General features: G+C 56.4%; 53 protein-coding genes and 1 riboswitch (1 of these 54 only partly in view). Of the genes, 30 read left to right on the top strand and 23 right to left on the bottom strand.

Annotated elements, in window-relative coordinates; translation table 11 throughout:
• Both ACOT1A_RS10855 and ACOT1A_RS10850 read left to right on the top strand, forming a co-directional pair.
• Positions 1–119 carry the final stretch of a Cof-type HAD-IIB family hydrolase gene (locus tag ACOT1A_RS10855; RefSeq protein ID WP_023299662.1) on the top strand. Its footprint begins 697 nt before the window's first position, so 119 of the gene's 816 nt are visible here — the last part of the coding sequence; its start codon lies off the left edge, out of view; it ends in the stop codon at positions 117–119.
• Between the two features lie 150 nt (positions 120–269).
• Positions 270–1526 carry a DUF1479 domain-containing protein gene (locus ACOT1A_RS10850; RefSeq protein ID WP_038415728.1) on the top strand — a complete coding sequence of 419 codons (1257 nt, stop codon included), beginning with the start codon at positions 270–272 and terminating at the stop codon, positions 1524–1526.
• Here ACOT1A_RS10850 and ACOT1A_RS10845 read toward each other — a convergent pair.
• The gene (locus ACOT1A_RS10845; RefSeq protein WP_276170197.1) at positions 1523–2596 is read right to left on the bottom strand and encodes a LacI family DNA-binding transcriptional regulator; all 1074 of its coding nucleotides are present in this window, start codon (positions 2594–2596) and stop codon (positions 1523–1525) included. The two genes, ACOT1A_RS10850 and ACOT1A_RS10845, sit on opposite strands and share 4 nt — an antisense overlap.
• Before the next feature lie 285 nt (positions 2597–2881).
• Here ACOT1A_RS10845 and ACOT1A_RS10840 point away from each other — a divergent pair, with 285 nt between their 5' ends.
• Both ACOT1A_RS10840 and ACOT1A_RS10835 read left to right on the top strand, forming a co-directional pair.
• Positions 2882–4183 (top strand): MFS transporter, encoded by a 1302-nt coding sequence (locus tag ACOT1A_RS10840; RefSeq protein ID WP_023299659.1) that lies wholly within the window; start codon positions 2882–2884, stop codon positions 4181–4183.
• Between the two features lie 17 nt (positions 4184–4200).
• A complete protein-coding gene (locus ACOT1A_RS10835; RefSeq protein WP_123906468.1) occupies positions 4201–6564 on the top strand; it encodes a TIM-barrel domain-containing protein in 2364 nt (787 codons plus the stop codon).
• A gap of 92 nt (positions 6565–6656) precedes the next feature.
• On the opposite strand, the gene ACOT1A_RS10830 is transcribed toward ACOT1A_RS10835, so the two are convergent.
• Positions 6657–8252, bottom strand: a complete 1596-nt coding sequence (locus ACOT1A_RS10830) for an ABC-F family ATPase (protein ID WP_022647534.1) — start codon at positions 8250–8252, stop codon at positions 6657–6659.
• Positions 8253–8474: 222 nt separating this feature from the next.
• Between ACOT1A_RS10830 and ldtB the strand changes: the two genes are divergently transcribed.
• The gene (ldtB, locus tag ACOT1A_RS10825) at positions 8475–9395 is read left to right on the top strand and encodes a L,D-transpeptidase (protein ID WP_003858435.1); all 921 of its coding nucleotides are present in this window, start codon (positions 8475–8477) and stop codon (positions 9393–9395) included.
• A 41-nt stretch (positions 9396–9436) separates the two neighbouring features.
• Here the strand turns inward: ldtB and ACOT1A_RS10820 are convergent, their stop codons facing one another.
• From ACOT1A_RS10820 to mntR, 9 genes are all read right to left on the bottom strand, one after another.
• Positions 9437–10153 carry a GntR family transcriptional regulator gene (locus tag ACOT1A_RS10820; RefSeq protein ID WP_015571043.1) on the bottom strand — a complete coding sequence of 239 codons (717 nt, stop codon included), beginning with the start codon at positions 10151–10153 and terminating at the stop codon, positions 9437–9439.
• A 14-nt stretch (positions 10154–10167) separates the two neighbouring features.
• Complete coding sequence (locus ACOT1A_RS10815; RefSeq protein ID WP_105322580.1) at positions 10168–11490, bottom strand: PTS sugar transporter subunit IIC; 1323 nt, start codon at positions 11488–11490, stop codon at positions 10168–10170.
• Between the two features lie 51 nt (positions 11491–11541).
• Positions 11542–12918 (bottom strand): glycoside hydrolase family 1 protein, encoded by a 1377-nt coding sequence (locus tag ACOT1A_RS10810; RefSeq protein ID WP_048966424.1) that lies wholly within the window; start codon positions 12916–12918, stop codon positions 11542–11544.
• Positions 12919–13079: 161 nt separating this feature from the next.
• Positions 13080–14120: an aldo/keto reductase gene (locus ACOT1A_RS10805; RefSeq protein WP_023299653.1), complete on the bottom strand. Its 1041-nt coding sequence runs from the start codon at positions 14118–14120 to the stop codon at positions 13080–13082.
• Between the two features lie 102 nt (positions 14121–14222).
• The gene (locus ACOT1A_RS10800; RefSeq protein WP_276170198.1) at positions 14223–15746 is read right to left on the bottom strand and encodes an efflux transporter outer membrane subunit; all 1524 of its coding nucleotides are present in this window, start codon (positions 15744–15746) and stop codon (positions 14223–14225) included.
• A complete protein-coding gene (locus tag ACOT1A_RS10795) occupies positions 15746–17317 on the bottom strand; it encodes a DHA2 family efflux MFS transporter permease subunit (RefSeq protein ID WP_022647529.1) in 1572 nt (523 codons plus the stop codon). The genes ACOT1A_RS10800 and ACOT1A_RS10795 overlap by 1 nt, the downstream gene beginning before the upstream one ends.
• On the bottom strand, positions 17314–18408 hold the full coding sequence (locus ACOT1A_RS10790) for an HlyD family secretion protein (protein ID WP_023305746.1): 1095 nt from the start codon (positions 18406–18408) through the stop codon (positions 17314–17316). The genes ACOT1A_RS10795 and ACOT1A_RS10790 overlap by 4 nt, the downstream gene beginning before the upstream one ends.
• Positions 18409–18509: 101 nt before the next feature.
• Complete coding sequence (locus tag ACOT1A_RS10785; RefSeq protein ID WP_045308536.1) at positions 18510–19619, bottom strand: anion transporter; 1110 nt, start codon at positions 19617–19619, stop codon at positions 18510–18512.
• Positions 19616–20089 carry a manganese-binding transcriptional regulator MntR gene (mntR, locus tag ACOT1A_RS10780; RefSeq protein ID WP_022647526.1) on the bottom strand — a complete coding sequence of 158 codons (474 nt, stop codon included), beginning with the start codon at positions 20087–20089 and terminating at the stop codon, positions 19616–19618. Before mntR ends, ACOT1A_RS10785 begins: the two co-directional genes overlap by 4 nt.
• A 182-nt stretch (positions 20090–20271) precedes the next feature.
• Here mntR and mntS point away from each other — a divergent pair, with 182 nt between their 5' ends.
• Both mntS and ACOT1A_RS10770 read left to right on the top strand, forming a co-directional pair.
• A complete protein-coding gene (gene mntS / locus ACOT1A_RS10775; protein ID WP_022647525.1) occupies positions 20272–20400 on the top strand; it encodes a manganase accumulation protein MntS in 129 nt (42 codons plus the stop codon).
• A 268-nt stretch (positions 20401–20668) separates the two neighbouring features.
• Positions 20669–22252, top strand: a complete 1584-nt coding sequence (locus ACOT1A_RS10770; RefSeq protein WP_105322575.1) for a phosphoethanolamine transferase — start codon at positions 20669–20671, stop codon at positions 22250–22252.
• A 116-nt stretch (positions 22253–22368) separates the two neighbouring features.
• Here ACOT1A_RS10770 and ompX read toward each other — a convergent pair whose 3' ends face one another.
• Positions 22369–22887 carry an outer membrane protein OmpX gene (gene ompX, locus ACOT1A_RS10765; protein WP_003858450.1) on the bottom strand — a complete coding sequence of 173 codons (519 nt, stop codon included), beginning with the start codon at positions 22885–22887 and terminating at the stop codon, positions 22369–22371.
• Between the two features lie 355 nt (positions 22888–23242).
• Between ompX and rhtA the strand changes: the two genes are divergently transcribed.
• From rhtA to ybiO, 6 genes are all read left to right on the top strand, one after another.
• Positions 23243–24130 carry a threonine/homoserine exporter RhtA gene (rhtA, locus tag ACOT1A_RS10760; protein WP_023305742.1) on the top strand — a complete coding sequence of 296 codons (888 nt, stop codon included), beginning with the start codon at positions 23243–23245 and terminating at the stop codon, positions 24128–24130.
• A gap of 298 nt (positions 24131–24428) precedes the next feature.
• Complete coding sequence (dps, locus tag ACOT1A_RS10755) at positions 24429–24932, top strand: DNA starvation/stationary phase protection protein Dps (RefSeq protein WP_000100801.1); 504 nt, start codon at positions 24429–24431, stop codon at positions 24930–24932.
• Between the two features lie 361 nt (positions 24933–25293).
• Positions 25294–26037 carry a glutamine ABC transporter substrate-binding protein GlnH gene (gene glnH, locus ACOT1A_RS10750; protein WP_003858455.1) on the top strand — a complete coding sequence of 248 codons (744 nt, stop codon included), beginning with the start codon at positions 25294–25296 and terminating at the stop codon, positions 26035–26037.
• A 93-nt stretch (positions 26038–26130) separates the two neighbouring features.
• Positions 26131–26790 (top strand): glutamine ABC transporter permease GlnP, encoded by a 660-nt coding sequence (gene glnP, locus ACOT1A_RS10745; RefSeq protein ID WP_010428919.1) that lies wholly within the window; start codon positions 26131–26133, stop codon positions 26788–26790.
• A complete protein-coding gene (gene glnQ, locus ACOT1A_RS10740; protein WP_022647522.1) occupies positions 26787–27509 on the top strand; it encodes a glutamine ABC transporter ATP-binding protein GlnQ in 723 nt (240 codons plus the stop codon). Before glnP ends, glnQ begins: the two co-directional genes overlap by 4 nt.
• Positions 27510–27629: 120 nt before the next feature.
• Positions 27630–29840, top strand: a complete 2211-nt coding sequence (ybiO, locus tag ACOT1A_RS10735; protein ID WP_105322574.1) for a mechanosensitive channel protein — start codon at positions 27630–27632, stop codon at positions 29838–29840.
• A 45-nt stretch (positions 29841–29885) separates the two neighbouring features.
• Here ybiO and rlmF read toward each other — a convergent pair whose 3' ends face one another.
• Positions 29886–30797: a 23S rRNA (adenine(1618)-N(6))-methyltransferase RlmF gene (gene rlmF, locus ACOT1A_RS10730; RefSeq protein ID WP_105322573.1), complete on the bottom strand. Its 912-nt coding sequence runs from the start codon at positions 30795–30797 to the stop codon at positions 29886–29888.
• Between the two features lie 242 nt (positions 30798–31039).
• Between rlmF and mcbA the strand changes: the two genes are divergently transcribed.
• From mcbA to ybiJ, 3 genes are all read left to right on the top strand, one after another.
• On the top strand, positions 31040–31303 hold the full coding sequence (gene mcbA / locus ACOT1A_RS10725) for a DUF1471 family periplasmic protein McbA (RefSeq protein WP_022647519.1): 264 nt from the start codon (positions 31040–31042) through the stop codon (positions 31301–31303).
• A gap of 118 nt (positions 31304–31421) precedes the next feature.
• On the top strand, positions 31422–31688 hold the full coding sequence (locus ACOT1A_RS10720) for a DksA/TraR family C4-type zinc finger protein (RefSeq protein WP_022647518.1): 267 nt from the start codon (positions 31422–31424) through the stop codon (positions 31686–31688).
• Between the two features lie 285 nt (positions 31689–31973).
• On the top strand, positions 31974–32234 hold the full coding sequence (gene ybiJ / locus ACOT1A_RS10715; RefSeq protein ID WP_003858474.1) for a DUF1471 family protein YbiJ: 261 nt from the start codon (positions 31974–31976) through the stop codon (positions 32232–32234).
• Positions 32235–32350: 116 nt separating this feature from the next.
• On the opposite strand, the gene ybiB is transcribed toward ybiJ, so the two are convergent.
• On the bottom strand, positions 32351–33313 hold the full coding sequence (gene ybiB, locus ACOT1A_RS10710) for a DNA-binding protein YbiB (protein ID WP_023305740.1): 963 nt from the start codon (positions 33311–33313) through the stop codon (positions 32351–32353).
• Positions 33314–33569: 256 nt separating this feature from the next.
• On the opposite strand from ybiB, the gene ACOT1A_RS10705 reads away from it, so the two are divergent.
• The 5 genes from ACOT1A_RS10705 to ACOT1A_RS10685 all read left to right on the top strand — a co-directional run bounded on the left by ACOT1A_RS10705 (position 33570) and on the right by ACOT1A_RS10685 (position 38937).
• Positions 33570–34106: a fimbrial protein gene (locus ACOT1A_RS10705; protein WP_022647516.1), complete on the top strand. Its 537-nt coding sequence runs from the start codon at positions 33570–33572 to the stop codon at positions 34104–34106.
• A 69-nt stretch (positions 34107–34175) separates the two neighbouring features.
• Positions 34176–34850, top strand: coding sequence for a fimbrial biogenesis chaperone (locus ACOT1A_RS10700; RefSeq protein WP_105322572.1), 675 nt, complete (start codon positions 34176–34178; stop codon positions 34848–34850).
• A 22-nt stretch (positions 34851–34872) separates the two neighbouring features.
• Entirely contained in the window at positions 34873–37416 is a 2544-nt protein-coding gene (locus ACOT1A_RS10695) for a fimbria/pilus outer membrane usher protein (protein ID WP_139156971.1), read from the top strand.
• A 22-nt stretch (positions 37417–37438) separates the two neighbouring features.
• Positions 37439–38428, top strand: coding sequence for a fimbrial protein (locus ACOT1A_RS10690; RefSeq protein ID WP_022647513.1), 990 nt, complete (start codon positions 37439–37441; stop codon positions 38426–38428).
• A gap of 5 nt (positions 38429–38433) precedes the next feature.
• Complete coding sequence (locus tag ACOT1A_RS10685) at positions 38434–38937, top strand: fimbrial protein (RefSeq protein WP_023299643.1); 504 nt, start codon at positions 38434–38436, stop codon at positions 38935–38937.
• On the opposite strand, the gene dinG is transcribed toward ACOT1A_RS10685, so the two are convergent.
• Entirely contained in the window at positions 38924–41101 is a 2178-nt protein-coding gene (gene dinG / locus ACOT1A_RS10680; protein ID WP_038415719.1) for an ATP-dependent DNA helicase DinG, read from the bottom strand. The genes ACOT1A_RS10685 and dinG overlap by 14 nt on opposite strands.
• A gap of 96 nt (positions 41102–41197) precedes the next feature.
• Entirely contained in the window at positions 41198–42580 is a 1383-nt protein-coding gene (gene rhlE, locus ACOT1A_RS10675) for an ATP-dependent RNA helicase RhlE (RefSeq protein ID WP_017693771.1), read from the bottom strand.
• Positions 42581–42784: 204 nt separating this feature from the next.
• Here rhlE and cecR point away from each other — a divergent pair, with 204 nt between their 5' ends.
• The 5 genes from cecR to ACOT1A_RS10650 are packed head-to-tail and all read left to right on the top strand — an operon-like array spanning position 42785 to position 48473.
• Positions 42785–43462, top strand: coding sequence for a transcriptional regulator CecR (gene cecR, locus ACOT1A_RS10670; protein ID WP_022647510.1), 678 nt, complete (start codon positions 42785–42787; stop codon positions 43460–43462).
• Positions 43459–44454, top strand: coding sequence for a secretion protein HlyD (gene hlyD, locus ACOT1A_RS10665; protein ID WP_022647509.1), 996 nt, complete (start codon positions 43459–43461; stop codon positions 44452–44454). Before cecR ends, hlyD begins: the two co-directional genes overlap by 4 nt.
• Positions 44447–46186: an ATP-binding cassette domain-containing protein gene (locus tag ACOT1A_RS10660; RefSeq protein ID WP_105322571.1), complete on the top strand. Its 1740-nt coding sequence runs from the start codon at positions 44447–44449 to the stop codon at positions 46184–46186. The genes hlyD and ACOT1A_RS10660 overlap by 8 nt, the downstream gene beginning before the upstream one ends.
• A complete protein-coding gene (locus ACOT1A_RS10655; protein WP_022647507.1) occupies positions 46176–47309 on the top strand; it encodes an ABC transporter permease in 1134 nt (377 codons plus the stop codon). The genes ACOT1A_RS10660 and ACOT1A_RS10655 overlap by 11 nt, the downstream gene beginning before the upstream one ends.
• Positions 47310–47366: 57 nt before the next feature.
• Positions 47367–48473 carry an ABC transporter permease gene (locus ACOT1A_RS10650; protein WP_022647506.1) on the top strand — a complete coding sequence of 369 codons (1107 nt, stop codon included), beginning with the start codon at positions 47367–47369 and terminating at the stop codon, positions 48471–48473.
• Here ACOT1A_RS10650 and ACOT1A_RS10645 read toward each other — a convergent pair.
• Positions 48435–48845, bottom strand: coding sequence for a YbhQ family protein (locus ACOT1A_RS10645; RefSeq protein ID WP_003858499.1), 411 nt, complete (start codon positions 48843–48845; stop codon positions 48435–48437). The two genes, ACOT1A_RS10650 and ACOT1A_RS10645, sit on opposite strands and share 39 nt — an antisense overlap.
• 133 nt (positions 48846–48978) lie before the next feature.
• Between ACOT1A_RS10645 and ACOT1A_RS10640 the strand changes: the two genes are divergently transcribed.
• From ACOT1A_RS10640 to ACOT1A_RS10630, 3 genes are read left to right on the top strand one after another with little or no spacing between them, the layout of a single operon-like run.
• Positions 48979–49740, top strand: coding sequence for an endonuclease/exonuclease/phosphatase family protein (locus ACOT1A_RS10640; RefSeq protein WP_022647505.1), 762 nt, complete (start codon positions 48979–48981; stop codon positions 49738–49740).
• Positions 49737–50975, top strand: a complete 1239-nt coding sequence (clsB, locus tag ACOT1A_RS10635; RefSeq protein ID WP_022647504.1) for a cardiolipin synthase ClsB — start codon at positions 49737–49739, stop codon at positions 50973–50975. The genes ACOT1A_RS10640 and clsB overlap by 4 nt, the downstream gene beginning before the upstream one ends.
• Positions 50975–51937, top strand: a complete 963-nt coding sequence (locus tag ACOT1A_RS10630; RefSeq protein WP_023299637.1) for a lysylphosphatidylglycerol synthase domain-containing protein — start codon at positions 50975–50977, stop codon at positions 51935–51937. Before clsB ends, ACOT1A_RS10630 begins: the two co-directional genes overlap by 1 nt.
• Before the next feature lie 333 nt (positions 51938–52270).
• Here ACOT1A_RS10630 and ACOT1A_RS10625 read toward each other — a convergent pair whose 3' ends face one another.
• The 6 genes from ACOT1A_RS10625 to moaA form a co-directional block, all read right to left on the bottom strand.
• The gene (locus ACOT1A_RS10625) at positions 52271–52978 is read right to left on the bottom strand and encodes a Bax inhibitor-1/YccA family protein (RefSeq protein WP_003858508.1); all 708 of its coding nucleotides are present in this window, start codon (positions 52976–52978) and stop codon (positions 52271–52273) included.
• A gap of 58 nt (positions 52979–53036) precedes the next feature.
• A complete protein-coding gene (moaE, locus tag ACOT1A_RS10620; protein WP_276170472.1) occupies positions 53037–53489 on the bottom strand; it encodes a molybdopterin synthase catalytic subunit MoaE in 453 nt (150 codons plus the stop codon).
• A gap of 1 nt (position 53490) precedes the next feature.
• Positions 53491–53736: a molybdopterin synthase sulfur carrier subunit gene (gene moaD, locus ACOT1A_RS10615; RefSeq protein ID WP_022647502.1), complete on the bottom strand. Its 246-nt coding sequence runs from the start codon at positions 53734–53736 to the stop codon at positions 53491–53493.
• The gene (moaC, locus tag ACOT1A_RS10610) at positions 53729–54214 is read right to left on the bottom strand and encodes a cyclic pyranopterin monophosphate synthase MoaC (RefSeq protein ID WP_006809528.1); all 486 of its coding nucleotides are present in this window, start codon (positions 54212–54214) and stop codon (positions 53729–53731) included. The genes moaD and moaC overlap by 8 nt, the downstream gene beginning before the upstream one ends.
• 3 nt (positions 54215–54217) lie before the next feature.
• Positions 54218–54730, bottom strand: a complete 513-nt coding sequence (gene moaB / locus ACOT1A_RS10605; protein WP_022647501.1) for a molybdenum cofactor biosynthesis protein B — start codon at positions 54728–54730, stop codon at positions 54218–54220.
• A gap of 24 nt (positions 54731–54754) precedes the next feature.
• Positions 54755–55744, bottom strand: coding sequence for a GTP 3',8-cyclase MoaA (moaA, locus tag ACOT1A_RS10600; protein ID WP_276170471.1), 990 nt, complete (start codon positions 55742–55744; stop codon positions 54755–54757).
• Positions 55732–55865: riboswitch (molybdenum cofactor riboswitch) on the bottom strand. It overlaps the preceding gene by 13 nt.
• Before the next feature lie 226 nt (positions 55866–56091).
• On the opposite strand from moaA, the gene yvcK reads away from it, so the two are divergent.
• The gene (gene yvcK, locus ACOT1A_RS10595) at positions 56092–57000 is read left to right on the top strand and encodes a uridine diphosphate-N-acetylglucosamine-binding protein YvcK (RefSeq protein ID WP_023299636.1); all 909 of its coding nucleotides are present in this window, start codon (positions 56092–56094) and stop codon (positions 56998–57000) included.
• Positions 57001–57105 lie beyond the last annotated feature (105 nt).

Here is a 57105-nt window from a genome sequence, read left to right as displayed (position 1 = left end):
GCAATGCGGCAGAAAGCATTAAAGCGGTCAGCCGTTACACTACCGACGATAACAACCATCAGGGCGCGCTGAATGTGATTCAGGCCGTGCTCGACGCCCACTCCCCGTTCGACGTCTGATCCCCTACCTGCCGGAGCCTCACTCCGGCCCCTTCACTCTTTTTCCATCCTGTGGCGCCCGTCAAGGTTTTAAACTTGCATTAACTTATTTTTAACTTAAAGTATCACTTGTAGACACTTTTACTTTCGAATGAAAGATGCGAGGCAGTTATGACCTTTACCAGCGAAACGTTGCCAGCGGACCACAAAGCGGCAATTCGTCAGATGAAACGCGCGCTACGGGCCCAGATCGGTGACGTGCAGGCAGTGTTCGACCGGCTTAGCGACAAAATCGCCGCCCGCGTGGCGGAAATTAACGCCCTTAAAAATAAAGGTGAATCCGTATGGCCGGTAATCCCCTTTACGGATGTGAAAAACGGTACGATCACCGCCGAACAGCGCGAAGCGGTTAAACGTCGCGGCTGCGCGGTGATCAAAGGCCACTTCCCGCGCGAGCAGGCGCTGGCATGGGATCAATCGATGCTCGACTACCTCGATCTGAATAAGTTTGACGAGGTTTACAAAGGACCCGGCGATAACTTCTTCGGCACCTTAACGGCCTCTCGCCCGGAGATTTATCCGATCTACTGGTCTCAGGCGCAAATGCAGGCGCGCCAGAGTGAAGAGATGGCACAGGTACAGTCGTTCCTGAATCGTTTATGGACATTTGAGAGCAACGGTAAGCAGTGGTTCGACCCGGACGTGAGCGTAATTTATCCGGACCGCATTCGCCGCCGCCCACCAGGAACAACCTCGAAAGGACTTGGCGCACACACCGATTCCGGCGCGCTGGAGCGCTGGCTGCTGCCCGCTTATCAGCAGGTCTTTGCCCGCGTGTTTGACGGCAACGTTGAGAAATACGATCCGTGGAATGCTGCGCACCGTACCGAGGTGGAAGAGTACACGGTGGATAACACCACCAAATGCTCCGTGTTCCGCACCTTCCAGGGCTGGACGGCACTGTCGGACATGATCCCCGGCCAGGGGCTGCTGCACGTGGTGCCGATCCCGGAAGCGATGGCTTACATTCTGCTGCGTCCGCTGCTGGACGACGTGCCGGAAGACGAACTGTGCGGCGTGGCGCCGGGGCGCGTGCTGCCGATTTCTGAGAAGTGGCATCCGCTGCTCATCGAAGCGTTGACCAGCATTCCCGCGCTGGAAGCCGGTGATTCTGTCTGGTGGCACTGCGATGTGATCCACTCGGTCGCGCCGGTGGAAAACCAACAGGGCTGGGGCAACGTGATGTATATTCCTGCCGCGCCGATGTGCGAGAAAAACCTCGCCTACGCGAAAAAGGTCAAGGAAGCGCTGGAAACCGGCGCGTCACCGGGAGATTTCCCGCGCGAGGATTATGAGAAAAGCTGGCAGGACCGTTTCACCGTGAACGATCTGAACATCCACGGCAAGCGCGCGCTGGGCATGGCTTAACTGTCGTAAAGCCCTTCCCGCTCAACGGCGGTGCGTCGTTTTCCCTGACGTATCCGCCGTACCGATTCCCGCACGGCCAGCGTGCCGTTTAGCAGCAATGTTCCGACCGGCGCGTCCGGGCGCATCAGCCGCTGCTGGAGCATATATACCGCTTCTATTCCCAGCTCATCGCGCGGGACATGCACCGCCGTCAGAGGCACATCCTGAATCGCCGCGAGATTAAAGCCGTCGATGCTCATCACCGAGACATCCTGCGGCACGCGCAGACCGCGTTTTTGCAGGGCGCTGATGGTCCCCGCCGCCATAAAGTCGCCGCCCACCAGGAACGCCGTCGGCAGATCTTTCCCTTTTTGCTGGTGAAGCCACTCACTCACCAGTTGCTCCGTCTCTTTGGCGCTGAAGCTTGGCACCATCAGCAGATCGCGCCGGTCGTTGAACCTGAGGTTATGGTCGTGCCACGCGTCGCGGATCCCCAACAGGCGCAGCTCCATGGTATAGCGACGCAAACACAGCACATTCATCACCTCCCGGTGCCCCATCTCGAACAGGTACTCCGCCGCCCGCTCGCCAATGGCGCGGTGATCCGGCGCGACGGCGGGCAGGCGCATGTGGCGGTCCCGGCAGTTAATCAGCATGCAGGGTTTGCCCACGTCTACCGCCAGATCGTGGATATGCGGATCGTCGATACCGAGGAGGATCGCCGCCTGGGTGTCCACTTCGTTCATGCGGGCCAGAAACAGCTGGGCGTCGCTGTCGTTCTCCTCCAGCGCACAGTAACGCAGGCGAACCTCGTGCGAGGCCAGCCCTTTGCTCACGCTCTGGATGACGCGGTAGTAAAAGATGTCAGACCGCTCGTCAAACGCCCGCTGCGGGGCAAACACCATCAGGCTGTTAAGCAACAGACGCCCCGCCGCCATGCCCTCTATTACCCCCAGCTCCCGCGCGCATGCCAGCACCGTTGCCCGTGCTTTTTCGCTGGTGTTTGCCTTCCCCGCCAGCACGCGGGAAACGGTGCTGATGGAGAGCCGGGTACGGGCGGCGATTTCGGTGATTTTAAGCCTTTTATCCATTTTGTGATCTGGCTCCGGATGTGAAATGAAAAAATTTTCACAACATCTTTATCAGGTAATAACTTGCGAGAAGGCCATAATGCCGAAAATTAAACCTCGGTTATGAGAAAGTTTGCACAAAATCCACTATTTCCTGCTCAATTTCTCTCTTAAGGTGAACCTGTCACACAACTTCCATACTAGTTGTATAGCAGCTTAGCACTCTAAAACAGATAACTTTCAAACGCCTGACGCTGTGTGACACCTGAACCTTTGTCCCTTACCGTCCGTCTTGTGGAGAAGAAAATGAGTCAGGACATCAACAACACCGTTGCGACAAGCAAAACCCGTCGCGTCATTAAGAATCTGCGCTGGTACGTACTGGTGCTGTTTCTTCTTGGCGTGACCGTAAACTACATCACCCGTAACTCGTTAGGTATTCTCGCCCCCGAGCTGAAAGAGAGCCTTGGTATCACCACCGAGCAATACTCGTGGATCGTCGGCGCGTTCCAGATCGCCTATACCATTTTCCAGCCCCTTTGCGGCTGGCTGATTGACGTTATCGGCCTCAAGATTGGCTTTATGGTCTGCGCCGGGATTTGGGCGCTGATGTGTATCTTCCACGCAGGTGCCGGGAGCTGGCTGCATCTCGCGATCCTGCGCTTCTTTATGGGCGCGTCCGAAGCCGCCGCCACGCCAGCGAACGCCAAAACCATCGGTGAATGGTTCCCGAAATCAGAGCGTCCTGTTGCCGCCGGTTGGGCGGGCGTGGGCTTCTCCATCGGTGCGATGCTGGCTCCGCCAATCATTTACTTCGCTCATGCGTCGTTCGGCTGGCAGGGTGCGTTTATGTTTACCGGCGTACTGGCGCTGCTGTGGGTGATCCTGTGGTGGATCTTCTATCACAACCCGGAGCAGCACCCGAACCTGAGCCGCGACGAGCTGGCGTTTATCAAACAGGATAACGAACCCGCACCGGTCAGGCTGCCCTTTCTGACCGCGCTGAAAACCGTCTCGAAGAACAAACGGTTCTACGGTATCGCCATTCCGGCCTTTATGGCGGAACCCGCCTGGGCGGTGCTGAGCTTCTGGGTGCCGCTTTACCTCGCCAAAGAGCACGGCATGGATTTGAAACAGATCGCGATGTTCGCCTGGCTGCCGTTCCTCGCCGCCGACCTCGGCAGCGTGGCGAGCGGCTACCTCACCCGGCTTTACACCCGCTGGTTCGGCTGCACCCGCGTCAACTCAGTGGTGGCAAGTTCAGTGACCGGCGCGTTTCTGATGATTTCTCTGGCCGTTGTGGCCGTGACCCGCGACCCGTATATCACCATCGTGCTGATCTCCATCGGCGGTTTCGGCCACCAGATTATCTCCTGCATGCTGAGCGCGCTGGTCGTAGAGTCGTTCGACAAGGGCCAGATGGCGACGGTTAACGGCATGCGTGGCTCGGCGGCGTGGATCGCCAGCTTCCTGTTCTCTCTTTTGATTGGGGTGACCGCCGACAAAATCGGCTTCAACCCGCTCTTTATCGCCATGGGCTTCTTTGACCTGATTGGCGCTTTCTTCCTGGTGGCATTTATTGCTGAACGTCGCGCCAAGCGCGCCTGATAGTGGATGTATTGCATATGAAAACCCTGAAAAACTGGACCATCGATACGCAGTCAGCGAATCATCTGGAACTGCTGGTGGATAACCAGCACCGTCTGTGCCTGTATGTGCTGGAAGAGAATCTGTTCCGCGTGCTGATCAAGCGTAAAGGCCAGCTGGCGCTGGACCGCACCTGGAGCATCGCGCCGGAACAAGACGTACCGTGGGAAGGCCGCCGTCGCGACGATCTGAGCGGATTTACCTGCCCGGCCTGGACGCTGACGCAGCAGGGCGACACGTTAACCGTAGCGACCGAACAGCTGCGCGTCACCGTCCACCAGCCCCTGTGGCTGGAGTGGCACTACCGCAATGAGGCGGGCGAGTGGCAGCCGCTGGTTAACGACCGTCCCACCAGCGCCTACCTGCTCAATGCCCACGGTGACGGCGTGGCGCACTATCTCAGCCGTCGCAAGGATGAACGTTTTTACGGTCTGGGTGAGAAAGCGGGGGATTTACAGCGTAACGGCAAACGCTATGAGATGCGTAACCTGGACGCGATGGGCTATAACGCCGCCAGCACCGATCCGCTTTACAAGCATATCCCGTTCACCCTCACCCATCGTGATGACGTGAGCTACGGCCTGTTCTACGATAACCTGAGCAGCTGCTGGCTGGATCTGGGTAACGAGATCGACAACTATCACACCGCCTACCGCCGCTGGCAGGCGGAAGCGGGCGATATTGACTACTACCTCTTCACCGGCAAGCGCGTGCTGGACGTGACGAAAGCCTTCGTGCGCCTGACGGGGAAAACGCTGTTCGGACCGAAGTGGAGCCTGGGCTACAGCGGCTCAACCATGCACTACACCGACGCGCCGGACGCGCAGGACCAGCTGATGAACTTCATCCGCCTGTGCGATGAGCATGCCATTCCGTGCGACTCGTTCCAGCTCTCCTCCGGCTATACCTCGATTAACGGCAAGCGCTACGTCTTTAACTGGAACTACGACAAAGTGCCGCAGCCGAAGGTGATGAGCCAGGCGTTCCACGACGCGGGGCTGCGGCTTGCGGCAAACATCAAGCCGTGTCTGTTGCAGGATCATCCCCGCTACGGCGAAGTGGCGGAACGCGGCCTGTTCATTCGCGATTCAGAAACCGATGCGCCTGAACGTTCCAGCTTCTGGGATGACGAAGGATCGCATCTCGACTTCACCAACCCGCAGACGGTGCAGTGGTGGCAGAACGGCGTGACCACGCAGCTGCTGGAGATGGGCATCGACTCCACCTGGAACGACAACAACGAGTATGAAGTGTGGGACGGGGAGGCGCGCTGCTATGGCTTCGGCCAGGCGATCGCCATCAAGCATATTCGCCCGGTGATGCCGCTGCTGATGATGCGCGCCTCGCTGGAAGCACAGCAGCGCTTTGCGCCGGATAAACGTCCGTATCTGATCTCCCGCTCCGGCTGTGCCGGAATGCAGCGCTACGTTCAGACCTGGAGCGGCGACAACCGTACCAACTGGGACACCCTGCGCTATAACATCCGCATGGGCCTGGGCATGAGCCTGTCCGGACTGTTCAACGTCGGTCACGACGTCGGCGGTTTCTCCGGCGACAAGCCGGATGCCGAGCTGTTCGTGCGCTGGGTACAGAACGGCGTGATGCATCCGCGCTTTACCATCCACTCGTGGAATGACGATCGCACCGTGAACGAACCGTGGATGTACCCGGGCGTGACCCCTGCGATTCGCAGCGCCATTGAACTGCGCTATCGCCTGCTGCCGTACCTCTACACCCTGCTCTGGCAGGCGCACGCCGACGACGAGCCGATGCTGCGCCCGACCTTCCTCGATCATGAGCACGATGCGCAGACCTTTGAAGAGTGCGACGACTTCCTGCTGGGCCGTGACCTGCTGGTGGCCAGCGTCGTCGAAGCCGGGCAGCGCGAGCGCCACGTCTGGCTGCCGGATAACGAAACCGGCTGGTACGATTTTTACACCCACGCGTGGTATGCGGGCGGGCAATCGATCGTCCTTGATGCGCCGCTGGAAAAACTGCCGCTTCTGGTGCGCGCCGGGGCCGGTTTGCCGCTCAGCGAACGCATCCGTCACGTGAGCGCCGATAAAGACGATACCCGTGAGCTAAAACTGTTCCCGGTGAAAGGCGTCGGCACCACCTCCGGGCTGCTGTTTGAGGATGACGGCGAAAGCTGGGGCTACCTGAACGGCAATGCGCTGTGGGTGGAATGGGAGATGGTGTGCGACGGCGCAAGTATCAACCTGAAGGTGAATGCGCGCGGCGACTATCGTCCGGCATGGAAGGCACTGAAGGTGTCGTTACCGACGGGGGAAAAACGTACGCTGCGGGTGAACGGGGTTGAAGGGGGCGAGTGGGTGGTTTAGTGCGGCCTGATGCCCTCACCCTAACCCTCTCCCACAGGGAGAGGGGGTAGAACGTAGGCCGGGTAAGGCGAAGCCGCCACCCGGCTATTTTTTTAACTCTCGATACCTTTACTGCGCAGGTAATCTTCGTAGTTACCGGTAAAGTCCACCACGCGCTCTGGCGTGATTTCGATCACGCGGGTCGCCAGGGAGCTAACGAACTCACGGTCGTGAGAGACGAAGATCAGGGTGCCCTGATACATCTCCAGCGCCATGTTCAGGGATTCGATCGATTCCATATCCAGGTGGTTGGTTGGTTCGTCCATCACCAGGATATTCGGTTTTTCCATCATCAGCTTGCCGAACAGCATACGGCCCTTTTCACCACCGGAGAGCACTTTGGCGGGCTTTTTGATGTCGTCCTGGCTGAACAGCAGACGCCCCAGAATGCTGCGTACCGCCTGCTCGTCGTCGCCTTCCTGCTTCCACTGGCTCATCCAGTCGAAGACGGTCAGATCGTTTTCGAACTCATATTCATGGTCCTGCGCGTAGTAACCAATCTGCGCGTTTTCAGACCATTTCACGGTACCGTTATCCGGTTGCATTTCGCCCACCAGAGTTTTCAGCATAGTGGATTTACCCACGCCGTTGGCACCCAGGATAGCAATCTTCTCGCCCACTTCCAGCAGCAGGTTGAAGTTTTTGAACAGCGGGCCTTCATCGAAGCCTTTGGTGAGGGCTTCCACTTCCAGCGCGTTACGGAACAGCTTCTTGTCCTGCTCGAAGCGAATGAACGGGTTCTGACGGCTGGAGGCTTTTACCTCTTCGAGCTTGATTTTGTCGATCTGACGGGCACGCGACGTTGCCTGGCGCGATTTAGAGGCGTTAGCGCTGAAGCGGCTGACGAAGGATTGCAGGTCCGCAATCTGCGCTTTCTTCTTGGCGTTGTCGGCAAGCAGACGTTCACGCGCCTGGGTTGCCGCCGTCATGTACTCATCGTAGTTACCCGGATAAACGCGCAGCTCGCCGTAATCCAGATCCGCCATGTGCGTACACACCATGTTAAGGAAGTGACGGTCGTGCGAGATGATGATCATGGTGCTGTCGCGATCGTTCAGGGTCTGCTCCAGCCAGCGGATGGTGTCGATGTCCAGGTTGTTGGTCGGTTCGTCGAGCAGCAGGATGTCCGGGTTAGAGAACAGCGCCTGCGCCAGCAGCACACGCAGCTTCCAGCCTGGCGCAACTTCGCTCATCGGACCATAATGCTGTTCAACAGGAATGCCGACGCCCAGCAGCAGTTCGCCCGCACGCGCTTCCGCAGAGTAGCCGTCCATTTCGCCGTATTGCGTTTCCAGGTCGGCCACTTTGTAACCGTCTTCTTCGCTCATCTCAGCGAGACCGTAGATACGATCGCGCTCCTGCTTCACTTCCCACAGCTCCGCATGCCCCATGATCACGGTGTCGAGCACGGTGAACTCTTCGAAGGCGAACTGATCCTGACGCAGCTTACCGATACGCTCGTTCGGGTCGAGCGACACGTTGCCCAGCGTCGGCTCCAGGTCACCGCCGAGGATCTTCATAAAGGTGGATTTTCCGCTACCGTTGGCACCAATCAGGCCGTAACGGTTGCCGCCGCCAAATTTGACGGAAATATTTTCGAACAGCGGCTTACTGCCAAACTGCATAGTGACGTTGCTGGTAACTAACACGGAGAGATTCCTGCGAAAAGTGTGATAAACGCGGCATTATGCCACAATTCCGAATTGAGATCCTGTGTTGCGGTAATCCACTAAACTTTAACAAAATCGAAAAAAATGTGATTTCGTACACATCTGAATTCCCAGTTAACGGGAATGCACATATAATGCGCTCCCATTACAGATTCAGACTTCTCAACTCATCGCCAGAATGGCTTAGATACCTCGCATAACATGAACATGAAATTAACAACGCTTTTTGCGGCGGCGTTAGCCGTAGTAGGTTTTTGTAAGACCGCGTCTGCGGTGACGTATCCCCTGCCGACAGACGGAAGCCGTCTGGTGGGTGAAAACCAGGTGGTGACGGTTCCGGAAGGTAACACTCAGCCGCTGGAATACTTCGCGGCGCAGTATCAGCTCGGCCTGTCTAACATGCTGGAAGCGAACCCGGGCGTTGACCCGTATCTGCCGAAAGCGGGTACCGTACTCAACATTCCACAGCAGCTAATCCTGCCGGATACCGTGCACGAAGGTATCGTGATTAACAGCGCCGAAATGCGTCTGTATTACTACCCGAAAGGCACCAACACCGTGATCGTTCTGCCTATCGGTATCGGTCAGCTGGGTAAAGACACCCCGCTGAACTGGACCACCAAAGTGGAGCGTAAGAAAGCGGGCCCAACCTGGACGCCGACCGCCAAAATGCACGCTGAGTACATTGCTGCCGGTGAACCGCTACCGGCGGTTGTGCCTGCTGGCCCGGATAACCCGATGGGTCTGTACGCGCTGTACATTGGCCGTCTGTATGCCATCCACGGTACTAACGCCAACTTCGGTATCGGCCTGCGCGTAAGCCACGGCTGCGTACGTCTGCGTAATGAAGACATCAAATTCCTGTTCGATAACGTGCCGGTCGGTACGCGCGTGCAGTTCATTAACGAACCGGTGAAAGCGACGTCAGAGCCGGACGGCAGCCGTTACATTGAAGTGCATAACCCGCTGTCCACCAGCGAAGATCAGATCAACAACAACGAAATCGTACCGATTAAGCTGACCAGCGCGGTGCAGTCCGTTACCTCTCAGGCGGATGTTGACACGACCATCGTTGACCAGGCGATTCAGAACCGTTCCGGTATGCCGGTGCGTTTGAACTAATCGCGAGCACGAACAAAGCGGGCCTCGAGGCCCGCTTTTTTTTATCCGTTATTCACAATAACGATGCCGCCATGGTCATAGCGATAGTGACAATGGGCGTACTCCAGCGGCGTACCATCTTCCAGATAGATCACCTGCTCCACCTCCAGCACCGGGTCGGTTGGCTCACAGACCAGATGCTGCATATCCAGCGCACTGGGCTTCAGCGCCCGCACCACACGATACGATCCCATGATCTTCAGCCCCAGCGTCTCCTGCACATACCGGAATACCGAACTTTCAAGATGGGTTTTGTTCAGCCCGGGCACCAGATTGAGCGGCATCACCGTGGCGTCCAGGGACATCGGCTCACCGTTGAGTAAACGCAGACGGATGAAGTCATAGATCGGCGTATCCGGATTTATCATCAGCGAGGCCTGCTCTTTCTCGTTCGGGAAGCGAAGTTCGAAGTGCACCACCTGGCTCGTCACCGTGCCTAAATGTTCCCAGGTTTTGGTCGCCCCAAAGTAGTCGCTGCCGGAGAGATCCCACTGGGAAAGCTGGAGGAAATTTTTGCGGATGAACGTGCCCTGTCCCTGCCGGGTATAGACCAGCCCTTCTACGATCAGCTGACGCATCGCCTGCTGAATGGTCATCCGGCTGGTGCTGAATTCCGCCGCCAGCGCGAACTGGTCCGGCAGCGGTTCATTGGCGGCGTACTGCTGGGTAATAATGCGTTTCTTAATTTCCCGCGCTATGGTGATGTACTTCGCCGCCATCTTCCTTCCTTAAATTAGTTTTCTGTCCCGCTGTTTTTCACGGCCACTCGCTCGGCCACCTTGAGGAAAGGCAGGTAGAAGAATACACCAAATACGATGATTGCCAACTGCACCACCACCGCCCGCCAGTCCCCCGCCGTCGCCAGCCAGGCGCTGAGGATCGGCGGCGTGGTCCACGGGATCATCATCACGCAGCGCGACATCAGACCCAGCGTGGTACAGAGCCACGCAAAGTAAATCCCGATGGCGGGCAGCAGCACAAACGGGATCATCAGCGGCAGGTTAAAGACAATCGGCAGGCCGAAAATCACCGGCTCGTTGATGTTGAACAGACCCGGCGCCAGTGACAGACGCGCCACCTGCTTCGCTGATTTCTGTCTTGAGAAGATGAAGATAGCGATCAGCAATGAGATAGTGCTGCCCGTCCCGCCCACCATGCCAAAGGTCGGCACAAAAATGTTGTTGATGATGTGTGGGATCGGCTGGCCGTTGGCAAAGGCCAGCATGTTCTCGTTGGTGTTGATCAGCAGAAACGGCTCCAGCACCACGCTGTTGACTACCGACTGATGAATACCGAGCGTGAACAGGAAGTTACCGAAGCTGTAAATGAAGATCGTCCCGGGCAGACTGGTGTTGATCAGCCGCAGCGGCTGCTGAATGAATGTCGTAATGAGATGGATCAGATCCGTATGCAGCACGTTCGCCAGTATGGCCGCCAGCACCGCAAACAGGGAGAGCGTAAGGATTGTCGGGATCAGCGCGGTAAAGGATTTGCTCACCGCCGGAGGCACGTTCTCCCCCAGCGAAATGTGCAGCGCCTTCAGCCGTGAAATGGCGATAAACAGCTCGGTTGAGAGCAGCCCAATCAGCACCCCGGCGAAAATGCCGGTGGAGCCGATATTGGCGAACGTCAGCACCTGGGTGACGTTCACCGTGGCGTCGCTGCCGACAGGCGTAATCTGTAAGCGCATCGGCATCATGATGATGAAGCTGCTGACGGCGATAACCACTGCCGAGACCGGATTGTCGAAATCTTTGTTGCGCGCCAGCGACCAGGCGATCATCGGCGCCAGCAGCAGCGCGGCGATGTTCAGCGTGCCGTTGATAATCGCCTCGCCCCACACCTTAAACTGCGTGAGCGTGTCGCCTTCCAGCACCCATGGAAACACGACGTTGTTCACCAGCACCGCCAGACCGGCGAGGATGAAAATCGGCATCACCGTGGCGAAAGCGTCCCGCAGGGATCGCAGGTGTACCTGGTTTGCCAGGCGCGCCGAGAACTCAACAAATTTATCGACAAAAGACTGCATGTGCGGTGTTATTTTTGTTTCAGACATAGCGGAGTATTCCCATCAATCAGTCACAAAAACGGCCCGGCAGCGTACGGCTTACATCTCGCGTCCGTTAGTATGGATAACCTGTTTTAACCACGCGTAGCTCTTCTTCGGCACGCGCTTAAGGTCTTTCAGGTCGTGATTTTCACGGTTGACGTAGACCACGCCGTAGCGCTTACGCATGTCACCCTGCGAGCTGAGAATGTCGATTAAGCCCCAGCCGAGGTAGCCCATTACCTCTGCCCCGTCCTCGAATATTGCCGCTTTCATCGCCTCGATGTGCGCCCGGTGGTAGTCGATGCGGTAGGTGTCCTCGATCGGGTTTACCCCGTCCCAGGACTCGATCACGCCGATGCCGTTTTCAATCGGGAATACCGGCATCCGCCAGTCGTTGGCATAGCGGGTGATGATGGTGCGAAAGCCCAGCGGGTCGATCTGCCAGTTCCACTCGGTGGCTTTCAGGTACGGGTTATTTTTCTCGCCATGCAGCAGGTAATGGTTCACCGGCGTGCCTTCCGGGATGGCATCGCTGTCCAGCGTTTTGCTGGCGTAATAGCTGAAGGCCATAAAGTCGTTCTTCGTGCGCGCAAACAGCGCGAGATCGTCTGCGCGGTAGATATCACCGAAGCCCTCCTGCTCCACCACCGCCATCACCGCCGGGCTGTAGCCCTGTCCCGCGAAGACGCGCAGCAGGTTCTGGTTGAGGAATTCGTCGTACTGCTGGGCGCAGAAGATATCGCGCGGTTTGCAGGTGGCTGGATAAATCAGCTGGTGCGCCAGCATGCCGCCCATCAGCTTGCCTGGCTTAGTCTGGTGCAGGTATTCGGTCAGAGTCATGTGCGCCACCATCGCATGGTGCTGAAGCTCATACAGCTCGCGCAGGGTTTGCTCGCCTTTCATGTAACCGGAAATGCGAAAAGCTTCCGGCATATGGAAAATGTTCTGCTCGTTGAAGGTCAGCCAGTACTTCACGCGATCGCCGTAGCAGTCGATCATCTTCTTGCCGTAGCGGATAAAGGCCTCCATCACCCGGCGGTCGTTGAAGCCGTTGTACTCCTGCGCCAGCGCCAGCGGCATATCGAAGTGGTAGAGGCAGACCATCGGCTCAATACCGCGGGCGAGCAGATCGTTAATAAAGCGGTCGTAAAACGCGATACCTTCGGCGTTGAACTCGCCGTCACCCTGCGGGCAGACGCGGCTCCAGGAGATCTGGAAGCGGTAGCAGTTCATGCCCAGATCCTGCATCAGATCGAAATCTTCCCGGTAGCGGTGGTAGGAGTCGGTCGCCACTTTCCAGTCGGAGATGTTTTCTCCTGCTTCCCGAATGTCATATACCGACATCCCCTTCCCGCCCTCATTCCATGCCCCTTCCGTCTGCATGCTGGATACCGAGTTGCCCCATAAAAAGTTGGCTTGCAGTGATTTGTTCATGGTCTCTCCCTATATGACTAGTCATTTAAATTTCATGACTAGTCATATAGATCGAGATGAAACATCAGGCAAAGAGAAGGAGTATTTTTTGTGAGGTGGGTTGAAATAAAGACCAGAGATAGTAGCCCCGGTAAGCGAAGCGTCACCGGGGAAAAGGAAGGTTACTGCTGCGCGAGCTGACTACGACGGTATTCCCCCTGCCGCTCCAGCATCCAGCCTGGATATTCGCGCGGCAGCGCGCTGACGGCATCAAGCTGTTTAAGCTCGTCTTCGCTTAAGCGGATCCCGGTGGCGGCAATATTATCGTCCAGCTGATCGACGCGTTTCGCACCAATAATGACGCTGGTCACCGCTTTTTGATGCAGCAGCCATGCCAGCGCGATTTGCGCCACGGAGACGCCCCTACGCTCGGCAATGACGCGCATTACGTCCACGCAGTCGAAGGCGCGATCTTTATTCACCGGCGGGAAGTCAAATTCCAGACGGCGGCCTCCGGTTTCGCTCTGCCCGTCACGACCGTATTTTCCGCTCAGCAGGCCGCCCGCCAGCGGGCTCCAGACCATCAATCCGACGCCTTCGCTCTGCATCATCGGCACCAGCTCGCGCTCCAGGTCACGTCCGGCAATGGTGTAATACGCCTGCAACGATGCGAAACGCGCCAGCCCAAGACGTTCAGAAATACCGAGCGCTTTGGCAATCTGCCACGCAGTCCAGTTCGAGACGCCGATGTATCGCACGTGACCGTGCTGCACAAGGTTATCCAGTGCGTAAAGCGTCTCCTCAATGGGGGTCGCGGGGTCGAAACCGTGCAGCTGATAGAGATCGATATGATCGAGCTGCAGGCGGCGCAGGCTCTCCTTTACGCTGTCGATAATGTGATAGCGCGAGCCGCCGCGTGAGTTCACTCCCGCCGTGCCCGTTTCACCAAACACCTTTGTGGCGACCACCACGTTTTCACGTGGAACGTTCAGGTTTTTCAGCGCCTGCCCGAGGATCTCCTCCGAGCGTCCTTCCGAATAGACGTCGGCAGTGTCGATAAAGTTGATGCCCGCGTCCAGCGCGCGGCCCACCAGCTGCTCGGCTTCGTTTTGCCTAAGCTGGCCAATCTTGCCCCACATGCCGCCCTCGCCGCCGAAGGTCATGGTGCCGAGGCAGAGTTCAGAAACAAACAGTCCGGTATTGCCCAGTTTTTGATAACGCATAACGCTTTCCTCGCATGTCGATTGGGTGTCTGTTAGTTATACCCGCCCCCCAGCTATCGCGAATGTGGCGTTCCTGTCCGTTTCTTGCCCAATCCTCTGAATCTATCCGCGCGGGGCATCGCCAAAGACACTGTAGTCTGGCAGCTGAACCTGCTGATACGGCTCCCAGCCGCCGCCGAGGGCTTTGTAGAGCGCCACCAGGTCAAGCGCGCTCTGCACCTGCGCCTGCGCCCGCTGCTGTTCGGCCTGAGCGAGCTGACGCTGGGCGTCCAGCACGTCAATAAAACTGGCGATCCCCTGTCGGTAGCTGTCGCTGGCGAGATCAAAAGCGTTTTGCAGCGCGTCGATGGTTTTCGCCAGGCCCGCCTCACGCTGCTGGTCAGTGCGATAGCTCACCAGCGCGTTTTCAACATCGCCGAGCGCCGTCAGCACCGTCTGACGATAGTCCAGCACCGCCGCCCCTTGCTGTGCGCGGGCCACCTTGACGCTGGAGACCAGCCGACCGCCCTGGAAGATGGGGATGGAGACCTGCGGACCGAAGCTGTAAAAGTGGCTGCTCCAGTCGGTCAGCCAGCCGGATTCGCTGTTACGCAGGCCAAACTGCCCGGAGAGGGTGAAGCTTGGGAACAGTTCGGCTACCGAAACGCCAATTTGCGCCGTGGCGGCATGGAGGTTCGCCTCAGCTTCGCGCACGTCCGGGCGACGACGCGCCAGCGTTGACGGAATGCCGGTTTGCACAATATCCGGCAACGCTGGCATCGGCTGCACGGATTGTAATTCGGCATCCAGCGCCCCCGGCGGTTTGCCGAGCAGGATGGCCAGCCCGTTCATCGCCTGGCGTTCCTGCGCCTGATACTGCGGCAATTGGGCTTCAAGATTGCCCAACTGCGCCCGGGCGTTTTCTACGTCCATCTGCGGTGACAGCCCGCCCCGCTGGCGGCTTTCGGTCAGATCCAGCGTCTGCTGCGCGCTTTCAATTTGCGTATTAAGCGTGGCAATGATGCTCTGCGCCCCTCGCAGCTGTAGCCACGCCCGCGCCACTTCGGCTTCCAGCGAGACCAGCGCATCGTTACGCTGCTCGATCGCCGCCCGCTGCTGCGCCTCGGCCGCTTCTACCTGACGGCGCACCTTGCCCCACAGGTCGATTTCCCACTGAGCGTCGAAGCTGCCCTGATAGAGGTTAATCGGCTGCGTCAGCGGGCCTAACGCGCTTCGCAGCTGCGGATCGACATTATTCAACTGGTCATACACGCCGTGGGATTTCAGATCCCCTTCCAGCCCAAGCTGCTGGCGCGTCGCCTGCACATTGCCATTCACCGACGGGAAAAATGCCCCGCCGGCCTGGTTAATCTGTTCGCGCGCGCCGGCAATGCGCAATACCGTTTGCTGTAGCGTCAGATTTCCGGCGATGGCGCGTTCAATCAGGCTGTCGAGCTGCGGCGAGCCGAAGGTTTTCCACCAGCGCGGGTTGGTGGCGGCGGAGGACGTTTGCGATTTCACCGCGCCGTCGCCCTTATCGTTCCAGTGCGTGGTGGCGGGCGGTGCAGGCTGTTGGTAGTCCGGCCCGACGGCGCAGCCCACCAGCAGCATCATTATCATCAGGAGGTGTAAACGTCTGTGTATCATCAGTGTGCTCCTGCACTCCCCTCGCTCTTAACCGGCGAGAGCAACAAACAAAACGGAATCAGTAAGAAGGCCACCGCGCTCAGAATGGTGAAGACGTCGATGTAGGCCAGAAAGCGCGACTGCTCGATCATGGTCTGGTACATCCGCCCGGTGGCAATGCCGGTCGGATCGCCCACCTGAGTGGTGAAGTTCTGGATCGCCTGGGCGCTTTCGCGTATCGCCAGCTGGAACTGCTCATTAAACGGCGAAGCGTGGTAAGCCAGATGCGCGCTGTGCGCCTGTGAGCGCTCGGTGATCGCCGCCGTCGAGAGCGAAATCCCAATCGAGCCAGCCACGTTGCGGAACATGGTAAACAGCGCCGCCGCGTCGGCGTTAAGCCGCCTTGGGATCGAGATAAAGGCGATGGTGGTGAGGGGCACAAACAGGAACCCGAGTCCAATCGACTGGGCGCTGCGGAACAGCACCAGCGTTTCGAAATCGATATCCGGCGTCAGCGTCCGGGACCAGAAGAAGGACACCGCCAGGCAGGTAAAGCCGAAGGCGATGATCCAGCGCGTCTGCACCACCGGCATCAGCTTCAGTACCAGCGGAATAGTCAGCACAATCAGCACCGCGCCGGGCGAGAGCACCAGCCCGGACCAGGTGGCGGTATAGCCCAAATCCTGCTGCGCCAGTTGCGGAATAACCACCGAACTGCCGTACAGGATCATCGCCATCCCCGCCATCAGCAGGCTGGAGATCGCAAAGTTGCGGTCCTTCATACAGTGCAGATCCACCACCGGCTTTTTGGCATACATCAGCCAGTAGATCGCGCCGATAATGCCGACCAGCGTCAGTACCGCGAAGGTGCGGATAAAGTTCGAATAGAACCAGTCATCATCTTCGCCCCGGTCGAGCATCACCTGCAAACAGCCAAGTCCGAGAGCGATCAGGCCGATCCCCGTCCAGTCGACGGTGAGCTTCTCTTCCGACTTTTTCTCCCACGGCGGATCTTCCAGCAGCTGATAGATGGCCAGCACCGTCACAATCCCTACCGGAATATTGATAAAGAACACCCAGCGCCAGGAGTAGTTATCGGTGATCCAGCCTCCCAGCGTCGGGCCAAGTACCGGCGCGACGATAATGGCAATGGATGAAAGGCCAAAGGCTTTGCCCCTGTCCTCCGGCTTGAAGTAATCGAGCAGCACCGATTGCTGCGTGGGCTGCAACCCGCCGCCAAAAAAGCCCTGCATCACACGGAACAGGATGATTTGCCAAAGCTCGGTGGCGATGCCGCACAGGAACGAGCAGATGGTGAACATCACAATGCAGATCAGGAAGAACTGCTTGCGGCCAAACAGCCGGCTCAGGAAGGCCGAGATCGGCAGCACGATGCCGTTCGCCACCAGGTAGCTGGTGAGCACCCAGGTGGATTCGTCATAGCTGGCCGAGAGCGACCCCGCGACGTGGGGCAGCGCCACGTTGACGATGGTGGTGTCCAGAATTTCCATAAACACCGCCAGGGTGACCACAATCGCCACCGCCCACGGGTTACTGGCGGGCTTCCAGTTTTCGTGGCTGCTGTCCGTCATTCCACGGTGACCTTCGGTTCAACCGACAGCCCCAGCGGCAGCGGTTTGTTCGGATCCAGCCCCTTATCAATGACGATTTTCACCGGCACGCGCTGAACGATCTTCACAAAGTTACCGGTGGCGTTTTCCGACGGGAAGGCGGAGAAGCGCGAGCCGCTTCCCTGCTGGATGCTGTCAATATGGCCTTCGAGCGCCATATCCGGCCAGGCATCGACGGACACGGTCACTTTGTCGCCCGGCTTCATACGTTCAAGCTGCGACTCCTTGAAGTTCGCCACCACCCACACGTTCGGGGAAACCAGCGAGAACAGTGCCGTGCCTGCCTGCACCAGCGTACCAGGCTGGACGTTGCGTTTGGTGACAAAACCGTCGAACGGGGCGCGGACTTCGGTATAAGAGAGGTTCAGGTTGGCGGTTTCCAACTGCGCTCTGGCCTGATCGACCTGCCGTTCGCGGGCTTCGACGTTAGTCTCCTGCTGGCGGATTTGCAGCTGGACTTGCTCCGCCACCTCCAGCTGCGCCTGCGCGCTGGCCAGACCCGCCTGGGCACTCCGCAGTTGAGCGTTCGCGGCATCGATGCTTTGTTGTGTGGTCGCGCGGGGGTCAACGCCGCGCTGACGGCGGTACTCCGCCTGAGCGTTGGTCATATCCGCCTGGGCTTTCAGTACCTGGGCTTTGGCTTCATCGCGCTGGGCGGGATATTGCACCTTCGAGAGCGCCAGCTGCGCCTGTGCCTGATGCAACTGCGCAACCGCCAGCCCAAGCTGGGCCTGAGCCTGATCGCGCTGGGCGGTGGTATCACGCGGATCGATCACCACCAGCACATCCCCTTTCTTTACACGCTGGTTATCCCGCACGCGAAGTTCGGTAACGTAGCCTGCCGTTTTTGGGGCAATAGTCACTACGTCGCCGTCGGTGAAGGCGTCGTCGGTGGTCTCTTCGTTACGGGTCAAAAACCACCAGACCAGCGCCACGATCACCATCACGATGACCACGATGCCAAGGATAATTAACGGTTTTTTGCCCGGGCGCTTGCGCTCGTTATTGTTTTGATCCTGCTCGTCAGCAGGTGGATTTTGATCTTCTGCCATAGTTCAGCAACGGTCCTGTCAGTGAGCGGCATCACACTATGCCGTTCACTAAAGCTAGGACGTTGCTATACATTTGCCAGGAAAAACTGACAAATTGCGCACTATATGAGAAGGAATAGTCCGAAACCGACCGCCGCAGACCAGAGCAGCATCGGGATTGACCATAAATGGAAGCGCCACCAGATGCGGCGATCGTTGGCCATCCGCAGGGCGATGAGGTTGGCCAGCGAGCCGGGCAGCAGCCCAAAGCCGCCGACGTTGACCGCCCACGCCAGCAGTACCGTTGGGGGAACATAGTTAAGCAGCAAAATGGTGGACGGCACGTTACTGATCACCTGCGAGAGACCAATCGCCGTCAGCCATAGTCCCGGCTGCGACAGACCGCTGACGCTATGAAGAACGGTCTGCAATACCGGGAGCTGGACCAGCAGATGCACGTCAATAAACATCGCCATAAACACCAGCAGCAGCGTCCAGTCAACACTCACCAGCACCCGCCGGGCGAGGAACAGGAAGCCACACGCCACCAGCAGCGCGCCCGCCAGCGCCTGGTTTAACTCCAGCGCGGTAATGAAAACGATATACAGTCCCAGGCAGCTCCAGACGAGACGCGGTTGCCACTGGGGGCCGGTGGTACCGCTGTGGTACTGCAACGATTTATTCGGGAAAGCAAACCAGCCCACCACCAGCAGCGTCGCCACGATCGCCAGCGCCAGCGGCGCCATCTGCCAGGTAAATGCGGTAAACGACAGGCCGGAGCGTCCCCACAGCAGAATGTTCTGCGGGTTACCGATCGGCGTGAGCAGCGAGCCTGCATTGACTGCCAGCGCTTCAAAGATAATCAGACGGGTAACCGGTATTTCGCACAGCTTACGCAGCGTGAGCGTAAGCGGCACCACGATAAACAGCGCTACGTCATTAGTGAGGAACGTCGACAGCAGCGCCGCCGAAAAGACCATGAACAGAGCCAGTTTGCGCTCGGTGGCGAAGCGGCGCACCATTTTGCGCCCCAGCACGTCAAAATAGCCGCTCAGCTCTACGCCTTTGGTGAGCATCATCAAACCGCTCAGGGTAATAATGGTGCGCCAGTCTATGGCCGCCGGCCAGGTGTGCGGCGTGAAGGGCACAAAGACGCTGAGCCCAACGCCAGTGATAAGTAAAAGATGGAAAAAACGATCGCGTTTCAGGGCCTGCAAGCCGGGGATGTTCATTCAGCGGCGGGGCCATATTTGAGCGTAAATTCGCGGAACTTCACCAGCGTCTCTTCGCTGACGTGGTGTTCCATACCTTCGGCATCCCGACGGGCAATTTCCGGGCTGACGCCCAGCACCAGTAAAAAATTCTCGACGATCTGATGGCGCTCGCGGCTCTCCTGCGCCAGCTTTTCGCCTTCAGCGGTGAGAAACACCCCGCGCCAGGGGATCATCTCGATCAGCCCGACCGACGCCAGACGTTTTAACATTTTGGCAACGGTTGGCTGCGACACCCCCAGGCGTGCGGCCATATCCACCTGGCGCGCTTCTCCAACTTCACGAATCAGATCGGAGATCAGTTCGACATAATCATCAATCAGCTCCCGGCGGTGCGCCTCACGCACCTGGCGGAAGCCTTCCACATGTTCTTCAACGTTCACCAGTTGCGTCGTTTTTTTTGTTGTTGGCTTACCTGCGCGACGGTTCATTGTGCTTCCTCAATGGGTTGACGCTTCCAGCGCCCTGTAACGGAGCGCACATTGTAAACCATAGCTCTACAAGCACAAAAAATTAACGAATTAGCCATAGCTATACAATATAGCCTGTGCTATATCTGTATGTAATGCAGTCACCCTTCACGGATCGAAGGGATCATGAATCAGGAGGTCTTATGAATGAATTCAAGAGGTGTATGAACGTGTTTACCCACTCTCCTTTTAAAGTGCGTCTAATGCTGTTGAACATGCTGTGCGATATGTTTAACGCCAAACCGCATCAGGACGACAAATCTTCTCACTAAGCGGCGTCGCGGCACGCCGCTTCATTTTCCTGTCACACTTTCGTTGTAAACTCGCTTTTTCCTGATTATTTTTGCGGATTTGCAGCCCCCTTCGCAAAACATCTGTTTAGCAACTGTTGACCTTGATTCACGCTCGCACTATCTTCTTGCAGCCCTGCACAATTTGCGGCTCGCTGAAGCGGACCTCCATTCCCTTTCCACGCACTGTCCGGCAGGCTTTGACCCTTGACGCCAGGGTGAGCACATGGCGTTTTCGTGATAGTGATCTATGAACGTAACCCTGATTGATACACTTGTTACCCGCAGCCGGGCCCTAAGCCCGTGGACGGGATTTTATTTTTTGCAATCGCTGTTGATTAACTTTGCTCTTGGCTACCCCTTTAGCCTGCTTTATGCCGTCGGGTTCACCTGCATTCTTCACCTGCTATGGCGAAGCGCACCGCGCATGCAGAAAGTGCTTATCGGGATCTGTTCTCTGGTGGCTGCCGCCTATTTCCCGTTCGGCCAGGCCTATGGCGCGCCGAACTTTAATACCCTGCTGGCGCTCCACTCCACCAATATGGAAGAGTCTACAGAGATCCTGACGATCTTCCCGTGGTACAACTACGTGGTTGGCCTTTTCATTTTTGCTCTCGGCGTGATTGCGGTTCGCCGTAAGCAGGTCGGGAAAAAAACATGGGGTAAAATTGAAAGCCTGTGCCTGGCCTTTAGCGTAGTGACGTTTTTTGTTGCGCCGGTACAAAATCTGGCCTGGGGCGGCGTGTTTAAGCTTAAAGATACCGGGTATCCGGTGTTTCGCTTCGTTAAAGACGTGGTAGTGAATAACGAGGAAGTGCTCGACGAGCAGGCGCGTATGGCCGAGCTTTCCACCATGAAAGATACCTGGAACGTGCTGGCGGTGAAACCGAAGTATCACACCTATGTGGTGGTGATCGGTGAAAGCGCGCGTCGCGATGCGCTCGGCGCGTTTGGCGGTCACTGGGATAACACGCCGTTTGCCAGCTCCGTCAACGGTACGCTGTTTACCGATTACGTGGCGGCCAGCGGCTCGACGCAGAAATCGCTCGGTCTGACGCTCAACCGTGTCGTGGATGGAAAACCGCAGTTTCAGGATAATTTTGTCACCCTGGCCAACCGGGCAGGTTTTCAGACGTGGTGGTTCTCCAACCAGGGGCAGATCGGCGAGTATGATACCGCCATTGCCAGCATCGCGAAGCGTGCCGACGAGGTACAGTTCCTGAAAAGCGGTGATTTCGAAGCCGATAAAAACACAAAAGATGAAGCGTTGCTAAAAATGACCGCGCAGGTCTTTGCCACTCAGCGCACCCAGCCGCAGCTGATCGTCCTGCACCTGATGGGGTCACACCCGCAGGCATGCGATCGTACCGGGGGAAAATATGCGGAGTTTGTGCAATCCAAAGAGACCTCGTGTTATCTGTACACCATGACGCAAACCGACGATCTGCTCAGCAAGCTGTACGGGCAGCTGCGCAACAGCGGCGATAGCTTCTCGATGGTCTATTTCTCTGACCACGGTCTGGCGTTTAAGGAGCGCGGTAAAGAGGTGCAGTATCTGGCCCACGATGACAAGTTTCAGCAGAACTTCCAGGTACCGTTTATGGTGCTGTCGAGTGATGACAAAACGCATCGCATCATCAAAGCGCGCCGTTCCGCGAACGATTTCCTGAAATTCTTCTCACAGTGGACGGGGATTAAGGCGAAAGAGATAAAAAATGATTACCCGTTTATCTCCGGGAAGAAGGGCCCGCCAGTTTACATTACCAACTTCAGGTTACAGAAAGTTGACTATAACCATCTGGGGACGGATATTTTCGATATTAAGAGTAAGTGATCTCTGCCGTCTCGTGCAGGCTGATGCCCTCACTCTGGCCCTCTCCCACGGGGAGAGGGTACAAACAAAAAAAATCCGCCACATTGGGCGGATTTTTTACTGGCTCACCGAAGTGATTAGAAGCGGTAACCTACGCCCGCGATCCAGGTGCCAACGTCAACGTTGCGGATACGGCTCTGCTCATAGGAGAAGTCCAGAGCAACGTTTTCGATTGGGTTGAACTGCATACCTGCGCCATAGGAGAAACCGTAGTCGCTGTTGCTTGCAGTACGGTTCAGACCCTGGTTTTCGGTCTGCTGGAATTTACCGTAGCCAACACCTACAACACCGTAGATGCTTGCCCAGTCATTCAGGCGGTAAGCAGGACCCGCGGTGATGCCGTAGTACTGACCTTTATTGTAAGAGCCATTTTCAGTACGATCTTTCTCGGTGTAAGTGAAAGAACCGATCACACCCAGCGGGTTGTTGTCTTGCTCGTAACGGTACTTCAGGTTGAAACCGTTGGTTTTGTTCATCACGCCCTGCATATCGCTCTGAGCGTAACCACCAGTTACAGTTGAAGTTGCCGCTACAGCGGTACCTGCGGAAACAGCCAGAACAGCTGCCAGTGCTGAAAGACATGCAATTTTTTTCATAACCACCTCAAATGTGCTTCAAGTAAGTCCGTAAGTTTTAAATATATCAAAAAAATCTGTGAAACTCTTTGTCATTCACGATGTCTAATGCGACCTTTCCTGTAACAGAACATTTCCAGCATCAGCTATCTCGTTCAAATAACTCCAGATTTTCACCTGTAAATGCTAATAGTGCGCGTCATCGCCATTTAGTTCATCCAGATTATTCCTAATCTTTCAGGCGATAAAATCAGCAACGTTTTCTCATTTTACGGATTTTCCCTGGATTTTTTTTCAACAGTAGCTCAACCGTTGCAGGTTATTTCCATTACACTGCGACTTTTACCTCTTTTGACAAAAATTGACAGGAGAAAGGATGCCAGGTTTACCTCGTAAATCGTCGGTCTGGATGCCGGTGGCAGTCATACTTATCGCGATGATGTCCATACAAAGCGGCGCGTCGCTGGCAAAATCGCTGTTTCCGCTGATTGGTGCGCCCGGCGTCACGGCGCTGCGTATCGCATTAGGCACCCTGATCCTCGTGGTTGTCTTTAAACCCTGGCGGCTACGGTTTAAAAAGGAGCAGCGACTGCCTCTGCTTTTTTATGGGCTGGCGCTGGGAGGGATGAATTACATGTTCTACCTCTCTATTCAGACTATCCCGCTGGGGATCGCGGTCGCGCTTGAATTTACCGGCCCGCTGGCGGTTGCCCTCTTTTCTTCTCGTCGCCCGGTAGACTTTATCTGGGTCATACTGGCCGTGCTGGGGCTATGGTTCCTGCTGCCGCTCGGCCAAAGCGTTTCACAAATCGATTTGACAGGGGCCGCTCTGGCGCTGGGCGCAGGGGCGTGCTGGGCGGTGTATATTCTCACTGGTCAGCGTGCGGGCGAAGAGCACGGCCCCGCGACGGTCGCCTTAGGCTCGCTGATTGCCGCGGTTATCTTTGTCCCGATCGGCATGGCACAAGCAACGGACTCAATATGGCAGTGGTCAATCCTGCCGGTTGGGCTGGCGGTCGCCATTCTTTCCACGGCGCTGCCCTACTCTCTGGAGATGATCGCCCTGACGCGTCTGCCTACGCGAATTTTTGGTACGCTCATGAGCATGGAGCCCGCGCTGGCTGCCATCTCTGGAATGATGTTCCTCGGCGAAACCCTGACACTGGTGCAGACGCTGGCGCTCTGTTCCATTATCGCGGCGTCAATGGGCTCTACATTGACCATGCGCCCGGAACCAAAAGTACATAAGATTGACCTCAACTAGCCCTTAAATTCTGCATGGCTTACCGGCCATGCAGAATATAAGTCTCGTCAGCCCTTCAAATAATTTCTTACAAACTCTCTTATATTGCCAAAATATTTCACCTGCCCGCCTTGTCACTTAACGAATTAAGATTGATCTGCATCAATTTATATAAAAAACTTTAAAATCATTAAGTTAAAACTTCAACCATCCTTTCGCTATTAAACCGATAGGCAGCGCCAAACCGCAGAGAAAAAATCCGGTGCTATACTTAATCCCGTAATTACCTGGGACACAAACATCAAGAGGATATGAGATTATGAGTACCGCTAAACTGGTGAAAACGAAAGCGTCTAATCTGCTTTATACCCGTAACGATGTATCGGATAGCGATAAAAAAGCGACCATTGAGCTGCTGAATCGCCAGGTGGTCCAGTTCATCGATCTTTCGCTGATCACCAAACAGGCCCACTGGAATATGCGCGGTGCAAACTTTATTGCCGTTCATGAAATGCTGGATGGCTTCCGCACAGCACTGGTGACTCATCTGGATACCATGGCCGAACGCGCCGTACAGCTGGGCGGTGTGGCTCTGGGTACCACGCAGGTGATCAACAGCAAAACGCCACTGAAAAGCTATCCGCTGGATATCCATACCGTTCAGGATCACCTGAAAGAGCTGGCAGACCGTTATGCGATTGTCGCTAACGATGTTCGTAAAGCGATTGGCGAAGCAAAAGATGAAGACACCGCTGATATCTTCACTGCCGCGTCACGCGACTTGGATCAGTTCCTGTGGTTCATTGAGTCAAACATCGAATAATCCCTGCGGATTGTCTGAATAACCCTCGCCCCTGGCGGGGGTTTTGCACATTTATGGTGCACACTTTTGTCCGCAACGGCCGCAAAAGTGAATAAAATGTAATAATCACCTCACACAACCGTTAACGGAAGATTGTTTTTTCGTCAGATTCTGCGCTAAATATCCCCCTGTCAGAAGACCTTAACGAAGCGCACCAAAACGGTGCTCCATTCTGGTGCAACCTGACAGAATTGCCACGCTTTTTGTGCAATGCGTGACATTATCCCCTTTGCAAAACAACAGCTTGTAAAACTGGCACGATTTTTTCATTGTGCCTGAGGTTCTCGCAGGGGATCGCCCCGTGGATATAAAAGGAAATGCTATGAAGTCTGTATTAAAAGTTTCACTGGCTGCACTTACCCTGGCGTTTGCGGTGTCCTCGCAGGCTGCCGACAAACTGGTTGTGGCGACTGACACGGCGTTCGTACCGTTTGAATTCAAACAGGGTGATAAATACGTTGGTTTTGACGTTGATCTGTGGGCCGCTGTCGCAAAAGAACTCAAACTGGATTACACCCTGAAGCCAATGGATTTCAGCGGCATTATCCCGGCACTGCAAACCAAAAACGTTGACCTGGCGCTGGCGGGCATCACCATTACCGAAGAACGTAAAAAAGCGATCGATTTCTCTGACGGCTACTACAAAAGCGGCCTGCTGGTGATGGTGAAAGCGGATAACAACGACGTGAAAAGCGTGAAAGATCTCGACGGTAAAGTGGTCGCCGTGAAGAGCGGCACCGGTTCCGTTGATTACGCGAAAGCCAATATCAAAACCAAAGACCTGCGTCAGTTCCCGAACATCGACAACGCTTACATGGAACTGGGCACCAACCGCGCAGACGCGGTGCTGCACGACACGCCTAACATCCTTTACTTCATCAAAACCGCCGGTAACGGCAAGTTCAAAGCGGTAGGTGATTCTCTGGAAGCTCAGCAGTACGGTATTGCGTTCCCGAAAGGCAGCGACGACCTGCGTAATAAAGTTAACGGCGCGCTGAAAACCCTGAAAGAGAACGGCACCTATAACGAAATCTACAAAAAATGGTTCGGTACCGAGCCTAAATAATTTCACCTGACTTCAGGTTTGTAACGCCCGGTGGCGCTACCGCTTACCGGGCCTACGTTTTTCGTTTTTCACCACGGTATACAGGAATACATCATGCAGTTTGACTGGAGCGCCATCTGGCCTGCCATTCCTCTCTTGCTTGAAGGCGCTAAAATGACCTTGTGGATTTCGGTCCTCGGTCTGGTTGGCGGGTTAATTATCGGTCTGGTGGCCGGTTTCGCCCGCACCTACGGCGGCTGGATTGCAAACCACATCGCACTGGTTTTCATCGAAGTGATCCGCGGCACCCCCATTGTGGTGCAGGTCATGTTTATCTACTTCGCCCTGCCGATGGCCTTCAACGATCTGCGCATTGACCCGTTCAGCGCAGCTGTCGTCACCATTATGATCAACTCCGGCGCCTACATTGCGGAAATCACCCGCGGTGCGGTGCTGTCGATTCATAAAGGCTTCAGCGAAGCTGGCCTGGCGTTAGGTCTTTCCCGTCGCGAAACGATCCGTCACGTGATCCTGCCGCTGGCGCTGCGCCGCATGCTGCCGCCGCTGGGCAACCAGTGGATCATCAGCATTAAAGACACCTCGCTGTTTATTGTTATCGGCGTGGCCGAGCTGACCCGTCAGGGCCAGGAGATCATCGCGGGTAACTTCCGCGCCCTGGAAATCTGGAGTGCGGTCGCCGTTGTCTACCTGATTATCACGCTTGTCCTGAGCTTTGTTCTGCGTCGTCTTGAAAGAAGGATGAAAATCCTGTGATTGAATTTAAAAATGTTTCCAAGCACTTTGGTCCAACCCAGGTGCTGCACAATATCGATTTGAACATCAGGCAGGGTGAAGTGGTGGTGATCATCGGGCCGTCGGGTTCCGGAAAATCCACCCTGCTGCGCTGTATTAACAAGCTCGAGGAGATCACCAGCGGCGATTTGATCGTCGATGGTCTGAAGGTGAACGATCCGAAAGTGGACGAGCGCCTGATCCGCCAGGAAGCGGGCATGGTGTTCCAGCAGTTCTACCTGTTCCCGCACCTGACGGCGCTGGAAAACGTGATGTTCGGTCCTTTGCGCGTGCGTGGGGCCAGCAAAGCGGCGGCAGAAACGCTGGCAAAAGATCTGCTGGCGAAAGTGGGTCTGGCGGAGCGTGCACACCACTATCCTTCCGAGCTGTCCGGTGGCCAGCAGCAGCGCGTGGCCATTGCCCGTGCGCTGGCGGTGAAGCCAAAGATGATGCTGTTTGATGAGCCAACGTCCGCACTCGACCCGGAGCTGCGTCACGAGGTGCTGAAAGTGATGCAGGATCTGGCAGAAGAAGGCATGACGATGGTGATCGTTACCCACGAAATCGGCTTTGCCGAAAAAGTGGCGTCCCGTCTGATCTTCATTGATAAGGGCCGCATCGCGGAAGACGGTAATCCGCAGGCGCTGATTGCGAACCCACCTAGCCAGCGCCTTCAGGAGTTCCTGCAACACGTCTCCTGATAGCCATACACAGAGCCGGGCATGCCCGGCTTTTTTATGCCGGATTGTTCCCAAAAACTCCCCTCCGCTCCGCGCGCTCTATACTTATCATTTTGCACGATATTTTTGTCGGAGGACGCCGTGCCGTGGATCCTGTTGCTACTGTTTACCCTGTTTAGCGCGCCATCACTTGCTGTAACCATTCCCGGCGTCACCACCGGAGCCACCGCCACCCAGCAAAATGCGCCGCCAGAACCCGACGCTGAAAAGAAAAAAGCCGCTTACAGCGCACTTGCCGACGTGCTTGAGAACGACACGTCCCGGCAGGAGCTTATCGATCAGCTGAGGAAAGTGGCCGCCACACCGCCTCAGGATCCGGTTCCGACTATCGCGCCGCCGGAAGTCGAAGACGAAAAGACGGTACTGGAAAACGTCACCGATATCAGTCGCCGCTACGGGGAAGCCCTGTCGTCGCGTTTTGCCCAGCTCTATCGCAACCTTGTTGGCACCTCGCATAAGCCTTTTAATCCCCACACCTTTTCTGCAGCCGCGACCCAGTTTTCTATTCTGGCCGCCGCGGTATTCATTTTTTACTGGCTGTTGCGCCTGTCTGTCTGGCCGCTTTACCGGAAGATGGGCCACTGGGGACGTAAAAAGAATCAGCATAAAAGCAGCTGGCTGCATCTTCCGGCAATGATTACCGGGGCCTTTATCATCGATTTGCTGCTGCTGGCGATGACGCTGTTTGTCGGCCAGATGCTGGCCGACCGTCTTAATACCGGGAACAAAACCATCGCCTTTCAGCAGGGGCTGTTCCTGAACGCCTTTGCCCTGATCGAGTTCTTTAAGGCGCTCCTGCGGTTAATATTCTGTCCGCGCGTGCCGGAACTTCGCCCGTTCGCCATTTCGGATCGGAGCGCCAAATACTGGGCGGTTCGGCTCAGCGTGCTGAGCGGGTTGATCGGCTATGGCCTGCTGGTCGCCGTCCCGATTATTTCCAACCAGGTTAACGTGCAGTTCGGGGCCCTGGCGAACGTGCTGATCATGCTCTGTATTACCGTCTGGGCGCTGTACCTCATCTTCCACAATAAAAAAGCGATCACCGACAGTCTGCTTCACCTGGCCGATCGCTCCCTCTCCTTTTTCAGCCTCTTTATACGCGCCTTTGCGCTGGTGTGGCACTGGCTGGCCAGCGCCTATTTTATTGTGCTGTGTTTCTTCTCGCTGTTCGATCCGGGCAACAGCCTGAAATTTATGATGGGGGCGACGTTCAAAAGCCTGGCGATTATCGGCATCGCGGCCTTTGTTTCTGGCCTGCTCTCCCGCTGGCTGTCGAAGACGATCACCCTGTCGCCGCAGGTTCAGCGTAATTACCCCGAGCTGCAAAAACGGGTAAATGGCTGGACATCGGTGTCGCTGAAGGTGGCGCGTATTTTGACGGTCTGCGTGGCAATTATGCTGCTGCTGAATGCGTGGGGACTGTTTGATTTCTGGAACTGGCTGCATAACGGCGCCGGGGAAAAGACCGTCGATATTCTTATTCGTATCGCGCTGATCCTGTTCTTCTCCGCCGTCGGCTGGACGCTGCTGGCAAGCCTTATCGAAAACCGTCTGGTGTCGGATGTCCACGGCAGGCCCCTGCCAAGCGCCCGCGCCCGCACACTGCTGACGCTGTTCCGCAACGCGCTGGCGGTGATCATTAGCACCATTACCATCATGATTGTGTTGTCGGAAATCGGCGTAAATATCGCCCCACTGCTGGCGGGTGCCGGTGCCCTGGGACTGGCGATCTCCTTTGGTTCGCAGACGCTGGTGAAGGATATTATCACCGGCATTTTTATCCAGTTTGAGAACGGGATGAACACCGGGGATCTGGTGACCATCGGACCGCTTACCGGCACGGTGGAGAGGATGTCCATTCGCTCCGTCGGCGTACGTCAGGATACCGGGGCGTACCACATTATTCCGTGGTCATCGATCACCACCTTTGCCAACTTTGTGCGCGGCATTGGTTCGGTGGTGGCGAATTATGATGTCGATCGTCACGAAGATGCAGATAAGGCGAAACAGGCGCTGCGGGATGCGGTGAGCGAACTGATGGAGATGGAGGATATTCGCGGGCTGGTAATTGGTGAGCCGTCGTTTGCGGGCATCGTCGGGCTGACGAACACTGCCTTTACCCTGCGCGTGTCGTTCACCACCCAGCCGCTTAAGCAGTGGACGGTGCGCTTTGCTCTCGACAGCATGGTGAAAAAACACTTCGATCTGGCGAACGTGAGAGCGCCGGTGCAGACGTATCAGGTATTGTCGCCGCCCGCTTCGCCGCTCCCTCCGCAGGAGCCGACGCTGTAACCGAGCCGGGTGGCGGCTTCGCCTTACCCGGCCTACGATGGGGTGTTATTTGCGACGTTTGTTATCGTCCATAAAGGACCAGGCAATAAAGCGGCTCTGCTTCTGGCCCTGCGCCATCTCTTTTTTAACCACTTTCACCGCCCCGACGTCGGTCAGCGCGCGGTAAAGCGGCGGCAGGTTATCGCCACGAGAGACCAGCGTGGTAAACCATTTCACCTGACGACCGAAGCCTTTACTCTCGGCAATCATGCGCAGAATAAAGGCCACTTCCCCGCCCTCGCACCACAGCTCCTGCTGCTGGCCGCCAAAGTTCAGCGCGCCATCTTCGGCCTGGCCCAGGTTACGCCGCTTGCGTTCACTTCCCGCACGCGCGGACGCGGCGGAGTCGTGGAATGGCGGGTTGCACAGGGTGGCATCATATTGTTCGTTCTTATGAATTATGCCGTTGAAAATAGCAGCGGCATCCTTCTGACGACGCAGACGAACGGCCCGGCTTAACCCCGGGTTAGCGTTGATAATGGCCTGCGCGCTGGCGAAGGCCTCATCACCGATCTCGCTGCCGGTAAATCGCCACTGGTACTCATGTGCGCCTATCAGGGGGTAGATCAGGTTCGCGCCCGTACCGATATCAAGGACGGTAGCCTGTTTCGGCACTACGCCATCGTGGTCATCCGCCAGCAGATCGGCAAGATGATGGACGTAATCCGCACGGCCCGGGACCGGCGGGCAGAGAAAGCCATCAGGGATGTCCCAGTGCGTCACACCATAAAAATGGGCCAGCAGCGCTTTGTTCAGCGTTTTAACCGCCAGCGGATCGGCAAAGTTTACCGACGGTTCACCGGCTGGTGTCTGAACGATAAAACCCTGCAATTCAGGGCAGCTCAGACACAGGGCTTTCATATCGTAGCGGCTACGGTGGCGGTTACGCGGGTGCAATCCCGGCTTGTGGGAAGTCATGGCATTCTCCTTTAAACAGCCGCGTAAGATACCCTGTGACGGCGCGGGGGTAAATATCTGTCTGAGTCGCACAAAAACACGACAAAAATCAGCGACCTGTATGTCTATGATCTGTCAACAAATTGTCAGAATTTATCGTTCAAAAAATAAGCAGATCATCATCAAATTTTTGCGCTAAATCACACGCATCGGGCTTCTAAACTTAACAGGAATCACCTGTTGTTTCCCCTGAGGATGTGATTATGAAAAAGTATCTGACCTTTATTATTGCGGGTGCGCTGGCAGGCGCATCATTTTCTGCCTTGTCCGTTCAACCTCTGACCGACAGTACCGACACCAGCCAGCTACGCGCGGCTGGGACGGTCTCTGTCAGCCGGGCAAGCAACCTTGATGACCTTCAGGACAAGCTGGCCGAAAAAGCTCGTCAGGAAGGCGCTAAAGGCTTCGTGGTGAACGCCGCCGGTGGCGATAACCATATGTACGGTACAGCGACTATCTATAAATAACTTACCGCCTTCCAAACTGCATCTGCCCGGCAGATGCAGTTCTCTCTGCCTGCGCCTTGACTGTGCGTTTTTTCACCCCATATTAAAATGCATGACTTGACCCTTTCAGGAGAACATCATGGCTTCCGGCTGGGCGAATGACGACGCCGTTAACGAACAGATCAACAGTACCATTGAAGATGCGGTTGCGCGTGCTCGCGGTGAAATTCCGCGCGGCGAAAGTTTGACGGAATGCGAAGAGTGCGGGGATCCCATTCCTGAGGCACGACGTAAAGCCATTCCCGGGGTGCGGCTTTGCATCACCTGTCAGCAGGAGAAAGATTCAAAAAATGCTTCACATTCAGGATATAATCGTAGAGGATCGAAAGACAGCCAGTTACGTTGACTTTCCTTTACCGTAGTTAACCGCACCAACAGTTTACTTTACGCTCACGACTTTCAGCGAAGCGCGTAGCAAAACGTGCCCTTCTGATTGTGTCTGTAAAGCGTATCCGCAAGAAGTGTCAATTGCGCTTCTGATTTTATTAATAATCAATAAGTTATTTGTCATTCAATTTTTTTGACCAACCACGTCAATTCTCTTCGATTTTATCTTCCGCTAAAAAGCGTGATACTTATCACATCGACGGAACATCGTCCCCTTAACAGAATAACCTGCGAGAATTGACCTATGAAAACCATCAAATATGCTGTTGCCGCTGTTGCCCTGTCCGCTCTGTCTTTCGGCGCTTTCGCTGTAGAGCCAGTCTCCTCTACTCAGGCACAGGATCTGAACAAAATCGGTGTGGTGAGTGCTGAAGGCGCGACCACGCTGGACGGTCTGGAAGCAAAACTGGCTGAAAAAGCTGCCGCCGCGGGCGCAAGTGGATACACCATCACTTCCACTAACGGTAATAACAAACTGAGCGGTACTGCGGTTATCTACAAGTAATCGAACAAATTATGCTCCACCCTCGCCATACCCTCTGGTGAGATGCTCCAACCCTCATTGACCCTGTTGTTGTTACCCTTGTTTGCCCGTCCGCCACTGGACGGGCTTTTTTTTGCTTAAAATGACTGCGCCACGCGCTGCAACCCGGCTTCCACGGACTCGACTTCCCCTGCAGCCAGCAGGCAGCAGGCCATTTGCAGCTTGATTGACTGCGGAACCGGCACCTTCCCGGCCAGACACTGCACAATCCAGCGCGCGGTGACCTGCGGATCTTTCGACTCAGGCAGGATCGCATCTCTGTTCTCTTCCCCACGTTCGACAACGACCCGCGTCCCGGCGGGCTCAATCAGCATCAGCTGTGGACAACGCTGCGGGTTGGCGTAAACCTCGCCTTCTGTACCGTGCATCAGCAGCGCGCGTCCACCGATTTCGGCAAAGAATTGCCCGACTCGCGTCACGTATTCCGGATGGGAGACGCTGGAAAGACGCAGCGCGGCGTCTTCGGCAAACGGCGTCGCCAGCTTCGCCAGGGTGTGAGCGCTGTTACGTACGCCCATGCGCCAGCGCATGTCCAGCTGCTTTTCCAGCGGTGGGCAGAGCGCGCTAACGGGGATATAGACCGGCTGATTCCCCTCCAGCTTTGCCTGTGCCTGACCGGCATGGAGGGTCGGTTCAATACCTAACAACGCCAGGATGGTTTCTGTCAGCACGCGCGTCGGATCTTCGCTCACGCCATGCACTACTACCGGGAAACCGAGTTTCTGCAACAGAATAGCCAGCAGCGGCGTGAGGTTTGCCTGCTTACGCGCGCCGTTGTAGGTCGGGATCACAACTGGCATCGGCTTCGTGACGGGCGGGGTTAAGCGCATGGTCTGCGACTGCATGGCCTCATAAAAGCCGCGCATCTCCGCCTCACCTTCCCCTTTAATACGCAGCGCAATCAAAATGCCGCCCATTTCCAGTTCCGGCACGTCGCCATTCAGCATATGCGTGTACAACGCGCGGGCTGTTTCCTGGTCCAGATCGCGAGCGTGGTTTTTCCCACGCCCTACCTCTTTGATAATTTTGCGGTAATCCACGACATTTCTCCTGACTGCATTATCTTGTTAACAATATAGCCCGATGAACACAGACCCGATAGTGTTTTGTGATCATTATCAACCTGCTGTTTTCATATAAAAAAATTAAACTCAAGCACTATTTACATTATTTGTGATTGGGACAAAAGATCCGCAGCGACCCTTTTTTTGATTAAATAAACATCGAAAAATCATCAAGGGTCAGCGGTAAAAACGTCCAGGCAACGCTTTTACCAGAATCACATCAGGATTAACTATGAACAAGGTTGCATTAGGTTTTTTTATCGCCGCAACGGTGGGATGTTCTGCATCCGCATTTGCGGCAACTAACGGTGAAGGTCAGATTAATTTCACCGGTGAAATTATCGATTCTGCTTGCCAGGTCGTGAATGGATTAAGTAATCCATTAAACGTTCAGTTGGGTAAGGTGTCTAAAACGGTATTTACCGGCGCAGGCTCTACCAGCACATCAACGAAGTTTGATATTAAGTTAACCAATTGTCCGGAAACAGTGACCTCGGCTGCGATTAACTTCGGTGGTACCCCGGATGCGGATAATAATGCCGCGCTGGCATTAACGCCAGATACCGATGCGGCAACCGGTGTAGCCATTCAGTTGATGGATGCTTCCGGGCAGCCTGTCACTCTGTATACGCCTTCGCAGCAATATCCTTTAGCCTCCGGCACGGCAGTTAACGACCTGGAATTCGGTGCGCGTTATATTCAAACTCAGGCCGCCATTACCGCAGGCCCTGCCAACTCTGTATCGACTTTCACCGTTATTTATAACTGATCTTATCAATCCTGAGATATTAATGCTTTTGCGGGCATTAATATCTCTTCTATTTATTGAGAAATCTTTATGCGCCACGGTTATTTACTGAGCACTCTTTTACTGATAGCAGCCTCTGCACATGCGGGTGTCGTGATTAATGGTACCCGGCTGGTCTATCAAGGAGATAAAAAGGAATCATCTCTTGGCCTGTCAAACCCGGATACGACGGATTATCTGGTACAGTCCTGGGTCGATTCTGGCGGTAAAAACCCGGCCAAAGCCCCATTCCTGATCACCCCGCCGCTTTTCCGTCTGGATGCAAAAGAAGATAACGTTCTGCGCGTGGTACGCACGGGCGGAAATTTACCGGAAGACAGGGAATCTCTGTACTGGTTGAATATCAAAGCGATCCCTTCCTCAAAACACGTTGAGGGAGTAAATACGCTGCAAATTGCCATTAATACCCGCATTAAATTGCTGTATCGCCCGTCCGCGGTAAAAGGCCGACCAGAAGATGTGGCGGATAAGCTTGAATGGCATCGCGAAGGTAACGACCTGGTGGTGAATAACCCTACGCCTTTCTATATGAATTTCCAGACCGTCACGCTTAACGGTCAGAAAGTCACAAAAGCGACCTGGGCTGTTCCGAAATCAGAAACACATTTTGCCATACCGGGTAATGTCGGGGGCTCAAACATGACGTATTCCATTATTAATGATTACGGCAGCATCAGCCATTCCTGGTCGAAATCCGTTCATTAATTGTTCCGGTAATAAATTAATCATGTACAGCCACAAAAAGCCGTTCACCTGCCGAATGTCTTCATTGCTGGTCATTCTCTGTGGCCTGGCAATAGCCATCTTTGCGCAGCAAGTTATGGCTGATGATTATTTTAACCCCGCCCTGCTGGATATTGATAATCCCCAGCAGGGTAAAACCGATCTGTCCGTCTATGAAAAAGGTCCCGGCCAGGCACCGGGGAAATATGAGGTCGCGGTGTTTATCAATAATAATAAAATTGATACCCGCAACGTGACCTTTACGCTTGAGAAAGATTCGCAGGGCAACGACACGTTACAACCTTGCTTTAGCATGGGTGAGTTAAAAAGCCTCGGTATCAGGACCCAAAAGTTTCCTCAGCTCATGGCCAAAGGCCAGTGTGCCGATTTAGGTGTCATCCCTGCTTCATCTGCAATCTTTCACGTTCGCAACCAGCAGCTGCTGCTGAGCATTCCGCAAAAGGCGCTCGGACAGGTGCCACGCGGTTACATCGACCCGAAAGAGTTTGACGAAGGGATCAACGCGGGCCTGCTTAATTACAGCGTCAACGCCAGCCAGAGCCATGCGCGCCAGCAGGGTGAAGAGGATAGCAGTAGCCAGTACGTGAACCTGCGTCCGGGTTTAAACGTTGGCGCATGGCGCCTTCGCAACTATTCCACCTGGAATCGCAGCACCACAGGCAATGAGGAGGAACAGAAATTCACCTCCGTTTATACCTATGCGCAACGCGATATTGTGGCGATGAAAAGCGATATCACCGTTGGCCAGAGCTCATCACCTGCTGATGTTTTTGACAGTGTCCCTTACACCGGCGTGGAGCTGAAATCCGATAACGACATGCTTCCCGACAGCGAAAAAGGCTATGCGCCTATTATTCGTGGCACCGCCCACAGCAACGCGCTGGTGATGGTGCGCCAGAACGGGTACGTGATTTATCAGAACACGGTCGCGCCGGGGGCCTTCGAAATTAACGATCTCTACCCCACCGGCAGCAGCGGCGACCTCCAGGTCACGGTGAAAGAAACTGACGGCAGCGAAAGTCATTTCGTGGTGCCGTTTGCCTCCGTTCCGGTATTGCAGCGTGAAAAAAACCTGCGCTACAGCGTAACTGCCGGGCGTTATCGTTCTTATGACAAAGATGTTGAAAAGACCCCGTTTGCTCAGGGGAGCGCCATCTATGGTTTACCCCACGGCTTCACGGCCTACGGCGGCGTACAGCAGAGCAGTCATTATCAGTCGCAGGCGATAGGCGCCGGGAAAAACATGGGCGATTTAGGGGCGTTCTCCATTGACGTGACTCGCGCCAGAGCCCTGCTGAAAAAACAGCAGTCCAGCACAGGCAAATCGTGGCGCGTACGCTACAGCAAAGATTTCGCCGGTTCAGGCACCAACTTTTCGCTTGCGGGCTATCGCTACAACAGCAAGGGGTTTTACACCCTGGACGACACCATGGAGTCGTATACCCGCGCCGATAACTGGTCTGCGCCACAGCAGCGCCGCGCCCGTACCGAAGCCACCATCGACCAGACGCTACCAGAAGGCTGGGGATCGGTCACGCTGAGCATGGTGAAGGAAACCTACTGGAGCCAGAACCAGGACATGACCTCCATGAGCGTCAGCTACAACAACAGCTGGCACGGCGTTAGCTACAGCCTTAGCTACAGCATGAACAAAAACACCCACGACAGCGATCTGGACGGTAATGCGGTGACGAACGACAACCAGTTCTCGCTGAGCGTTTCGGTTCCGCTGGAGCGCTGGATGCATAACACCTGGGCCACGTACAACCTGAACAACACGAAAGATGGCACCACGCAGAACATCGGCCTGAACGGTACGGCCCTGAAAGAAGACAACCTGAACTGGAATCTCCAGGAGGGGCTGAGCAGCACCGGCAGCGGTAACTCCACCAGCGTTAACGCCGACTACAAAGCGACATACGGTGAAGTGAGCGGTGGCGTCAGTCAGGATAAATATCAGCAAACACTGAACGTCGGCTTGCAGGGAGGCGTGATTGCCCATGCAAACGGCATCACGCTGAGCCAGCCGCTCGGTGAGACCATTGCGCTCGTGAAAGCCCCGGGTACGCACGGCACGCATATCACTAACCAGACCGGCGTTGAAACCGACTTCCGCGGCTACACCGTCGTACCGTTCGTCACCGCGTATCGCCACAACACTATTGCGCTGGATACGGAAACGCTGCCGGAGGACGCCGACGTCACCCATGCGGCACAAATTGTGACGCCAACCCGCGGAGCCATTGTGCGCGCCAGCTTCACGACGCGCGTGGGCAATCGCGTCCTGATGACGCTCACGCAAAACGGTAAACCGCTGCCGTTCGGCGCAACGGTTACCACCGAGGACAAGGACAGCGAATTTATCGTCGGGAATGACGGCCAGACCTATCTCTCGGGTCTGCCACAGCAAGGGCATCTCCGCGTTTCCTGGGGACAGGAGGCAAACGAGCATTGCGTCGCTGACTATGTGCTCACGGATGAGAAAGCGAAAACCAGCATCATTAACGCTGCCGCGCAGTGTCACTGATCTCCCCTAAAGGCAAAACATTATGCAAATGATTAAACAGTGCTTTTTCTTACTGATTCTGGGAACCGCTGCGTTATTCATGCCGCATGCGAAGGCGACCTGCACCACGCCGGATCTCCCCAAAATGATCAACGTGGCATCCATTTCTGTCCCGACGACGCTGGCAGTTGGCGCAACTATCCCGGGTACAGAGCAGAGCGTTCATGTTGCCGGGCATTGCGATCAGAGTACCGACAGCGGCCTGGAGATTGTCTCCTGCTACTACGGCACCGGAGCGGAAATGCCAGGGCTCAGGGGGGTATACGAATCCGGTGTGCCGGGGATTGGCGTAGCATTGATGAATGATCACGGGCAGCGAATTAGCGGCGCTGGCGGCGTGCAGTGCGATTCACGTGGAACGCCTGTTGGCTACGTCTCTACCGATGGAACACAGACTTTTAGCTTTGAAATAACGCTTGAGCTGGTTAAAACGAGTGACACCGTGACATCCGGTACGCTGGTGCAGTCTCAAACCGAATTTGGCATTGGCGTTTTCGGCCATGAAGGGATCGGCAACCCTAACCACATCGCCTATGCAGGTAATGTTATTCTTCATCAGGTCACCTGCTCCGTTTTACCGAAAAATCTCACCGTTAATTTGGGCGATTTTCCCGTCAGTGATTTCATCAGCGTAGGTTTTTTATCCAGCCCTGCTCAAAAATTTAATATCACCGTCAACTGTGACACAACCGTACAGCCTGAGCTAAAAATCACCAGCGCGAATGGATATGACACAGCATTTGAGGGGGTGATCAAACTCACGCAGCAGACCGGCATGGCTACAGGCGTCGGAGTAAGAATGCTATTTGATGACCATCTCGCCACCTTCGGTACCTATGTAAGTACCCAAAATCAGGCCGTAGCCAACGAAACGCTGGTGATCCCGTTTGAGGTTCGCTACGAGCAGGTCAGCAATGTAGTCACCCCCGGGCCAGCCAATACTGTGGCAACCATCACCCTCGCTTATAAGTGAACGTCATGAAAAAAACCGCATTGATTCTCGCGCTGGGGCTGATCGCCCAGGCCCACGCCGATGATATACAGATCCAGATGACGGGTAACATTTACGCCAACACGTGCGTCATTGACAGTGCCAGCCGCAACCTGACGGTGGACTTAGGCCAGGCGGCATCGGGTAGTTTTAAAGACGTGGGCGATACCGGCGAGTGGAAGGACTTTTCCCTTTCGGTGTCGCACTGCCCGGCCACGCTGGCGCTTGCCACCGCCTTTTTCTACGGTCAGGCCGACAGCACCCATCCCACCAAATTTGCCAATCTCGGTAGCGCAAAGGGGCTGGCACTGGAGCTGGCAGATCGTCAGGACAAGATACTGATTGCCCCGCAGGCCGCCTTTAACGCTGCCATAAACCCGTCAGACCACACGGCCACGTTCCCGCTGGCCGCACGCTATTACGCCACCTCGATGCCCATCTCTGCCGGCACGTTCAGCAGCGTGATCCAGGTGACCTTCACTTACCAGTAGGACCGCGCCCCTTAGCACGGAAGCTTTTTCGACGCCCGGCAGCCAGTTTTGTCGGGCGTTTTTTTACTTCCGGCACGTCCGGCTGCTCAATCGGGAAGATCGGCAGCGCATTCAGCAGCCGCTGGCCGTAGTTTTTGGTGAGCAGTCGTTTGTCATAAATCACCACCTCGCCCCAGCAGCCGTGGCTACGGATCAAGCGCCCGACCTGCTGAATCAGGTTAAACGACGCTGCAGGCAGGCTTTGCACTTCAAACGGATAACGGTTAAGGCTTTTCAGCCATTCGCCTTCGGTGATCACCACCGGGCTGTCGATGGGCGGGAAGGCGATTTTATGGATATGCACCTGCGTCAGGTAGTCGCCTTTCAAATCAAGCCCTTCCGCAAAGGACTGTAACCCCACCAACACGCTGCGCTCGCCGTTATCAATGCGTTTACGGTGGGTTTCCACCAGCCGATAGCGCGGCTGATCGCCCTGCACCAGCAGGAGTAAGCGCAGATCGGTGACGTGCTCCAGGAAGCGTTGCATCGCCCGACCGCTGGCAAACAGCACCAGCATACCGGGGTATTTTTTACTCTCAACCTGCTCGCGGAAGTAGGCCGCCATTTCCGCAATATGCTGCTCTTCGTTATCGATAAGCGGCTCATAATTCATGCGCGGAATGACCAGCTTGCCCTGCTCACAGTGGTTGAACGGCGAGTCCAGGGCCACAAAGCGGTCGCCCGCTTTCTCTTTCAGGCCGCTCATCTCCTGCAACCTTGAAAAGCTGTTCAGGGAACGCAGAGTCGCTGACGTCACTACCACGTGCGGCACGCTGCGCCAGATCAGCTTTTCCAGCTGATCGGCCACGCGGATGCCCACGCAGTGGAAGAAGAGATGTCCCTGCCCGTCTCGTACTTCGCGGGTGGCCCACTTAGTCACCGGCGCGCCGGACGCCTGCGCCATCGAAGCCAGCCGCCAGAGTTTGCTCTGCGCTTCAAACATCCCCAGCGCGCGATTCATTTGCAGCAGAATGCGGTGCAAACGCACCACGTCGTGGGTACCGGTTTTCTCGCTGAGATCGTTTAAGAACATCTCCGCCAGCCCGCGCAGCTTTTCCAGGTGCTTCGCCAGCTGCTGGCAAATCTCCATCACTTCCTGCGGCAACTCACCCATCGCAAAGCGATGTTCCGCCTCCTGGGTGGCGGGGAGATACAGGTTAAGGATGTTATTCAGCGAGGCGATGAGGCTGTACACCTCTTCACAGTGCTCGCTCAACCGCTCCGGAACCGCCAGCGGCGGCGTGGTTTTCGGACGGAACTGCTCCATGCAGGTTGCCACCAGTTTGCAGAACAGATCCAGTTGCAGGCGAAACCACGGGGCGGTAATTTCCGCGCTCATCTCCAGCGCATCTCGCGCCACGTCGGGCAGATGATGGCCTTCATCGAGCACCAGCAGCAGGTTTTTGGGCTCCGGCAGGACCGCTTCACTCTCCAGTGCAGCCATGACCAGCGCGTGGTTGGCGACAACCACCTCCGCTTCCTGAATCTCACGCCGGGCGACAAAGAACGGGCACTCGCGATAGTAGTGACAGTTACGGTTCAGGCAGCTTGCTTTATCGGTGCTGAGCCTGCGCCACAGGTCGTCGCCGATCGCCTGGTTGGTGTGATCCCGCAGGCCGTCCCACTTGTAACCGTCGAGATCGGCCTTCAGCTTTGCGCACTGCTCCTGCTCCGCCTTGTTGTTTGGCGTCAGCTCGTCATCAAGAAACGCGAGCAGATCCTGTTGGGAGGGTTCACTGCTGGCCAGAGCCGCCAGATTGCGCGGACAGACGTAGCGCCCGCGACCAAAGGCGGCGGTAAACCGTAAATCGGGGATAATTTTGCGCAGCAGCGGCAAATCTTTGCTGAAGATCTGATCCTGCAAGGCCACGTTAGCGGTACTGACCACCAGCGTTTTATCTTCTTCCCGCGCGATGGCAATGCCGGGAATAAGATACGACAGGGTTTTCCCGACGCCGGTCGGGGCTTCAATCGCCAGATGTCGCCCGTCGTCCCCGGCGAGCGTTTTTGCCACGTCGGCAATCATCTGCCGCTGCGGGGCTCGGGGAATAAAATCGGGGATCTGCTGTTGTAGCGCCTTATACCATGCGCCAATTTGCGCCTTGAGCGCAGCGGTTAAAGCCATCGGAAACCTGAAATACTGTATAAACAGCCACTATTGTGGCACTTTCTCTCCGCTGCCGCAAAAAGAAAAGCCCGGCTTTACGACCGGGCTTCCAGATTACTGCGGGTTAGCAGGCTTACGCGGGCGGCGTCGGCGCTGCCCCTCGCCTGCCGGTTTCCCTTCGCCGCTACGCCATGGGTTTTCACCGGCCGGTTTGCTGTCGTTATTACGACGCGGCGGTTTGCCCGAAGATTTCGGCGCGCCGCCTTCGGCACGACGCGGCTGCTGACCGCGACCACCGCCGCCCTGACCGCGCCCGCCACCCTGACGACCGTTCTGAATTGGCTCGGCTTTGATTGACGGGTCAACTTCATAGCCCGGGGTTTCAATACGCGGGATCTCTTTCTTCAGCAGGCGTTCGATGTCGCGCAGCAGCTTGTGCTCATCCACGCAAACCAGAGAGAGCGCTTCCCCGGTTGCCGCCGCGCGTCCGGTACGGCCGATACGGTGAACGTAATCTTCCGGCACGTTTGGCAGCTCGTAGTTCACCACGTGCGGCAGCTCTTCGATATCCAGACCGCGTGCGGCGATGTCGGTTGCCACCAGCACGCGTATGTCGCCAGACTTGAAGTCTGCCAGCGCGCGGGTACGCGCGCCCTGGCTCTTGTTGCCGTGAATGGCCGCGCTGCGGATGCCATCTTTATTCAGCTGTTCCGCCAGGTGATTGGCGCCGTGCTTGGTGCGGGTAAAGACCAGCACCTGCTGCCAGTTGCCCTGGCCGATCATCTGGGAGAGCAGTTCCCGCTTGCGCTTCTTATCTACAAAGTGCACGTGCTGCGTCACCTGCTCGGAGGCGGTGTTGCGGCGCGCGACTTCCACTTCCAGCGGGTTATGCAGCAGCTTTTCCGCCAGCGCCTTGATCTCGTCGGAGAAGGTCGCGGAGAAGAGCAGGTTCTGACGACGCGTCGGCAGCTTCGCCAGCACGCGACGAATATCGTGGATGAAGCCCATGTCCAGCATACGGTCGGCTTCGTCCAGCACCAGAATTTCGATGTTATCGAGCTTCACCGCGTTCTGGTGTTCCAGATCCAGCAGACGCCCCGGGGTTGCCACCAGCACGTCCACGCCGCCGCGCAGCTTCATCATCTGCGGGTTAATGCTTACCCCGCCGAAAACTACCAGCGAACGAATGTTGAGATAGCGGCTGTATTCACGCACGTTCTCACCAATCTGGGCCGCCAGCTCGCGGGTTGGGGTGAGGATCAGCGCACGCACCGGACGACGGCCTTTGGCGTGTGGCTGGTTTTTTACCAGCAGCTCCAACAGCGGAAGGGTAAAGCCCGCGGTCTTACCGGTACCGGTCTGCGCGCTTGCCATCAGGTCACGGCCCTGCAAAACGGCCGGGATAGCCTGCTGCTGAATAGGGGTTGGCTCAACGTAGCCCTGCTCTGCGATGGCGCGCAGAATTTCCGGGTTCAGACCAAGGGAATCAAAAGACATAAAAACTCCGAACCGCCCCGACCATCACAGGTGTAGTTTTCAGGGAGATATAACGAATAGAAGGACAAAAACCACAATGTCGCGAAGGAGCGGAGTGTAGCAGCTTTTGTGACGTGGCGCATAAAATATCCCCGGCGATGACTCGACGTTTGCGCAAATCAGGCATAATCTTAATCAATCGATTGATTAATTTTTAATGCTGCTATGAATACAACCCCAACGACAACCAAAGGCGAACAGGCGAAAAGTCAGCTTATCGCCGCCGCGCTGGCGCAGTTTGGCGAGTATGGTCTGCATGCCACCACGCGGGATATCGCCGCGCAGGCCGGGCAGAATATTGCGGCCATTACCTACTATTTTGGCTCAAAAGAGGATTTATACCTCGCCTGCGCCCAGTGGATCGCGGATTTTATCGGCACCAGCTTTCGCCCACACGTGGAAGAAGCCACCGCGCTGTTCAGCCAGACAGAACCGGACCGGGTTGCCATCCGCCAGCTGATCCTTAACGCCTGTCACAACATGATTCGCCTGCTGACGCACGACGATACGCTGAACCTGAGCAAATTTATCTCCCGCGAGCAGCTCTCCCCCACTGCCGCGTACCAGCTGGTGCACGATCAGGTGATCGCCCCGATGCATAGCCATCTGACCCGGCTGATCGCCGCCTATACCGGACGGGACGCCAGCGATACGGACACCATTTTGCATACCCACGCCCTGCTGGGCGAAGTGCTCGCCTTCCGTCTGGGGCGTGAGACCATCCTGTTACGTACGGGCTGGACACAATTCGATGAGGATAAAGCCGCGCAAATTAGCCAGGTCATTACCTGTCACGTTGATCTGATCCTGCAAGGCTTAACGCAAAGGAGCCAGAAGTCATGAAAAAACCTGTCGCCATCATTCTGGTGGTTGTTGTCTTGCTTGCTGCGGGAACAGGCGGCTGGCTGTGGTATCAGAGCCAGCAGGATCGTGGCCTGACGCTGTACGGCAACGTGGATATCCGCACCGTGAACATGAGCTTCCGCGTCGGCGGACGGCTGGCCTCGCTGAGCGTTGACGAAGGCGATGCCATCAAAACCGGGCAGACGCTGGGGATGCTGGACAAAGCCCCGTTTGAAAACGCGTTGATGCAGGCAAAAGCGGGCGTCGCCGTCGCACAGGCGCAGTACGACCTGATGCTGGCGGGCTATCGTGATGAAGAGATCGCCCAGGCGGCCGCTGCCGTTAAGCAGGCAAAAGCCGCCTATGACTATGCGCAGAATTTCTATAACCGTCAGCAAGGCTTATGGAAAAGCCGCACCATTTCCGCCAACGACTTGGAAAATGCGCGCTCATCCCGCGACCAGGCGCAGGCGACGCTGAAATCTGCCCAGGATAAGTTAAGCCAGTACCGCACCGGTAACCGCGCGCAGGACATTGCCCAGGCGAAGGCCAGCCTTGAGCAGGCGCAGGCGCAGTTAGCCCAGGCGGAGCTGGATCTGCACGACACCACGTTAATCGCCCCGTCTGACGGTACGCTGATGACCCGCGCCGTGGAGCCGGGCAGCATGCTCAGCGCGGGCAGCACCGTGTTAACGCTCTCCTTAACCCGTCCGGTGTGGGTGCGCGCTTACATTGATGAGCCGAATCTTGGCCAGATGCAGCCGGGCCGCGAACTGCTGCTCTACACCGATGGTCGCCCGGACAAGCCGTATCACGGCAAAGTGGGCTTCGTCTCCCCCACGGCCGAGTTCACGCCAAAAACCGTTGAAACCCCGGATCTGCGTACCGACCTGGTGTATCGCCTGCGCATCATCGTCACCGATGCGGACGACGCGCTGCGTCAGGGCATGCCTGTTACCGTGACCTTAAACGACGGGGAACAACATGAATGATGCGGTTATCCAGCTCAATAATTTGGTCAAACGCTTCCCGGGAATGGCTAAACCGGCGGTCGCGCCGCTGAACTGTACGATTCAGAAAGGCTATGTGACCGGGCTGGTGGGGCCGGACGGCGCGGGTAAAACCACGCTGATGCGGATGCTGGCGGGATTGCTGAAGCCGGATGAAGGCAGCGCCAGCGTGCTTGGCCTCGATCCCATCAAAGACGACGCGGCGCTCCACGGCATACTCGGCTATATGCCGCAGAAGTTTGGTCTGTATGAAGATCTGACGGTAATGGAAAACCTCAACCTGTATGCCGATCTGCGCAGCGTTACCGGCGAAACCCGGCAGAAAACCTTCGAGCGTCTGCTGGCGTTTACCTCCCTCGGCCCGTTCACCGATCGGCTGGCGGGCAAACTTTCCGGCGGGATGAAGCAGAAGCTGGGGCTGGCCTGTACGCTGGTGGGCGAACCGAAGGTGCTGTTGCTGGATGAACCCGGCGTCGGCGTGGACCCGATTTCCCGCCGCGAGCTGTGGCAGATGGTGCACGAGCTGGCGGGTGACGGCATGCTGATCCTCTGGAGTACCTCTTACCTTGATGAAGCAGAGCAGTGCCGTGACGTGCTGCTGATGAACGAAGGCGAACTGCTCTATCAGGGCGAGCCCACCGAGCTGACGCAAACCATGGCCGGGCGCAGTTTTCTGCTACACAGCGCGCAGGAATCCAACCGCAAGCTGCTGCAACGGGTGCTGAAGCTGCCCCAGGTGAGCGACGGGATGATTCAGGGCCGTTCGGTGCGCGTGATCCTCAAAAAAGAGGCCACCGCCGACGATATCCGGCGTGCGCAGGGGATGCCTGAAATCGACATGACAGAGACCGCGCCGCGCTTTGAAGATGCGTTTATCGATCTGCTGGGCGGGGCGGGAACCTCAGAATCACCGCTTGGCGCCATTCTGCACACGGTGGAAGGCACGCCGGGCGAAACGGTCATTGAAGCGAAATCGCTCACCAAAAAATTTGGCGATTTCGCCGCCACCGATAACGTCAATTTTGCCGTGAAGCACGGCGAGATATTTGGCCTGCTCGGGCCGAACGGTGCGGGGAAATCCACCACCTTTAAAATGATGTGCGGCCTGCTGGTACCGTCCTCCGGCAAAGCGCTGGTGCTGAACATGGATCTCAAAGTCAGCTCCGGCAAGGCGCGCCAGCATCTGGGCTATATGGCGCAGAAGTTTTCGCTCTACGGCAACCTGACGGTGGAGCAAAATCTGCGATTTTTCTCCGGCGTCTACGGCCTGCGGGGACGGGCGCAGAACGAGAAAATCGGCCGCATGTGCGACGCCTTTGGCCTGACCGATATCGCCTCACACGCTACCGACGCGCTGCCGCTTGGCTTCAAACAGCGGCTGGCGCTGGCCTGTTCGTTGATGCACGAGCCCGATATCCTCTTTCTTGATGAACCTACGTCAGGCGTGGATCCCCTCACCCGCCGTGAATTCTGGTTGCATATCAATAGCATGGTGGAAAAAGGCGTGACCGTGATGGTCACCACCCACTTTATGGACGAGGCAGAGTACTGCGACCGCATCGGGCTGGTCTATCGCGGCAAGCTGATTGCCCACGGCACGCCGGACGACCTGAAAGCGCAGGCCGCCGACGACGCACAGCCGGACCCGACCATGGAGCAGGCGTTTATCACCCTCATCCACGACTGGGATAAGGAGAATCCTCATGCGCAGTAACGCCCTCTCCTGGCGCCGGGTGCGCGCCCTGTGCGTCAAAGAGACGCGGCAGATTGTGCGTGACCCCAGCAGCTGGCTGATTGCGGTGGTGATCCCCCTGCTGCTGCTGTTTATTTTTGGCTACGGAATTAACCTCGATTCCAGCAAGCTGCGGGTTGGGATCCTGCTGGAGCAGCAGAGCGAAGAGGCGCTGGACTTCACCCACGCCATGACCGGCTCGCCCTACATCGATGCCACCATCAGCGACAACCGGCAGGAACTGATCCAGAAAATGCAGGCCGGTAAAATTCGCGGTCTGATCGTCATCCCGGTCGATTTCGCCGCCAACATGGCACGCCCGGGCGCCGATGCGCCAATTCAGGTGATCACCGACGGCAGCGAACCGAACACCGCCAACTTCGTGCAGGGCTATGCGGAGGGGATCTGGCAGCTCTGGCAGATGCAGCGCGCCGAAGACCGGGGGGAGAAGTTTGAACCGCTGATTGACGTGCAGACGCGCTACTGGTTTAACCCCGCCGCCATCAGCCAGCATTTTATTATCCCGGGTGCGGTCACTATCATCATGACGGTGATTGGCGCGATCCTCACCTCGCTGGTGATCGCCCGCGAATGGGAGCGCGGCACCATGGAGGCGCTGCTCTCCACCGAAGTGACGCGCGTCGAGCTTTTGCTCTGCAAGCTGATCCCCTACTACTTCCTCGGCATGCTGGCGATGCTACTCTGTATGCTGGTCTCGGTATTTATTCTTGGCGTGCCGTACCGCGGTTCGCTGGTGGTGCTGTTCTTTATTACCAGCCTGTTTTTACTCAGCACGCTGGGAATGGGGCTGCTGATCTCCACCATCACCCGCAACCAGTTTAACGCCGCGCAGGTGGCGCTTAATGCCGCCTTCCTGCCGTCGATCATGCTCTCCGGCTTTATCTTCCAGATTGACAGTATGCCGGCGGTGATCCGTGCCGTGACCTACATCATTCCGGCACGCTACTTTGTGAGCACCCTGCAAAGCCTGTTTCTGGCGGGGAACATCCCGGTAGTGCTGATTATCAACACCCTGTTTTTGCTGGCGTCGGCGGTGATGTTTATCGGGCTGACGTGGATGAAAACGAAAAGAAGATTAGATTAGCCATCGGATTTTGTAGGTCGGGAAAGCGCAAGCGCCACCCGACAGGAGGACGACGCGATGTTTCACCGTTTATGGACATTGATCCGCAAAGAGCTGCAATCCTTGCTGCGCGAGCCGCAGACCCGCGCCATTCTGGTGCTGCCGGTGCTGCTTCAGGTTGTACTGTTTCCGTTTGCCGCCACGCTGGAGGTCACCAACGCCACCATCGCCATTTACAACGAAGACAATGGCAAGCATTCCGTCGAGCTGACACAGCGTTTCGCCCGCGCCAAAGCCTTTACCCATGTCCTGCTGCTGCAAAGCCCGCAGGCGATCCAGCCCACCATCGACACGCAGAAAGCATTATTGCTGGTGCGCTTCCCGGCGGATTTCTCCCGCAATCTGGACACCTTCCAGACCGCGCCGATGCAGCTGATCCTCGACGGACGTAACTCCAACAGCGCCCAGATAGCGGCGAACTATTTGCAGCAGGTAGTGAAGGACTACCAGCAGGAGCTGATGGCGGGCAAACCCAAACCCAACAACAGCGAGCTGGTGGTGCGCAACTGGTACAACCCGAATCTGGACTACAAGTGGTTTGTGGTGCCGTCGTTAATCGCCATGATCACCACTATTGGCGTGATGATTGTCACCTCGCTGTCCGTGGCACGCGAACGTGAGCAAGGTACGCTGGATCAGCTGCTGGTCTCGCCGCTCGCTACCTGGCAGATATTTGTCGGCAAAGCGGTGCCGGCACTGATTGTCGCGACGTTCCAGGCCACCATCGTGCTGGGGGTGGGAATATGGGCGTACCAGATCCCGTTTGCCGGATCGCTGGCGCTGTTTTACTTCACGATGGTGATTTACGGCCTGTCACTGGTGGGGTTTGGGCTGCTGATTTCCGCGCTCTGCTCAACGCAGCAGCAGGCGTTTATCGGGGTGTTTGTCTTTATGATGCCGGCGATTTTGCTTTCAGGGTACGTGTCACCAGTGGAGAACATGCCGGTGTGGTTACAGGATCTGACATGGATAAACCCGATTCGTCACTTCACGGATATCACCAAGCAAATCTATCTGAAGGATGCGAGTCTGGATATTGTGTGGGGAAGTTTGTGGCCGCTACTGGTCATCGCGGCCACAACGGGCTCAGTGGCCTATGCGATGTTTAGACGAAACATCGCGTAGCTTTTTCTCTTTGGTGAGCAACGACACCACCGCAGGCCCTGCGAGGATAGCCAGACCCGCCAGGGCCAGCAGCAGGTTGTTTTGCAGCACGCGTGACAACAGCCACAGGACGATCATTGCCGCACCAAAATACCAGGTGGTGGTGAGCTCTTCGAGCACATCACCCACTTCACGCCAGCGCGCGTCGTGGTGACGCTGTAAAAACAGCATCGACAGCACGGTCACGCCGTAAACCACACATAACCCTAAGCCGACACGCACCAGCGTGCCGCTCATCCAGCCCATCACCAGTACGGCCACGACCAGTAAATGCAACATTATCTGCCAGCAACTCAAACCGGTTGCGACACGAACGCGTTGTTGCCACTTCATGGCTTCTCTCCTGAAGGATTTTTCTCTGCTAATTCAGACTACCGCACTTTACGGAAAATTCCGTAACGCCGCATCTTTTTGTGACGCCTACTACACTTTATTTTCATCGGGATAGTCACCCAGGAAGGTGTTTATGAGCAAAAGAACGCAGCATTTCTCGCTTAAGGTGCTGACGATAAATATTCATAAGGGCTTCACAGCATTTAACCGCCGCTTCATTTTACCGGAGCTGCGCGACGCGGTACGCACCGTCAGCGCCGATATTGTCTGCCTTCAGGAGGTCATGGGCGCGCACGAAGTGCACCCGATGCATTTCGAAAACTGGCCCGACACGCCCCATTACGAGTTTCTGGCGGATACCATGTGGAGCGATTACGCCTACGGGCGCAATGCGGTCTACCCGGAGGGGCATCACGGTAACGCAGTGCTGTCGCGTTTTCCTATCGAGCATTATGAGAACCGGGACGTCTCCGTTGGCGAGAGCGAAAAACGCGGGTTGTTATACTGCCGCATCACGCCACCGGCGCTCGATTTTCCCATTCATGTGGGCTGCGTTCATCTTGGCCTGCGTGAGGCCCACCGTCAGGCTCAGCTACAGATGCTGGCAGACTGGACCAATGCGCTGCCGGAGGGCGAGCCCGTGGTAGTGGCCGGTGATTTTAACGACTGGCGACAGCGGGCCAACCATCCTCTGAAGGTGAATGCGGGGCTGGAGGAGATTTTTACCCGCTCACGCGGTCGTCCCGCGCGGACGTTTCCGGTGCGCTTCCCCCTGCTGCGCCTTGACCGCATCTACGTAAAAAATGCCCACGCCAGCAGCCCGACGGCGCTGGCTTTACTCAACTGGCGACATCTCTCCGACCATGCCCCACTCAGCGCGGAGATCCACTTATGAAATGCACATGGCAGGAAGGTAACCGTATTACGCTGCTGGAAAATGGCGATAACTTTTATCCGGCGGTCTTTGAGGCGATTAGCCACGCACAGCAGAAAGTCTTTCTGGAAACGTTTATCTGGTTTGAAGACGACGTGGGCAGGCAGTTGCACAGCGCGCTGCTGCAAGCCGCTCGTCGCGGTATAAAAATCGAGGTCCTGCTCGACGGATATGGTTCGCCGGATCTCAGCGACGAATTTGTTAACGAGCTCACCGCCGCAGGGGTGGTATTCCGCTATTACGATCCCGGCCCGCGTCTGTTCGGGATGCGCACCAACCTGTTCCGCCGAATGCACCGCAAAATTGTGGTGGTGGACGAAACGGTGGCCTTCGTTGGCGGCATTAACTACTCCGCCGAGCATATGTCGGATTATGGTCCCGAAGCGAAACAGGACTACGCGATCCGCATTGAGGGACCGGTGGTACAGGACATCCAGCTGTTCGTGCTGGAAAACTTACCCGGCAAAGAGGCCGCACGCCGCTGGTGGCGACGCCGCCATCGCCCGGAAGAGAACCGCAAGCCCGGCGAGGCGCAGGCGCTGTTCGTCTGGCGGGATAACGAGGAGCACCGGGACGATATCGAACGTCACTACCTGAAGATGCTGGCGAACGCGAAGCGCGAGGTGATTATCGCCAACGCCTATTTCTTCCCCGGTTACCGGATTTTGCACGCCATGCGCAACGCGGCCCGACGCGGCGTGAGCGTGAAGCTCATCGTCCAGGGTGAGCCCGATATGCCGATTGTGAAGGTGGGCGCGCGTCTGCTCTATCGCTATCTGGTCAAAAGCGGCGTGCAAATCTATGAATATCGCCGCCGCCCGCTGCACGGCAAAGTGGCCGTGATGGATGACCACTGGGCGACCGTTGGCTCAAGCAACCTCGATCCGCTGAGCTTATCGCTCAATCTGGAAGCGAACCTGATCATCCACGATCGCCAGTTTAATCAGACCCTGCGCGATAACCTTCAGGGTCTGATCAATAAAGACTGCGTGCGTGTGGATGAGTCCATGGTGCCGAAACGCAGCTGGTGGAACGTTGGCATCGGTGTGGTGGTGTTCCACTTCCTGCGCCACTTCCCGGCCATGGTGGGCTGGCTGCCCGCGCATACGCCGAAACTGGCGCTGGTGGATCCGCCAGTGCAACCCGAAATGGAAACCCAGGACCGCGTAGAGGCGGAAGATGGAGGGAAAACCTGATGTCGAAATCTCATCCTCGCTGGCGGCTGGCGAAAAAAATCCTGACCTGGCTGTTCTTCATTGCCGTCGCGGTCCTGCTGGTGGTGTATGCCCAAAAGGTGGACTGGGAAGAGGTGTGGAAGGTCATTCGCAACTACAACCGGACAGTCCTGCTGGGGGCGGTTGGCCTGGTGATTGTGAGCTACCTGATGTACGGCTGCTATGACCTGTTGGGACGCGCCTACTGCGGGCATAAGCTTGCCAAACGGCAGGTTATGCTGGTGTCATTCATCTGCTACGCCTTTAACCTGACGCTGAGCACCTGGGTGGGCGGGATTGGAATGCGCTATCGCCTGTACTCCCGCCTTGGCTTACCGGGCGGCACCATCACGCGTATTTTCTCGCTGAGTATCACCACCAACTGGCTGGGGTATATTCTGCTCGGCGGGGTGATTTTCACCATTGGCGTGGTGCAGCTGCCTGCGCACTGGTACATCGATGAGGCCACCCTGCGCATTCTGGGCATCGTACTGCTGCTGATCATCGCCGCCTACCTGTGGGCCTGCGCCTTTGCCAAACGTCGTCATATGACCATTAAAGGGCAGAAGCTGGTGCTGCCGTCATGGAAGTTTGCCGTCCTGCAAATGGTGGTTTCCAGCGCCAACTGGATGGCGATGGGGGCCATTATCTGGCTGCTGATTGGCGAAGATGTGAATTACTTCTTCGTGCTGGGCGTGCTGCTGGTAAGCAGTATTGCCGGGGTGATTGTGCATATTCCAGCGGGGATCGGCGTACTGGAAGCGGTGTTTATCGCGCTGCTTGCAGGGGAGCATGTGTCTCACGGGACGATTATCGCTGCCCTGCTCGCGTACCGCATGATCTACTATTTCCTGCCGCTGGCGCTGGCAACGATCTGTTATCTGGTGCTGGAGAGTCGGGCGAAGAAGCTGCGCGCGAAGAACGAGAAGGCGATGGCAAAATAAAAGCAAAACGGCAACTTCGTTGCCGTTTTTAGGGTTTGTTCCCTCTCCCTGTGGGCTGAGGGATCCCCAGTAATTTTTTTATGCAGAAGCAATAAAGTTGCTTTCTAAATGACTGAGGGCTGTCAGCGATGCTCTGGTCCGGCTGTAAATCGCTGAGGCGTTTGCCTTCCGGCCGGGGCGAGGCGCAGGGATGCGCCGAGAGGGCGGCTTTACAGTGACGTTGCCTCCGCCCGTACCCGATAAGCCGGAAGGAATAAGCCGAGGGCACCGCGAAGCGGCGATTTACCGCCGGGAGCCCGGGTCGCCAGGGTGGTGGCGACTGAGCCACCCTCACTAACGCCGGTTGCCAAAAATACGCAGCAGCATCAGGAACAGGTTGATGAAGTCCAGATACAGCGTCAGCGCGCCCAGAATCGAGTATTTGCGCAGGTTTGAACTGTCGCGAACATCAATTTGTTCACCGATGTTTTTCAGTTTCTGGGTGTCGTAGGCGGTTAAGCCCACGAAGATCACCACCCCGATATAGGTCACCGCCCACATCAGCGCGTCACTCTTCAACCACAGGTTCACCAGCGACGCCAGCACAATCCCTATCAGCCCCATAAACAGCATGTTGCCGAAGCCGCTCAGGTCACGTTTGGTGGTGTAACCGTACAGGCTCATCACACCGAACATCCCGCCGGTCACCACAAAGGTGCTGGCAATGGAGGAGTAGGTGTAAACGATGAAAATACTGGAGAGCGTCAGCCCGGTCAGCGCCGAATAGAGCATAAACAGCGTGGTCGCCATGCCCGAACTGAGCTTGTGCACCAGCCCGGAGAGCACGAATACCAGCGCCAGTTGCGCAATAATCAGCCCAAAGAAGGTGATTTTGCTGGAGAAGATAAACATCATCAGTTCAGGCGTGTTTGCCGCATACCACGCGATAAACGCGGTAAGCAGCAGGCCAACCGTCATCCAGCCATATACCTGAGCCATGTAGGTTTGCAGCCCGCTACGGGTCTGCTGAACTATCGAATCGGAACGCGGAAATCGGTCCATGATTCACTCCTGATTAAGTAAACACACACGTTAAGACTAACACATCCACGTAAACCTGTTACCAGCGGCTGGCAGCCTGTTTGTCGCTGTCCCGCGATTCCACCCAGCGCTCACCTTCCGGCGTCGCTTCACGCTTCCAGAACGGCGCTTTAGTTTTGAGGTAATCCATGATGAACTCCCCCGCCGCAAAAGCACTCCCGCGATGGGCGCTGGTGACGCCGACAAACACAATTTCTTCGCCGGGCCACATTTCGCCGATGCGATGGATAACCGTAACGCGCCCCAGCGGCCAGCGGCCTCGCGCCTCTTCGACAACGGCCGCCAGCGATTTTTCGGTCATTCCCGGATAGTGCTCCAGCGTCAGCGCTTTTACGCTGTCGCCGAGATTATGATTACGCACTTTCCCGGTAAAGGTCACGACCGCGCCGTCTTCGTCGCGCCCGGCCAGCCAGTCATATTCCGTGCCCACGTTAAAACGCTCATGGCCAACCAGAATTCGGGTTTCCGTCATCTCAACCCCCTGTGACCGGCGGGAAGAAGGCCACTTCATCCCCATCAGCCAGCGGGTGGGTCAACTCCACCAGCGTCTGATTCACGGCGGCCAGCAATTTGCCTTCATCCAGCGCCAGCGCCCAGCGGTCGCTTTGCGCCGCCAGATGCGCACGCAGGGCGGCGACGTTTTCGAAAGAGCCGTCCAGCGTCAGGCTGTCGGTATTGATCAGCTCACGGACCTGGGCAAAAAAGAGCACCTTAATCATGGCTTTCCACCTTAAAATCACCGGATTTGCCGCCGCTTTTTGCCAGCAGACGCACCGGGCCAATCACCATATCTTTCTGCACCGCTTTACACATGTCGTAGATGGTCAGCGCCGCCACGGAGGCTGCCGTCAACGCCTCCATCTCCACGCCGGTTTTCCCGGTTAAGCGGCACAGGGACTCGATACGCACGCGGTTATGCTCCGGCTGCGCCTGCAAATTTACCTCCACTTTGCTAAGCATCAGCGGATGGCAGAGCGGGATGAGGTCCCAGGTGCGTTTAGCGGCCTGAATACCGGCGATGCGGGCGGTGGCAAACACATCACCCTTGTGATGGCTACCGTCGATAATCATCGCCAGCGTCTCCGGCAGCATGGTGACGAACGCTTCAGCACGCGCCTCGCGCACCGTTTCGGCTTTGGCGGAGACATCCACCATATGCGCTTCGCCAGCGGCGTTTATGTGGGTCAGTTGTGACATAGCTTATTTCTTTAAATGGGGATGGAAATTACACGGACGGGTACGGGCATCCAGCTGCGGGGCAATAATGTTTTCCCACGCGGTGCGGCAGGCTTTGGTCGAGCCCGGCATGGCGAAGATCAGCGTCTTGTTCGCTACCCCCGCGACGGCACGGGACTGGAGCGTAGAGGTGCCAATCTCTTCAAATGAGAGCATGCGGAACACTTCGCCGAAGCCTTCTACTTCGCGATCGAACAGCGGAAGCAGCGCTTCCGGCGCCTGGTCGCCTGCGGTAAAGCCGGTGCCGCCAGTGATCAGTACAACCTGGACGTCATCACTCGCAATCCACTGTGAAACCTGAGCGCGAATGGCGTAACGGTTCTCTTTGACGATCGCTTTATCAACAATCTGGTGCCCGGCTTCGTGTGCCGCCTCGCGCAGCCAGTGGCCGGAGGTATCATCCTCTTCACCACGACGTTCGGAAACGGTAAGAATAGCAATGCGTGTCGGGATAAATTCCGCGCTTACCTGACTCATCTTCTGGTTCCTTCTAAAGCCTGATTACCCGCCGATATAGGACAGGTTCTGAGTAATGCCGGTGTTGCCCTGATGCAGGAAATGGGTCTGCTTTTTGTGCGTCAGCGCCTCGGAAATGCGTACTTCAAGCGCGTCCTGTTGGGCGTCGTCTTCCAGCAAATCGCGCAGATCGACGCCGCCATCCCCGAACAGGCAGAGGTGCAGCTTGCCAACAGAGGAGACGCGCAGGCGGTTGCAGCTGGCACAGAAGTCTTTTTCATAGGGCATGATCAGGCCGATTTCGCCTTCATAATCCGGATGACAAAAGACCTGCGCCGGGCCATCGCTGCGCTGGCGGATCTGGTGGATCCAGCCGCGTTTCAGCAGTTCGTCACGCAGGACCATGCCGGAGATGTGATGGCGACGGAACAGCTCGCTGCCCTCCCCGGTCTCCATCAGCTCAATAAAACGCAGTTGAATGCGGCGCGGTTTGATCCACGCCAGAAAGGTGTCCAGCTGATGGTGGTTCACATCACGCATCAATACGGTATTGACTTTGACCTTGTCGAAACCGGCGGTGAACGCGGCATCGATGCCGTCCATTACCTGCTGGAACTTATCCTGGCCGGTAATGGCGTGGAACTGACGGGCGTCCAGGCTATCGACGCTGACGTTGATCGCCGTCAGCCCCGCATCGCGCCAGTTCGCCACGTCACGCGCCATGCGGTAACCGTTGGTGGTCACCGCTATCTGGCGGATACGTTCGTTTTCACGCACGGCGGCAATGATGTCAGGGAAATCACGGCGCAGGGAGGGCTCTCCCCCGGTAAGACGCACTTTTTCCGTACCGAGTTCAGAGAACGCGCGCGTGACGCGGCGTACTTCTTCCACGGAGAGAAAGCCATTATTGGTGACGCTGCCCGGCTTGTAGCCATCGGGCAGGCAGTAGGTGCAACGGAAGTTACACACGTCGGTAATCGACAAACGTAAGTAGAAAAACTTACGCGCGAAAGTATCAGTAAGTTGTGAAGCCATGTACACCTTTCCAGATCGGGAGGCACAGTCATTTCTTTCTGTACCCTGGTGGCAAATCCGCCACGGCCAGGGCGCCATATCTCTCGACACAGGCGCCAGGGCTAGAGTGTATGTTTTCAGTTTTGAAAACGTGGTTATGGCGATAGTAGCGTGGAAATCGCCACTTCGCCATTGTCGCTTTTCGCTATATAAATTTATACATAACGATGTTATCGTGCATTTTCACTACAGAATACGCAAAAACAGCGCTTTCGCATTGATATACGTCATTATGGTTTGTGAGAGGCATCGTCTTTTAGGAGTAGTTGCGTTACTGTGACGCAAGCTTAACAGGATAAGGAATAGGTATGCGCAATCGCACTTTTGCGGATCTGGACCGCGTGGTCGCTCTTGGAGGAGGTCACGGTCTGGGACGGGTTATGTCGTCGTTATCGTCACTGGGCTCACGCCTGACGGGCATCGTGACAACAACGGACAACGGCGGCTCAACCGGGCGGATCCGACGTGCTGAAGGCGGGATAGCCTGGGGTGATATGCGCAACTGCCTCAACCAGCTCATTACTGAGCCAAGCGTGGCCTCGGCGATGTTTGAGTACCGTTTTGGGGGAAATGGCGAACTTTCAGGCCATAACCTTGGAAATCTGATGTTAAAGGCGCTGGATCACCTGAGCGTGCGCCCTCTGGAAGCGATCAATTTAATTCGTAACCTGCTAAAAGTGGATGCGTTCCTGATCCCGATGTCCGAACAGCCGGTAGATTTGATGGCGATCGATGCTGATGATCACGAAGTGTATGGTGAAGTGAATATCGACCAGCTTCTCCTTCCGCCAAAAGAGCTGATGACCTACCCCAGCGTACCCGCAACGCGTGAAGCGGTTGAAGCGATTGGCGAGGCCGATCTGATCCTGATTGGGCCGGGGAGTTTTTATACCAGCCTGATGCCGATCCTGCTGGTGAAAGAGCTGGCGCAGGCGCTGCGCAGAACGCCTGCGCCCATGGTCTATATCGGTAATTTAGGCCGCGAACTCAGTCCGGCGGCGGCAAGCCTGTCGCTGGCGGATAAGCTGGACCTGATGGAACAGTATGTTGGTAAGAAAATTATCGATGGTGTCGTGGTCGGGCCAAAAGTAGATGTGTCGGGGATTGGCGATCGCGTGGTGGTGCAAGAGCCGCTGGAAGCCAGCGATATTAAATATCGCCACGACCGCCATCTGCTGCGCGAGGCGCTGGAGAAGGCGATTCAGGCATTAGGTTAGGTTCGTTTTGTGCGGCCTGATGCCCTCACCCCGGCCCTCTCCCTTTGGGCTGAGGGTTCCCCACAAATTAATGCGAGCACTGAGCAATCCCCTCGCCCCTCCGGG

Source organism: Enterobacter cloacae complex sp. SYL003, from assembly GCF_049236925.1.
GTDB lineage: Bacteria > Pseudomonadota > Gammaproteobacteria > Enterobacterales > Enterobacteriaceae > Enterobacter > Enterobacter intestinihominis.
The sequence above is the reverse complement of the archived record's forward strand: the minus strand, read 5'-3'. Positions and strand labels throughout refer to the sequence as shown.

Bases quoted from the DNA above. Each gene is read 5' to 3' on its own strand.
- ACOT1A_RS10850 (WP_038415728.1), top strand. From the start codon at position 270: ATGACCTTTACCAGCGAAACGTTGCCAGCGGACCACAAAGCGGCAATT.
- ACOT1A_RS10815 (WP_105322580.1), bottom strand. From the start codon at position 11,490: ATGTCTGAAACAAAAATAACACCGCACATGCAGTCTTTTGTCGATAAA.
- rlmF (WP_105322573.1), bottom strand. From the start codon at position 30,797: ATGACTTCCCACAAGCCGGGATTGCACCCGCGTAACCGCCACCGTAGC.
- hlyD (WP_022647509.1), top strand. From the start codon at position 43,459: ATGAAAAAACCTGTCGCCATCATTCTGGTGGTTGTTGTCTTGCTTGCT.
- cecR (WP_022647510.1), top strand. From the start codon at position 42,785: ATGAATACAACCCCAACGACAACCAAAGGCGAACAGGCGAAAAGTCAG.
- mntS (WP_022647525.1), top strand. From the start codon at position 20,272: ATGAATGAATTCAAGAGGTGTATGAACGTGTTTACCCACTCTCCTTTT.
- ACOT1A_RS10630 (WP_023299637.1), top strand. From the start codon at position 50,975: ATGTCGAAATCTCATCCTCGCTGGCGGCTGGCGAAAAAAATCCTGACC.
- ACOT1A_RS10770 (WP_105322575.1), top strand. From the start codon at position 20,669: ATGAACGTAACCCTGATTGATACACTTGTTACCCGCAGCCGGGCCCTA.
- moaE (WP_276170472.1), bottom strand. From the start codon at position 53,489: ATGACGGAAACCCGAATTCTGGTTGGCCATGAGCGTTTTAACGTGGGC.
- rhlE (WP_017693771.1), bottom strand. From the start codon at position 42,580: ATGTCTTTTGATTCCCTTGGTCTGAACCCGGAAATTCTGCGCGCCATC.
- ACOT1A_RS10685 (WP_023299643.1), top strand. From the start codon at position 38,434: ATGAAAAAAACCGCATTGATTCTCGCGCTGGGGCTGATCGCCCAGGCC.
- ACOT1A_RS10625 (WP_003858508.1), bottom strand. From the start codon at position 52,978: ATGGACCGATTTCCGCGTTCCGATTCGATAGTTCAGCAGACCCGTAGC.
- ACOT1A_RS10795 (WP_022647529.1), bottom strand. From the start codon at position 17,317: ATGACGGACAGCAGCCACGAAAACTGGAAGCCCGCCAGTAACCCGTGG.
- ACOT1A_RS10660 (WP_105322571.1), top strand. From the start codon at position 44,447: ATGAATGATGCGGTTATCCAGCTCAATAATTTGGTCAAACGCTTCCCG.
- ACOT1A_RS10640 (WP_022647505.1), top strand. From the start codon at position 48,979: ATGAGCAAAAGAACGCAGCATTTCTCGCTTAAGGTGCTGACGATAAAT.
- moaC (WP_006809528.1), bottom strand. From the start codon at position 54,214: ATGTCACAACTGACCCACATAAACGCCGCTGGCGAAGCGCATATGGTG.
- ACOT1A_RS10690 (WP_022647513.1), top strand. From the start codon at position 37,439: ATGCAAATGATTAAACAGTGCTTTTTCTTACTGATTCTGGGAACCGCT.
- moaB (WP_022647501.1), bottom strand. From the start codon at position 54,730: ATGAGTCAGGTAAGCGCGGAATTTATCCCGACACGCATTGCTATTCTT.
- ACOT1A_RS10805 (WP_023299653.1), bottom strand. From the start codon at position 14,120: ATGCGTTATCAAAAACTGGGCAATACCGGACTGTTTGTTTCTGAACTC.
- moaA (WP_276170471.1), bottom strand. From the start codon at position 55,744: ATGGCTTCACAACTTACTGATACTTTCGCGCGTAAGTTTTTCTACTTA.
- mcbA (WP_022647519.1), top strand. From the start codon at position 31,040: ATGAAAAAGTATCTGACCTTTATTATTGCGGGTGCGCTGGCAGGCGCA.
- dps (WP_000100801.1), top strand. From the start codon at position 24,429: ATGAGTACCGCTAAACTGGTGAAAACGAAAGCGTCTAATCTGCTTTAT.
- glnH (WP_003858455.1), top strand. From the start codon at position 25,294: ATGAAGTCTGTATTAAAAGTTTCACTGGCTGCACTTACCCTGGCGTTT.
- ACOT1A_RS10785 (WP_045308536.1), bottom strand. From the start codon at position 19,619: ATGAACATCCCCGGCTTGCAGGCCCTGAAACGCGATCGTTTTTTCCAT.
- ACOT1A_RS10820 (WP_015571043.1), bottom strand. From the start codon at position 10,153: ATGGCGGCGAAGTACATCACCATAGCGCGGGAAATTAAGAAACGCATT.
- ACOT1A_RS10705 (WP_022647516.1), top strand. From the start codon at position 33,570: ATGAACAAGGTTGCATTAGGTTTTTTTATCGCCGCAACGGTGGGATGT.
- ompX (WP_003858450.1), bottom strand. From the start codon at position 22,887: ATGAAAAAAATTGCATGTCTTTCAGCACTGGCAGCTGTTCTGGCTGTT.
- ldtB (WP_003858435.1), top strand. From the start codon at position 8,475: ATGAACATGAAATTAACAACGCTTTTTGCGGCGGCGTTAGCCGTAGTA.
- ACOT1A_RS10845 (WP_276170197.1), bottom strand. From the start codon at position 2,596: ATGGATAAAAGGCTTAAAATCACCGAAATCGCCGCCCGTACCCGGCTC.
- ACOT1A_RS10645 (WP_003858499.1), bottom strand. From the start codon at position 48,845: ATGAAGTGGCAACAACGCGTTCGTGTCGCAACCGGTTTGAGTTGCTGG.
- ACOT1A_RS10810 (WP_048966424.1), bottom strand. From the start codon at position 12,918: ATGAACAAATCACTGCAAGCCAACTTTTTATGGGGCAACTCGGTATCC.
- glnP (WP_010428919.1), top strand. From the start codon at position 26,131: ATGCAGTTTGACTGGAGCGCCATCTGGCCTGCCATTCCTCTCTTGCTT.
- ACOT1A_RS10700 (WP_105322572.1), top strand. From the start codon at position 34,176: ATGCGCCACGGTTATTTACTGAGCACTCTTTTACTGATAGCAGCCTCT.
- mntR (WP_022647526.1), bottom strand. From the start codon at position 20,089: ATGAACCGTCGCGCAGGTAAGCCAACAACAAAAAAAACGACGCAACTG.
- dinG (WP_038415719.1), bottom strand. From the start codon at position 41,101: ATGGCTTTAACCGCTGCGCTCAAGGCGCAAATTGGCGCATGGTATAAG.
- ACOT1A_RS10835 (WP_123906468.1), top strand. From the start codon at position 4,201: ATGAAAACCCTGAAAAACTGGACCATCGATACGCAGTCAGCGAATCAT.
- moaD (WP_022647502.1), bottom strand. From the start codon at position 53,736: ATGATTAAGGTGCTCTTTTTTGCCCAGGTCCGTGAGCTGATCAATACC.
- ACOT1A_RS10790 (WP_023305746.1), bottom strand. From the start codon at position 18,408: ATGGCAGAAGATCAAAATCCACCTGCTGACGAGCAGGATCAAAACAAT.
- clsB (WP_022647504.1), top strand. From the start codon at position 49,737: ATGAAATGCACATGGCAGGAAGGTAACCGTATTACGCTGCTGGAAAAT.
- ACOT1A_RS10655 (WP_022647507.1), top strand. From the start codon at position 46,176: ATGCGCAGTAACGCCCTCTCCTGGCGCCGGGTGCGCGCCCTGTGCGTC.
- ACOT1A_RS10720 (WP_022647518.1), top strand. From the start codon at position 31,422: ATGGCTTCCGGCTGGGCGAATGACGACGCCGTTAACGAACAGATCAAC.
- ybiJ (WP_003858474.1), top strand. From the start codon at position 31,974: ATGAAAACCATCAAATATGCTGTTGCCGCTGTTGCCCTGTCCGCTCTG.
- ACOT1A_RS10800 (WP_276170198.1), bottom strand. From the start codon at position 15,746: ATGATACACAGACGTTTACACCTCCTGATGATAATGATGCTGCTGGTG.
- ACOT1A_RS10840 (WP_023299659.1), top strand. From the start codon at position 2,882: ATGAGTCAGGACATCAACAACACCGTTGCGACAAGCAAAACCCGTCGC.
- ACOT1A_RS10695 (WP_139156971.1), top strand. From the start codon at position 34,873: ATGTACAGCCACAAAAAGCCGTTCACCTGCCGAATGTCTTCATTGCTG.
- yvcK (WP_023299636.1), top strand. From the start codon at position 56,092: ATGCGCAATCGCACTTTTGCGGATCTGGACCGCGTGGTCGCTCTTGGA.
- ACOT1A_RS10650 (WP_022647506.1), top strand. From the start codon at position 47,367: ATGTTTCACCGTTTATGGACATTGATCCGCAAAGAGCTGCAATCCTTG.
- rhtA (WP_023305742.1), top strand. From the start codon at position 23,243: ATGCCAGGTTTACCTCGTAAATCGTCGGTCTGGATGCCGGTGGCAGTC.